The organism is Koromonas soli (genome assembly GCF_059726265.1).
In genome coordinates, this window is the sequence record NZ_AP040872.1 from 3678669 (window position 1) to 3735071 (window position 56403).

General features: G+C 57.9%; 55 protein-coding genes (1 of these 55 cut by a window edge). 36 read left to right on the forward strand and 19 right to left on the reverse strand.

The genetic code is table 11. From position 1 onward, the window contains the following. Window positions 1-182 precede the first annotated feature (182 nt). Both AC6IY8_RS15975 and AC6IY8_RS15980 read left to right on the forward strand, forming a co-directional pair. Window positions 183-2456 (forward strand): APC family permease, encoded by a 2274-nt coding sequence (locus AC6IY8_RS15975; RefSeq protein WP_497775538.1) that lies wholly within the window; start codon window positions 183-185, stop codon window positions 2454-2456. Between the two features lie 243 nt (window positions 2457-2699). Beyond that, a complete protein-coding gene (locus AC6IY8_RS15980; protein ID WP_497775540.1) occupies window positions 2700-3560 on the forward strand; it encodes an EamA family transporter in 861 nt (286 codons plus the stop codon). Between the two features lie 125 nt (window positions 3561-3685). On the opposite strand, the gene AC6IY8_RS15985 is transcribed toward AC6IY8_RS15980, so the two are convergent. Next, the gene (locus tag AC6IY8_RS15985) at window positions 3686-4879 is read right to left on the reverse strand and encodes an RDD family protein (protein WP_497775541.1); all 1194 of its coding nucleotides are present in this window, start codon (window positions 4877-4879) and stop codon (window positions 3686-3688) included. A 296-nt stretch (window positions 4880-5175) separates the two neighbouring features. On the opposite strand from AC6IY8_RS15985, the gene AC6IY8_RS15990 reads away from it, so the two are divergent. Continuing rightward, a complete protein-coding gene (locus AC6IY8_RS15990) occupies window positions 5176-7635 on the forward strand; it encodes an LPS-assembly protein LptD (RefSeq protein WP_497775543.1) in 2460 nt (819 codons plus the stop codon). 163 nt (window positions 7636-7798) lie between these two features. Here AC6IY8_RS15990 and AC6IY8_RS15995 read toward each other — a convergent pair whose 3' ends face one another. Together AC6IY8_RS15995 and AC6IY8_RS16000 are read right to left on the reverse strand one after the other, a co-directional pair. Beyond that, the gene (locus AC6IY8_RS15995) at window positions 7799-10195 is read right to left on the reverse strand and encodes a M1 family aminopeptidase (protein ID WP_497775544.1); all 2397 of its coding nucleotides are present in this window, start codon (window positions 10193-10195) and stop codon (window positions 7799-7801) included. A 200-nt stretch (window positions 10196-10395) separates the two neighbouring features. Next, a complete protein-coding gene (locus AC6IY8_RS16000) occupies window positions 10396-12852 on the reverse strand; it encodes a M1 family metallopeptidase (RefSeq protein ID WP_497775546.1) in 2457 nt (818 codons plus the stop codon). Between the two features lie 140 nt (window positions 12853-12992). On the opposite strand from AC6IY8_RS16000, the gene AC6IY8_RS16005 reads away from it, so the two are divergent. From AC6IY8_RS16005 to AC6IY8_RS16020, 4 genes are all read left to right on the forward strand, one after another. After that, entirely contained in the window at window positions 12993-14093 is a 1101-nt protein-coding gene (locus AC6IY8_RS16005; protein WP_497775548.1) for a fibronectin type III domain-containing protein, read from the forward strand. Beyond that, complete coding sequence (locus tag AC6IY8_RS16010; RefSeq protein ID WP_497775549.1) at window positions 14090-14920, forward strand: fumarylacetoacetate hydrolase family protein; 831 nt, start codon at window positions 14090-14092, stop codon at window positions 14918-14920. Before AC6IY8_RS16005 ends, AC6IY8_RS16010 begins: the two co-directional genes overlap by 4 nt. A 144-nt stretch (window positions 14921-15064) precedes the next feature. Then, the gene (locus AC6IY8_RS16015) at window positions 15065-15457 is read left to right on the forward strand and encodes a hypothetical protein (RefSeq protein ID WP_497775550.1); all 393 of its coding nucleotides are present in this window, start codon (window positions 15065-15067) and stop codon (window positions 15455-15457) included. Between the two features lie 139 nt (window positions 15458-15596). After that, window positions 15597-16151 (forward strand): hypothetical protein, encoded by a 555-nt coding sequence (locus AC6IY8_RS16020; protein WP_497775551.1) that lies wholly within the window; start codon window positions 15597-15599, stop codon window positions 16149-16151. 11 nt (window positions 16152-16162) lie between these two features. Here AC6IY8_RS16020 and rsmD read toward each other — a convergent pair whose 3' ends face one another. After that, window positions 16163-16726, reverse strand: coding sequence for a 16S rRNA (guanine(966)-N(2))-methyltransferase RsmD (gene rsmD, locus AC6IY8_RS16025; RefSeq protein WP_497775552.1), 564 nt, complete (start codon window positions 16724-16726; stop codon window positions 16163-16165). Window positions 16727-16800: 74 nt separating this feature from the next. Between rsmD and AC6IY8_RS16030 the strand changes: the two genes are divergently transcribed. The 7 genes from AC6IY8_RS16030 (at window position 16801) to AC6IY8_RS16060 (ending at window position 23887) form a co-directional block, all read left to right on the forward strand. Then, entirely contained in the window at window positions 16801-17946 is a 1146-nt protein-coding gene (locus AC6IY8_RS16030) for a site-2 protease family protein (RefSeq protein ID WP_497775554.1), read from the forward strand. A 35-nt stretch (window positions 17947-17981) separates the two neighbouring features. Next, window positions 17982-18425 carry a PaaI family thioesterase gene (locus AC6IY8_RS16035; protein ID WP_497775555.1) on the forward strand — a complete coding sequence of 148 codons (444 nt, stop codon included), beginning with the start codon at window positions 17982-17984 and terminating at the stop codon, window positions 18423-18425. 58 nt (window positions 18426-18483) lie between these two features. Beyond that, window positions 18484-19383 (forward strand): Fpg/Nei family DNA glycosylase, encoded by a 900-nt coding sequence (locus tag AC6IY8_RS16040; RefSeq protein WP_497775556.1) that lies wholly within the window; start codon window positions 18484-18486, stop codon window positions 19381-19383. An 89-nt stretch (window positions 19384-19472) separates the two neighbouring features. Further along, entirely contained in the window at window positions 19473-21140 is a 1668-nt protein-coding gene (locus AC6IY8_RS16045) for a glycosyltransferase family protein (RefSeq protein WP_497775559.1), read from the forward strand. A 160-nt stretch (window positions 21141-21300) separates the two neighbouring features. Further along, window positions 21301-21981, forward strand: a complete 681-nt coding sequence (locus tag AC6IY8_RS16050; RefSeq protein ID WP_497775560.1) for an AAA family ATPase — start codon at window positions 21301-21303, stop codon at window positions 21979-21981. 32 nt (window positions 21982-22013) lie between these two features. Continuing rightward, window positions 22014-22322, forward strand: coding sequence for a ribbon-helix-helix domain-containing protein (locus tag AC6IY8_RS16055; RefSeq protein ID WP_497775561.1), 309 nt, complete (start codon window positions 22014-22016; stop codon window positions 22320-22322). Window positions 22323-22588: 266 nt separating this feature from the next. Further along, window positions 22589-23887 (forward strand): alpha/beta hydrolase, encoded by a 1299-nt coding sequence (locus AC6IY8_RS16060; protein ID WP_497775562.1) that lies wholly within the window; start codon window positions 22589-22591, stop codon window positions 23885-23887. A gap of 71 nt (window positions 23888-23958) precedes the next feature. Here the strand turns inward: AC6IY8_RS16060 and AC6IY8_RS16065 are convergent, their stop codons facing one another. Further along, the gene (locus AC6IY8_RS16065) at window positions 23959-24837 is read right to left on the reverse strand and encodes a helix-turn-helix domain-containing protein (protein WP_497775564.1); all 879 of its coding nucleotides are present in this window, start codon (window positions 24835-24837) and stop codon (window positions 23959-23961) included. Between the two features lie 408 nt (window positions 24838-25245). Here AC6IY8_RS16065 and AC6IY8_RS16070 point away from each other — a divergent pair, with 408 nt between their 5' ends. Next, a complete protein-coding gene (locus AC6IY8_RS16070) occupies window positions 25246-25695 on the forward strand; it encodes a GatB/YqeY domain-containing protein (protein ID WP_497775566.1) in 450 nt (149 codons plus the stop codon). 69 nt (window positions 25696-25764) lie between these two features. Here the strand turns inward: AC6IY8_RS16070 and AC6IY8_RS16075 are convergent, their stop codons facing one another. Further along, the gene (locus tag AC6IY8_RS16075; protein WP_497775568.1) at window positions 25765-26391 is read right to left on the reverse strand and encodes a ribonuclease HI family protein; all 627 of its coding nucleotides are present in this window, start codon (window positions 26389-26391) and stop codon (window positions 25765-25767) included. 45 nt (window positions 26392-26436) lie between these two features. Then, window positions 26437-27195 carry a metallophosphoesterase family protein gene (locus tag AC6IY8_RS16080; protein WP_497775570.1) on the reverse strand — a complete coding sequence of 253 codons (759 nt, stop codon included), beginning with the start codon at window positions 27193-27195 and terminating at the stop codon, window positions 26437-26439. A gap of 100 nt (window positions 27196-27295) precedes the next feature. On the opposite strand from AC6IY8_RS16080, the gene AC6IY8_RS16085 reads away from it, so the two are divergent. From AC6IY8_RS16085 to AC6IY8_RS16110, 6 genes are read left to right on the forward strand one after another with little or no spacing between them, the layout of a single operon-like run. Next, on the forward strand, window positions 27296-27913 hold the full coding sequence (locus AC6IY8_RS16085) for a hypothetical protein (protein WP_497775572.1): 618 nt from the start codon (window positions 27296-27298) through the stop codon (window positions 27911-27913). 41 nt (window positions 27914-27954) lie between these two features. Further along, complete coding sequence (locus tag AC6IY8_RS16090; protein ID WP_497775573.1) at window positions 27955-29538, forward strand: acyl-CoA carboxylase subunit beta; 1584 nt, start codon at window positions 27955-27957, stop codon at window positions 29536-29538. A gap of 36 nt (window positions 29539-29574) precedes the next feature. Then, entirely contained in the window at window positions 29575-29994 is a 420-nt protein-coding gene (locus AC6IY8_RS16095) for a thiol-disulfide oxidoreductase DCC family protein (RefSeq protein WP_497775574.1), read from the forward strand. Window positions 29995-30044: 50 nt separating this feature from the next. Then, entirely contained in the window at window positions 30045-30767 is a 723-nt protein-coding gene (locus AC6IY8_RS16100) for a cytochrome c biogenesis CcdA family protein (protein ID WP_497775576.1), read from the forward strand. 53 nt (window positions 30768-30820) lie between these two features. Continuing rightward, window positions 30821-31366, forward strand: coding sequence for a TlpA family protein disulfide reductase (locus AC6IY8_RS16105; RefSeq protein WP_497775577.1), 546 nt, complete (start codon window positions 30821-30823; stop codon window positions 31364-31366). A 42-nt stretch (window positions 31367-31408) separates the two neighbouring features. Continuing rightward, a complete protein-coding gene (locus AC6IY8_RS16110; protein ID WP_497775579.1) occupies window positions 31409-31942 on the forward strand; it encodes a protein-disulfide reductase DsbD domain-containing protein in 534 nt (177 codons plus the stop codon). Between the two features lie 10 nt (window positions 31943-31952). Here AC6IY8_RS16110 and AC6IY8_RS16115 read toward each other — a convergent pair whose 3' ends face one another. Further along, window positions 31953-32564 (reverse strand): DJ-1/PfpI family protein, encoded by a 612-nt coding sequence (locus AC6IY8_RS16115; RefSeq protein WP_497775580.1) that lies wholly within the window; start codon window positions 32562-32564, stop codon window positions 31953-31955. Window positions 32565-32688: 124 nt separating this feature from the next. Between AC6IY8_RS16115 and gltX the strand changes: the two genes are divergently transcribed. The 3 genes from gltX (at window position 32689) to AC6IY8_RS16130 (ending at window position 35475) form a co-directional block, all read left to right on the forward strand. Continuing rightward, on the forward strand, window positions 32689-34206 hold the full coding sequence (gene gltX, locus AC6IY8_RS16120; RefSeq protein WP_497775581.1) for a glutamate--tRNA ligase: 1518 nt from the start codon (window positions 32689-32691) through the stop codon (window positions 34204-34206). 118 nt (window positions 34207-34324) lie between these two features. After that, window positions 34325-34513 (forward strand): hypothetical protein, encoded by a 189-nt coding sequence (locus tag AC6IY8_RS16125; protein ID WP_497775582.1) that lies wholly within the window; start codon window positions 34325-34327, stop codon window positions 34511-34513. Beyond that, a complete protein-coding gene (locus AC6IY8_RS16130; RefSeq protein WP_497775583.1) occupies window positions 34510-35475 on the forward strand; it encodes an SPFH domain-containing protein in 966 nt (321 codons plus the stop codon). Before AC6IY8_RS16125 ends, AC6IY8_RS16130 begins: the two co-directional genes overlap by 4 nt. A 68-nt stretch (window positions 35476-35543) precedes the next feature. Here the strand turns inward: AC6IY8_RS16130 and AC6IY8_RS16135 are convergent, their stop codons facing one another. Then, entirely contained in the window at window positions 35544-35993 is a 450-nt protein-coding gene (locus tag AC6IY8_RS16135; protein ID WP_497775584.1) for a PA2169 family four-helix-bundle protein, read from the reverse strand. Between the two features lie 129 nt (window positions 35994-36122). On the opposite strand from AC6IY8_RS16135, the gene ybaK reads away from it, so the two are divergent. Beyond that, window positions 36123-36602, forward strand: a complete 480-nt coding sequence (gene ybaK / locus AC6IY8_RS16140; RefSeq protein ID WP_497775585.1) for a Cys-tRNA(Pro) deacylase — start codon at window positions 36123-36125, stop codon at window positions 36600-36602. Window positions 36603-36622: 20 nt separating this feature from the next. Here ybaK and AC6IY8_RS16145 read toward each other — a convergent pair whose 3' ends face one another. The 3 genes from AC6IY8_RS16145 to AC6IY8_RS16155 form a co-directional block, all read right to left on the reverse strand. Beyond that, window positions 36623-37150 carry a hypothetical protein gene (locus tag AC6IY8_RS16145; protein ID WP_497775586.1) on the reverse strand — a complete coding sequence of 176 codons (528 nt, stop codon included), beginning with the start codon at window positions 37148-37150 and terminating at the stop codon, window positions 36623-36625. A gap of 13 nt (window positions 37151-37163) precedes the next feature. Beyond that, entirely contained in the window at window positions 37164-37688 is a 525-nt protein-coding gene (locus AC6IY8_RS16150) for a MerR family transcriptional regulator (protein ID WP_497775588.1), read from the reverse strand. A gap of 76 nt (window positions 37689-37764) precedes the next feature. Further along, a complete protein-coding gene (locus tag AC6IY8_RS16155) occupies window positions 37765-38673 on the reverse strand; it encodes a TIGR01777 family oxidoreductase (RefSeq protein WP_497775590.1) in 909 nt (302 codons plus the stop codon). Between the two features lie 114 nt (window positions 38674-38787). On the opposite strand from AC6IY8_RS16155, the gene AC6IY8_RS16160 reads away from it, so the two are divergent. From AC6IY8_RS16160 to AC6IY8_RS16175, 4 genes are all read left to right on the forward strand, one after another. Then, window positions 38788-41001 carry a RelA/SpoT family protein gene (locus tag AC6IY8_RS16160; protein WP_497775592.1) on the forward strand — a complete coding sequence of 738 codons (2214 nt, stop codon included), beginning with the start codon at window positions 38788-38790 and terminating at the stop codon, window positions 40999-41001. A 7-nt stretch (window positions 41002-41008) separates the two neighbouring features. Then, complete coding sequence (locus AC6IY8_RS16165; RefSeq protein WP_497775594.1) at window positions 41009-41473, forward strand: hypothetical protein; 465 nt, start codon at window positions 41009-41011, stop codon at window positions 41471-41473. 64 nt (window positions 41474-41537) lie between these two features. Further along, window positions 41538-41918 carry a RidA family protein gene (locus AC6IY8_RS16170; protein WP_497775595.1) on the forward strand — a complete coding sequence of 127 codons (381 nt, stop codon included), beginning with the start codon at window positions 41538-41540 and terminating at the stop codon, window positions 41916-41918. A gap of 76 nt (window positions 41919-41994) precedes the next feature. Beyond that, a complete protein-coding gene (locus AC6IY8_RS16175; protein ID WP_497775598.1) occupies window positions 41995-42582 on the forward strand; it encodes a hypothetical protein in 588 nt (195 codons plus the stop codon). Window positions 42583-42635: 53 nt separating this feature from the next. Here AC6IY8_RS16175 and AC6IY8_RS16180 read toward each other — a convergent pair whose 3' ends face one another. The 3 genes from AC6IY8_RS16180 to AC6IY8_RS16190 all read right to left on the reverse strand — a co-directional run bounded on the left by AC6IY8_RS16180 (window position 42636) and on the right by AC6IY8_RS16190 (window position 44932). After that, window positions 42636-44012, reverse strand: a complete 1377-nt coding sequence (locus AC6IY8_RS16180; protein WP_497775599.1) for an MATE family efflux transporter — start codon at window positions 44010-44012, stop codon at window positions 42636-42638. Between the two features lie 139 nt (window positions 44013-44151). Beyond that, on the reverse strand, window positions 44152-44346 hold the full coding sequence (gene rpmB / locus AC6IY8_RS16185; protein ID WP_497775600.1) for a 50S ribosomal protein L28: 195 nt from the start codon (window positions 44344-44346) through the stop codon (window positions 44152-44154). 208 nt (window positions 44347-44554) lie between these two features. Beyond that, on the reverse strand, window positions 44555-44932 hold the full coding sequence (locus AC6IY8_RS16190; protein ID WP_497775601.1) for a hypothetical protein: 378 nt from the start codon (window positions 44930-44932) through the stop codon (window positions 44555-44557). 67 nt (window positions 44933-44999) lie between these two features. Here AC6IY8_RS16190 and AC6IY8_RS16195 point away from each other — a divergent pair, with 67 nt between their 5' ends. The 4 genes from AC6IY8_RS16195 to AC6IY8_RS16210 all read left to right on the forward strand — a co-directional run bounded on the left by AC6IY8_RS16195 (window position 45000) and on the right by AC6IY8_RS16210 (window position 50337). Further along, on the forward strand, window positions 45000-45413 hold the full coding sequence (locus AC6IY8_RS16195; RefSeq protein WP_497775602.1) for a gamma-butyrobetaine hydroxylase family protein: 414 nt from the start codon (window positions 45000-45002) through the stop codon (window positions 45411-45413). A 119-nt stretch (window positions 45414-45532) separates the two neighbouring features. Further along, window positions 45533-48349 carry an ATP-dependent helicase gene (locus AC6IY8_RS16200; RefSeq protein WP_497775604.1) on the forward strand — a complete coding sequence of 939 codons (2817 nt, stop codon included), beginning with the start codon at window positions 45533-45535 and terminating at the stop codon, window positions 48347-48349. 122 nt (window positions 48350-48471) lie between these two features. Beyond that, on the forward strand, window positions 48472-48624 hold the full coding sequence (locus AC6IY8_RS16205; RefSeq protein WP_497775605.1) for a hypothetical protein: 153 nt from the start codon (window positions 48472-48474) through the stop codon (window positions 48622-48624). Between the two features lie 111 nt (window positions 48625-48735). Beyond that, a complete protein-coding gene (locus AC6IY8_RS16210; RefSeq protein WP_497775607.1) occupies window positions 48736-50337 on the forward strand; it encodes an amino acid permease in 1602 nt (533 codons plus the stop codon). A 62-nt stretch (window positions 50338-50399) separates the two neighbouring features. On the opposite strand, the gene AC6IY8_RS16215 is transcribed toward AC6IY8_RS16210, so the two are convergent. After that, entirely contained in the window at window positions 50400-52166 is a 1767-nt protein-coding gene (locus AC6IY8_RS16215; RefSeq protein ID WP_497775609.1) for a sialidase family protein, read from the reverse strand. Between the two features lie 264 nt (window positions 52167-52430). Further along, window positions 52431-52937 carry a nucleoside deaminase gene (locus AC6IY8_RS16220; RefSeq protein WP_497775610.1) on the reverse strand — a complete coding sequence of 169 codons (507 nt, stop codon included), beginning with the start codon at window positions 52935-52937 and terminating at the stop codon, window positions 52431-52433. 179 nt (window positions 52938-53116) lie between these two features. On the opposite strand from AC6IY8_RS16220, the gene add reads away from it, so the two are divergent. Together add and AC6IY8_RS16230 are read left to right on the forward strand one after the other, a co-directional pair. Beyond that, window positions 53117-54148 carry an adenosine deaminase gene (gene add, locus AC6IY8_RS16225; RefSeq protein ID WP_497775611.1) on the forward strand — a complete coding sequence of 344 codons (1032 nt, stop codon included), beginning with the start codon at window positions 53117-53119 and terminating at the stop codon, window positions 54146-54148. A gap of 29 nt (window positions 54149-54177) precedes the next feature. Beyond that, the gene (locus tag AC6IY8_RS16230) at window positions 54178-54897 is read left to right on the forward strand and encodes an aspartate/glutamate racemase family protein (RefSeq protein WP_497775612.1); all 720 of its coding nucleotides are present in this window, start codon (window positions 54178-54180) and stop codon (window positions 54895-54897) included. 48 nt (window positions 54898-54945) lie between these two features. Here the strand turns inward: AC6IY8_RS16230 and AC6IY8_RS16235 are convergent, their stop codons facing one another. After that, the gene (locus tag AC6IY8_RS16235) at window positions 54946-55683 is read right to left on the reverse strand and encodes a YIP1 family protein (RefSeq protein WP_497775613.1); all 738 of its coding nucleotides are present in this window, start codon (window positions 55681-55683) and stop codon (window positions 54946-54948) included. A gap of 94 nt (window positions 55684-55777) precedes the next feature. Then, entirely contained in the window at window positions 55778-56221 is a 444-nt protein-coding gene (locus AC6IY8_RS16240; RefSeq protein ID WP_497775614.1) for a YybH family protein, read from the reverse strand. A gap of 148 nt (window positions 56222-56369) precedes the next feature. On the opposite strand from AC6IY8_RS16240, the gene AC6IY8_RS16245 reads away from it, so the two are divergent. Beyond that, window positions 56370-56403 carry the beginning of an iron-containing redox enzyme family protein gene (locus AC6IY8_RS16245; RefSeq protein ID WP_497775615.1) on the forward strand. Its footprint extends 662 nt past the window's final position, so only the first 34 of its 696 coding nucleotides appear in the window; the start codon lies at window positions 56370-56372; its stop codon lies off the right edge, out of view.

A 56403-nucleotide genomic window follows, 5' to 3' on the forward strand; every position in this document is an offset into this window, starting at 1 on the left:
TTAGGTGTGGCCCTCTTACTTTTTTTTGCCGACCCATTTACCCTTATTGATCATTGCCAAAGCCGAGGCGGTTGCGAGGGCAACGTGGTCAGGTTGTTCGCAGCCAGCTCATCTCTACGAAAAGAACGAAAGCATGAGCCGCATTCAGAGCATCTAGCTCAAGCAGGCTCGCCGAGATAACTATGGGAATCACGCCTGGGAACCTGAATGCTACGGAGAGCGCCAGCAAGCGTCCGGCGATCAAAGTATTTGTAGCCACCACGGTGATGCTGAGCTTTATCTCCTTCTGGAGAGCGGCTGCCATCGTGTTGAGCGATTTGGCCTCTTCGGCCTACTACGTGGGCGGCGATGCCGAGAAGGTCATCGGCAAGAGCGCGCCATGGTTCGTGCTGGGCGTGATGCTGTTCAGCTACGCGGTGCGAGCAATCTACATCGAATCGAGCGCAATGTTTGTGCGCGGCGGCGTGTACCGCGTGGTGAAAGAGGCGATGGGCGGCACGCTGGCCAAGCTGTCGGTCTCGGCTCTGCTGTTTGACTACATTCTTACCGGACCAATCAGCTCGGTGTCGGCGGGGCAGTACCTGATTGGACTGGTGTCCGATGTAGCGGCTCGCTTCGGGCATCCACTGAACCTGACAGAAGCGAAAGCAAACTGGTTTGCTGCGCTCTTCGCTTGCGTGGTGACGGTTTATTTCTGGCACAAGAACACCCAGGGCATTCACGAGTCGAGCGAAAAAGCGCTGACGATTATGAAGGTCACCACGGTGATGGTGGTGGTCCTGATCGGCTGGTGCACGCTGACGCTCATCATGCACAAGAGCTCGCTGCCGCCCTTGCCGACGCCGCACAACCTGAAGATGGACAAGGAATCGCTGGGCTGGCTGCATGGCTCGTGGCTGGCAACGATTCCGCTGATCATGTTCCTGGTAGGCTTTGGGCACTCGGTGCTGGCCATGAGCGGCGAGGAGTCGCTGGCGCAGGTGAATCGCGAGATCGAGCACCCGAAGCTGAAGAACCTGCAAAAGGCCGGACTGGTCATCTTCCTTTACAGCCTGTTCTTCACCTCACTGGTTTCGTTCTTCGCCGTGATGATTATTCCGGACAGCAAGCGTCCGGAGTACTTTGCGAACCTCATCAGCGGTCTGGCCATGTATGTGGTCGGCCCGTACACGCTGAAGCTGTTCTTCCAGGCATTCGTGGTGCTGGTGGGCGCGCTGATCCTGTCGGGCGCGGTGAATACGGCCATCGTGGGCGCCAATGGCGTGCTGAACAGAATCAGCGAAGATGGCGTACTCACACCGTGGTTCCGCAAGCCGCACGCGAAGTATGGAACCAGCTATCGGCTGATCAACCTGATCGTGGGGCTGCAACTGTTCACGATTCTGGCAACGGGCGGCAACGTTTACCTGCTGGCTTCGCTGTATGCCTTCGGCGTGATCTGGAGCTTTTCATTCAACGGGCTCTCGGTGACGGTGCTGCGCTACACGGAAAAGCAGAAGCGCGAGTTCAAGGTTCCGGGCAACTTCACAATCGGCGGAGTCGAAATCCCGGTTGGACTGGGGATCGTGACGCTGATGCTGTTTGCCATCGCGCTAGTGAACCTGGCGACGAAGCCGCTGGCAACGATTAGCGGTGTCATCTTCTCGGCCGTCATGCTGCTGATTTTCACGGTGTCGGAGAAAATCACGCACCGACAGCGTGGAGCGAATCATGAGATGCGCGAGGAGTTCCGCGTCGCCGAACAGCCGCTTATCGACCGCGAGGAGATGCGGGTGCGGCCGGGCAATATCCTGGTCGCGATTCGCGACCCGCGTAACCTGTATTACTTGAACGAGCTGCTGGCCAACACGGATATTGTGAAGCAGGACATCGTGGTGATGACCGCGAGGATTTATCATCGCGAACCGACATTCAGCGGCAATACGAGTTACGCAGGCGACGAGCTGTTCGAAGAATACGAGCAGCAGCTATTTACCAAAGTAGTGGAGCTTGCGGAGAAGCAAGGCAAGCATGTGTCGCTGATGGTGGTGCCTTCGGCGAACGTCTTCGACGCAATCCTGCAAACGGCGGCACGGCTGGAGTCTTGTCGCATTGTGTGTGGCCTGTCGAACCGTCTCACGCTGGACGAGCAGGGCAAGCTGACGGGCGATGCCTGGGAGCGACTGCCCGAGCCGCGTCCGAATATCGTGCTGGAGATTCATGCGCCGGATCATACGGTGCAGGAGTTCTACCTTGGACCGCACACGCCACGGTTGCGCGATCAGGATCTCGAACTGCTGCATAAAATCTGGCTGGAGCTGAGCTCGGATCCGGAGCTGGCGTCGCTGCACCATTACCACATTGTTGGCATGGCTCTCGAACGTCTGCAGGAGCGGTTGCATGGACCACAACGTGAAGAGATCATGGCGCTGCTGAAAAAGGAAACGCACAAAGAAGAGGTAGCAGACATCGAATAGACTGAGATATCGAGCAGAAAGCAACAGCGCGGCCAAGTCGGTCGCGCTGTTTGCGTTTGGGAGAAAGCGCATTGCGCGGTCGTCGGAGGCTCGCCTACAATACCGAGATTCGATGGAATGAGGTGGCTAGGGTTCCGATCGCGGATCGGTCCGAGCGCCACAGAGAACCGTGCGGTCCGCACCCAAGGGCAAAAATCCCAGAGGGAGAAATCGAAGGCGACTTCGTGTCTCTGGGAGTGTACATTGCCGGTTCAAGCCTTCTTTCTCGTTTTTGCAGCTTCGTTTGCTCATGCTACCTGGAACTTTCTCGCGAAGCGGGCCGCTCATCATCGACATCTGATCTGGTTTTCCTCGGCAACAGAAGCACTGGTGTTTACGCCCATTGCGATCTGGGTGTTGCGGAGCGCGGGGGCGGGGCTCGACCGCAGAGCTGCGCTGTTTCTGCTGGCGACCGGAATTCTGCACCTGCTGTACACGGAAAGTCTGTTGCGCGGATATCGCGTGGGAGACCTGACAGCGATCTATCCTCTGACACGCGGTACGGCGCCGCTGCTGTCGTTCCTCGGGGCTGTTGTTGTATTGCATGAGAGACCATCGCTTTGGGCGGTGTCGGGAGCACTGCTTATCTCCTTCGGTATTCTCCTCGCTTCAGGAGGGCTGTCTGCTTTCACGCATAGAACGAACCGGGCCGGACTGTTCCGGGCCGTCACAACGGGCGGCACGATCGCGGCGTACACGCTGGTGGACGGATATTCGGTGAAGACGCTGCTGATCTCTCCGTTGCTGGTGGAATTTGCGGGAAACCTGTTCCGGGCGGTCGTGTTGGCAGGCGGAGCGTGGCGGGATCGAGGCTCGCTTGGGACGGAGTATGTTCAATGCTGGAGAGAAGCGCTCGGAATTGCAACGCTTACGCCATTGGCTTACGTGTTGGTCCTGTTTGCGATGAGGATTGCGCCGATCAGCCATGTTGCGCCGGTGCGAGAGATGTCGATGATGGTGGGGATGTATTTTGGAGCACGATTCCTGAGTGAAGGACACATCATGCGGCGCATCGCAGGATCGGTATTGATCGTTCTCGGTGTGGCGGCGCTTGCGCTTGAATGAGAGAGATGGTCGCTTGAAGAAAGGAAAAGAAAAGCGCGGCTCGTGAGCCGCGCTTTCTTGCATCAAGAATTTGCAACGTGGTGCTAACCCAAATTCGCCAAAAGGTGGCGGATTTGGGCCACCTGTTAATCGGAGGTGGGAAAGGTTTGCGAGATGCGATCGTGCCAGCAGAGCGTGTCTTCGTCCACCAGCGCCCAGAGGAAGCCGAGCGCAACCGAGGCGAAGGAGATAAACACAAAGCGGGCGCGCGTCGAACGCTGGTTCCACTGCGGCACTCCACCGTCGAAGGTGCTGAGGCGGATGCCGCGCATCTTCATGCCGGGGGTGCGTCCAGCGTAGAGCAGGAAGATGTGCTGATAGACGGCCCACAATACCAGGGTGACCGCGCCAAGCATCATCCAGAAGGGCTTGGTGTGCGGAACCTCGGGCAGGGCGCGTAATGCCAAGGCAGCGAATATTGCGCCTGCTCCGGCGACGAATCCCCAATCGGTCAGCGAGGCCAGGAAGCGCTCGGAAATGAGCGCTACGCGCAGGGGAACTTCGATTTCGGGCTCACGGGGCGCGGAGGACTCAGGCATGTCGGCATCCAGGCGGATCTCGGGGAACAGCGAGCCCTGGACGGGAGGCATGATGTCCTCAGGCACCTCGAGAATGCGAGGCCGGTTATGGATGGGTTCGGCGAGTTCGTCACGCGAAGGCTGCGGGGCCAAAGGCGGCTCCAGCAGCGGACGGCGAAAGACGATCACGTTGCTTTGCGTCGGAGCAGCCAGCAACTCCGGCTCAGGCTCGGGCTCAGGTTCGAGTTCGAGTTCCGGCTCGGGCTCCGGTTCGGGGTCGGAGATGCGAATGTCGTTGAGCAGGGCCTCGGCAGGCGTTTCGGGACGAATCTCGAGATCGAGCGGCAGATCCGAGGAGTTTTCGGGCACGGCGGATTCCGCCGGCTCGACTTCTATCTCCGGTTCAGGTTCGCGAGCGGGAGCGGTGGCGGCTGCGGTGGCCCCGAGCGAGATGCTCTGCGCCAAGGATTCTGCGTTCAGGCGTCGATAGTAGTTGGTGTCAAAGGCATTGCGAGCCGAGGGAGCCGTGCTGCGGCCCTGGAGGCGCGCCGAAGGTTCAACGATTCGTTCGGCGGTGGGCTGCGAAGGGATCGTCTGCGACGCGGGACCGAAATTGAGGGACGGCACGACATCGCCTGCATCCTTGCCCTTGCGACGACGATAGTTGTTTACGCGTGAGGCGACTTCGGCACGCCAGGCTTCTTCGGCGGCGGCGGGCGGCGCGGGTACCTGGTGGCGAGGATCTGCGAATTGGGAATCCATTGGCTCGGCTGCGTCCATTGTGGCCTTGACTACCACTGATGATTTGCGGACAGAGGGACTATCCACAGATTCGGATGTGGTGAGGGTGCCGCGCGATGTAAGTCCCCGCGCGGCCAAGGAAGGCACGGAGCACGTGCACGGTGTACCGCAGAGCGGACATTCCATGGCGAATTGTGAAAACCACCAGAGCGTGCGGCAGGGATTCGGAATAGGTAAACTTTGTGGCGGAGCCTCTCGCGTGCTAACGTGCAACCGAGGCAGCTTCCGCGCCACATGGATCAGTAAAACGCATCCCGATGACCCTTCGCATTTTGAGATTTATCACAGTCACGATCGTAAGTCACCTGTTGTTGACGCCGCTGGCATTTACCAGTGAGTTGCCCACCCTCTCATCGCATTCGAATGGTGCTCTGCTTCCCTCGCAAGAGGTGACGATCAAGGCGCAGCAGCAGGAAAAGCAAGGGGACATCTACAAGCTCGATGGCGACGTCGAAATCTCCTACCAGGGGTATATCCTGCGAGCCGAGCACGTCACCTATAACGACTCGACGGGCGCGGTGGAGGCGACTGGGCGCGTGGTCTTCGATGGCGGACCGCACGATGCTCACATTACCGCCGGGCACGCGACGTACAACGTCAAGGACGAAACAGGCACGTTCTACGATGTCGCGGGCACGTTTGGAGCAGTCGTGCGCGGGCGCACTGTGGTGCTGACGACGAGCAATCCGTTCGTGATCGCGGGCAAAGAGGTTCGCAAGGTGGACCGCAACCGCTATATCGTCCTTCATGGCAGCATTACATCGTGCGCGGAGCCCACGCCGACGTGGACATTCAACGCGGAAAAGATCGACGTGGTGGCGGGCGAAGACGCGAAGATCTATCACTCGAGCTTCCGGCTGCTGAAGCTTCCGATCTTCTATTTCCCTTACACGCAGGCTCCGGCGAGCGCGGTTGGACGCACGAGCGGATTTCTGCTGCCATCGCTTGGGCAGTCGGCGATCAAGGGATACATCATCGGGGAATCGGTGTATTGGGCGATCAACCGGTCGAGTGACCTGACCGTGGGGGCAGAGTATTTTTCGGCTCGTGGCTGGAGCCAGAGCGGACAGTTCAGGATGAGGCCTTCGGAAAACAGTTCGCTGGAAATGAATTACTTTGGCGTGCTCGATCGCGGGGAACGAACCACGCACCAGAACCAGGGAGGCGAGGATGTGCGGCTGGTGGGAGAGACGAGCCGCGACCACTGGCGTTCGGTGGCCGATATCGAGTACCTAAGCTCCTTCCTGTTCCGGCAGGCGTTTTCGGAGACCTACACGCAGGCGGTGAACTCGGAAGTTAAATCCGTCGCGTTCACGTCGCACAACCTGGATGGCTTTTCTCTGAATGCCAGCGCGCAAAGGTACCAGAACTTCTACCAGGACAAGCAGACGAACTCATTCTCTAATCAGATCAAGATTCTGCACCTGCCGGTGGCTGAGGGGAATGCGCTGGAGCGCAGCATCGGCACGTCGCGATTTGTGTGGGGAGCAGATGCCAGCGCGGGGGGGCTGCAGCGGAGCGAACCGGGATTTGTAACGGCAAACCTTGTGGGACGACTCGATGTGCGCCCAAGGCTTGCGCTGCCGCTCGAGGTAAAAGGCTGGAACCTGCGTCCCGAGGTCGCCGTGCGGGACACGTTGTACACGCAGCAGAACTCGCCTTCGGCGACGAGCCTGCTGGGCGTGGCCGCAAGCGGAAGTTCACTGAACCGCCGCGCTATGGAAGCCGCAATGGAGATCCGTCCTCCGGTGATGGAGAGGGTTTTCGAACGCGATCTCTTTGGCCGACGCATCAAGCACGTGATCGAACCTGTATTTACGTATCGATATACGACCGGGATCGATCACTTCCAGAATATTATTCGCTTCGATGCGATGGACATTCTCAGCAACACGAATGAGTTTGAGTACGACGTGATCCAGCGCATCTATGGACACCGCCGCTCTACCCGCAACCAGCCGGGATGCGATGCGACGGAAGCTCCGCCAACGCCGACCAAAACCGCTCCAGACACGAGCACCGCGAACAACAAAGCGAATATTCCTGGCATGGCGGCAACGCGTCCTCGCTGCGAAGACGAAAGCAAGACGACGCGCGAACTGCTGAGTTGGGAGGTGCGGCAGAAGTACTATTTCGATCAGAGATTTGGTGGGGCACTGGTGACCGGGCGTCGCAATGTGTTTGCAGACACGGTGGATTTGACGGGCATCGCATTCCTGGACACGGCGCGCAACTGGAGCCCGGTGGTGAGCAAGCTGCGCATCCAGACCTCGGCTAATACCGACGTGCAATGGCAACTGGATTACGATCCGCTGCGCGGCCGCATCAACTCGAGCGCGACTTTTGCGGAGTACCGATTTAACGAGTATTTCGTCGGCGCAAGCCATTCGTTCTTCCGCATTCCGGCAAACGCGGTTACGGAAACGATCGCCAATGAGCCACTCGTGTTTAACCAGATTCGAATGCTGGTGGGATATGGACATCCGAATAAGCGAGGCTTCTCGGGAGGCGTGAGCACGGGGTACGACCAGAACTATGGCTTGCTGCAGTATGCGGCGGCGCAGGGAAGCTATAACTGGAACTGCTGCGGATTGAGCTTCGAGTACAGGCGCATCGATGTGCCGGGGGTGCGAACGGAAAATCTGTACCGATACTCATTCAGCCTGGCTAATATCGCTACGTTTGGGAATTTGCGGAAGCAGGAGAGGCTGTACTAAAAACTGCTCAACCTCAACGAGGAGGAGCGCCCTCGGTTAACTCCGCTACGCTTCTTGAACCTGGGGCACCCGATACCTGGCGGCGTCCGATATCCGGCTGGGATCAATCTAGAAGCACGAGAAAAGCCGCCTCCGATTGGAGGCGGCTTTTGTATGGGGCAGGTTAATTGGTGCTGAGCACGTCGTAGTTGTAGTTGATCATGAGGCGCTTAGGGACAACGCCCTTGAAGGGAATACTTTGCGAGATCGTCTGATCCCCGACCAGGAGCAGTTGTCCGAGTTTGCCGACGTTTCCATTGTTTAGCTCGTAATACACCGGGACGACCATGCGGAATTTGGGGCTGACGCCGGATTGCGTGAGCTTCATGTTGATCGTGCCGCCTTCGCTCGTCGTCTCAAACGAATAGCTGGGAATTTCGGTGCCATATACCCATTCATCGAAGAACCAATCCATGTTGCCAGTGCCAGCCTGTTTCATGGCGGGTGTCATGTGCTTCTCGACCATGGACTTGAAATCTTCGGTGCTTACCGGCTTATCGTGGTAGGTGGTCACGAAATCCTGCATCATTGCCTTGAACGCGTCGTCACCAGTTTTGTTATCGAACATCATCATGCGCAGCATGTGAAGGATGTAGGCGCCCTTGGTATAGATCACGTTCTGCCCGGTCCATCCGCCAACTTTACCAGTGTCAACGCGGTAGCCCATGGTGACCGAGCCTACGTCGATGGGGCGATGGCCGAACTGATCTTTCTCGACCATGCGGTCGCGCAGGTCTTTCCAGAACTGGAGGTATTCCTTGCGATCGTTGCGAACGTACTGGATGAAGAGCGAGGCGGAGAAATTGGCAAAGCCTTCGCTCATCCACTGGTCGCGGTAGCCAGTCCAACTGACGGTGTGGCCCCACCATTCGTGCGCGACCTCGTGAGGTTCCACTACCTTCCAGTACTGACCCTTGGGGTCGTCGAGTCCGAGTTGGTGGCGGGTGGTGGTGTCGAGGAAATAATAGATGGGCAAGAAGACCAATCCGGGCCACGCCTGTCCGAAATCGCCAGCCGTCTGCTGAGTGACTTCAAGGCTCTTGTAGGACATGGGGCCGAAGAAGTTGGAGTAGAGCACAACCGAGAGTTGCGCCTCGGCGAGAGACTTCTTGAGCATGGGCAGAGTGCTCATGGTGCCAAGCGCCATGCCGTTTGCTCCCATTTGCCCAAACCTGTCGTCCTGGTGTTCGACGGCAAGCTGGAGTGTTTTAAAGCTGTCGGGGATTTCCTTGTTGACAAAGGAGGTGACCTGAACGCCTTGCTTCTCAAGCTTGATGGTTTCGGACTTGAAGTCGCCAAAGTTGAAGCCTGCGACGGAGAGTGGGACGTCGGACTTCCACTGCGTTACGTTCTGGCCATTTTCTTCGCGCTGGCCGATCTGGGTTCCCGTAGCGGCCATGGTAAGGCGCTTGGGAACACGCAGCGTCATCTCGTACTGCGCGAAGTCTCCGAGATGCGTATTGGGATACCAGGTGGAGCGCGCAACCGGATAGTAGTTTCCATCACCTTCGCGGCGCACGGCATCCTTGCCGTTGTAGGTGGAGGTCACGACGACCTGCTCACCCTTCTTTGCGGGCTTTGCGAGCACGACGTAGTAGTCAGCGTCCTCATCGTGCTTCTCCTGAATCCACGAGAGCGGACTGCCATTGGCGTCGGTGACCTTGGAGACGCGGAGCTTGGGAAAAAGATTGAAGGGTACGACGCGAAGGTTATCGACCTGGGCGATGAAGGTTTCGGTCGTGGTGGCGGAGAGCTGTCCGCCGCGGTCGATGGAGGCGTCGATTTTGTGGCTCAAAGGTTTCAGGAAACCGGTCTCATGTGAAGTCTTTTTGACCTTCCAGCCGTCGCGCACTTCGGTGAGCAGGTGCCCGCCGTACCAGATGCCAGCCTTTGAGTCGGCAAAATCGATCAGCGCCACCTCTTCCGGCTGGAGTTCGCCAAACTCGATGCCCTGCGGATCGACGAGGAATCCAAGCTTGCCGAGCTTTTTGCCTTGGAAGAAGGCGAAGAAAAAGCCGTCCGGGTGGCCGGCGAGCACGGGTTGCAGCAGGCGCGCGGCAAGGTTGTACTTGAGGTCGGTGCGCAGGAATTTCTGATTGTCTTCGAGCAGATCGGCAGCGCAGCCGCCAGAAACTCTATTGGTGAGCAGAGGCTTCAGTTCTTCGGGAGTGCCATCGGCGAAGCGCAACACGAGCTTCTCAAAATTTTCGGTGATCCCCACGTTGTTCGTCAGCAGCTTCATCTGGTTCTGCTCGCGGGGATCGTTGGTATGCAAGCTGAACGTGCCGTCGCCACGGAAGACTGCACCGGTGACCATGCCCTGCACCGGAGCGAGCAGACAAAGAGTGCCGCTCTGCAATTCGAAGGTGCCAGTATCGCGCACCAGCTTTATGTTCTTGATTTCGTAAGCCTCGCCTGAAGTCTGAATGTGCCGCAACTGCAGGTAGGCGGGCTCGGAGTTTGGAGCAGGCGTGGCGTTTTCAACCGCAAATGCAGTAGATGAAGCCAGTAGGAGTGCCAACAGAGTGCTGCACAATCCATTCATGTGCGAGTTATTCCTTTGCTAGAACGGTTCAGGAATTATGAATCCAAAGTAGCTGGAATGCGACGAGAAAACATCGCATTCAGGGCAATACAGGTGAGATATAGGCAGAAATGAGCTGCGAAATTGGCGCGAAAAAGCCGCCCCCCGGAGGAGGCGGCGGCTGAAGCCGAAGGGCGTTAATTCTTGCTGAGCACATCCTCGTTGTAGTTGATGAACAGACGCTTCGGAACGGTCTTTCCGAGTGGAATGCTCTGCGAGATAGTCTGGTTTCCCACGAGCAGTAGCTGTCCGAACTTGCCGACCCGGCCATCGCCCAGCTCGAAGTACACGGGCACAAGCATGCGGAAGCTTGGACTGACGCCTGATTGCGTGACCTTGATGGTGATGGTTCCGCCCTCGATAGAGGACTCGCTCGCATAGGTGGGAACCTCGGTGCCGTACACCCAGTCATCGAAGAACCAATCCATCTTGCCGTCTCCGGTGGCGTTGAGTGTGGGTGACATGTGCTTCTCGACCATGGCCTTGAACTGCTCGGTGCTCATCGGTCGGTTCTGGTATGTGCGGACAACATCGTGCATTAAGGCTTTGAAATCTGCGTCGCCGGTTTGCTGGTTGTACATCAGCATGCGCAGCATGTGGAGCACGTAGCCGCCTTTGGGGTAGATGAGGTCCTGATAGATGTTGTAGCCCTGCTTACCGGAGTTGAGTCGCAATCCCATGGAGAGCGGCCCCGCATCCACTGCGCGCACCCCGAACTTGTTCTTATCAAGTAGGAGTCGGCGCTCATCTCTCCAGAAGTCCAGGAATTCCTGACGGTTGTTGCGGACGAGCTGCACATACAGCGAGGCGGCAAATTGCGAAAAGCCTTCGCTCATCCACTGATCGCGATAGGAATCGAACCCAACTGTATGTCCCCACCACTGGTGCGCGATTTCGTGCGGCTCCACGGTTCGGAAGTAGCTGTTGTTTTCGTTGAATCCGAAAGCATGGCGCTGAGTGGTATCGAGGAAATAGGTGATCGGCATGAAGACAAGTTCGGGCCAGCTCTGGCCGTAGTTCATGGCGGTTTGCTGGGTCACGCGCACGTCTTTGTAGCTCATAGGGCCGAAGTAATCCGTGTAGAGAATGGTGGCGAGTTGCGCTTCGGAGAGCGCTTTCTTCAGAAGAGGTGTGGTGCTCATGGTGCCGAGCTCGGAGACGCCGGTGTCATTACCTCCCAGCGATGGCGCTCCCCTTACGGCGACGCGCACAGCGGTGAGCTCTTTGAATATGTCGGGCGGTTCCTTATTCACGAAGCTGCCTACTGTTACATCGATCTTGTCGAGTTTGACTGTTTCCTGCTTGAAGTCACCGAAGTTGAATCCCGCGACCGCGAGCGGGATGTCGCTTTTCCAGACAGAGACGTTCTGTGAGCCTTCATTCTTGTTGCTGACGAGCGTGCCCGTGGCGGCCATTGTGTTGCCCTTGGGGATACGCAGCGTTATCTCGTAGGTGGCGTATTTGCCGAAGTGGGTAGTGGGATACCAGTTCTCTCGCGCACGTGGATAGTAGTTTCCGGTGCCCTCGTGTGAAACGGCGTCCTTGCCGGAGTAGGCGGTTACGAGCGTGTACTTTTCACCTTGGGCCAGGGGTTTCGGCAGAATCACGAGATACTGCATGTCTTCGTGCATCTCTTCCTGGATCCATGGCAGATGCGCTCCGGAGGTGTCGGTGACGGATTTGGTGCGCAGCTTCCAGTAGAGGTCCAGCGGAACGACACGCAGGCTATCGATGTTGGAGATAAACGTGGTGGTTGCGATACCGTCGAGGAATCCGCTGCGCTCGATGGAGACCTCAAGATTCTGATGCGCGATGCTGACTGGCCCAATCTCGGCAAGGTCGGTGCTGGCAGGACTAGGCGTGAGCTTGCCGCCGTACCAGATGCCGAACTTCAGATCGCTGTAGGTGAACATCGCGACCTGATCGGGGTACACCTCGACTTGCGGCGATGTGGAGCGCTCGCCATAAGTGAGGAATTTAGGGACGCCCTGCGGATCGACTACGAAGATCATGCGGTTGCTGTATTTGCGTCCATTGATGAAGGCCAGAAAGAAGCCGTCAGGTTTGGCCGCCAGAACGGGTTGGAGGAGACGTCCGCTGACGTTGTAACGCAAGGGGAACCGGCTCTCTTTCTGAGAATCTTCGAGAATGTCGATGGGACAACCGGCGCTTGTGCGTTTCAATGATGTGGAGTGCGCAATTTCTTCGCCTGTGCCGTCGGAGAAGCGCAAGGTCAGCTTCTCGAACTCTTCCGTCATGCCGGGACCGCCGGACAGAGCTTTGATCTGACTCTGCTCGCGACGATCGGTGGTCTGCAAGGTGAACGTGCCATCGCCACGGAAGACCGCTCCGGTGACCATTCCCTGCACGGGCGAGAGCAGGCAAACGGTTCCGCTGCGAAGCTCGAAGGTTCCCACATCGCGGACGATGCGAAGGTTATGCACTTCGTAGCCCTGGCTCTCGACCTGGATATGCCGTAGCTGGGTGTATATCGGATCGGAGTTGGGAGCGGGAGCAACGCTTTCAATGGCAAAGCAGTTGGTCGCGAGAGCGAAAACCATAACAAAGAGCGAGGAGCGTAGCCAAACTTTCATGTGAGATTCCCTTGGACATAAACCGACGAGGAGATTATGCGGCCAAAGTAGCTGCATTCGATAGAAAAGTGAGACAGAAACTCTGATTTTGGTTGATGGCTGCAGAGGTTTGGTGATTTCTGTTACGCTGAACCGTTCTGATGAAGACTTACTCTTATCTGCTTGGGGTGTGCGGATGCGCTCTTGCGCTGGCGACTGGATGTGCAGCGCCGGGTGCGCCACTGCCACCATCGCTACGCCTGCCGGTGGCGGTCGATAACCTGGCGATCATGCGCAAAGGGGATCGGGTGCTGCTTACGTGGTCTCCGCCGACGGAAACCACGGATCGCCAGCAGATGCGCGGGCCGACAACAACCCGCATCTGTCGCGTGCTGAATCAGTTTCCGATTAACCAGTGCGGCGAGCCGGTGAAGGAGATCAAGACGAGCGAGCTGGCGTCGGTTACGTCGTCCGCGCGGCGCCCGGTGGTCTCCTTTGAAGACGTATTGCCGCCTTCACTTGTTGACGCGCGCAATCAGGCGACGTATGCGGTCGTGGTGTTCAACGATCGCGGGCGCTCGGCTGGACTATCGAACCAGGTGCGAACCTCTCTCGTGCCCACGCCTCCGCCGCCGGGAAACTTCCGCGCCACGCTCGACGGGCAAGGGCCGCTGCTGGAGTGGAATGTGACCTCTGCGCCGGCTGCTTCGGCGGGGACCTCGTACCGGCTGCGAATCTACCGCCGGGTGCATGGGAAAGGCGAGTTTGCGCTGGCAGCCGAACTGCCCTATCACATGGGCCCGGGAGAGGCGCGCGACAGCAATTTCGCGTGGGAGCAGCAGTATGAGTACAAGGTTACGGCTGTGACCGTGCTGGCGTCGGCAGTTGGTCGTCCAGCGGTGGAAGTGGAAGGCGACGACAGCGAGGCGGTGCATCTCAACGTGCATGACGTATTTCCGCCCGCGGTGCCGAGTGGCTTGCAGGCAGTATTCAGCAGCGTTGGGCAGAAGCCATTCATCGACCTCACGTGGGCACCAAACACGGAAAGCGATCTGGCTGGATACATTGTCTATCGCCGCGCGGCCAACTCCACCTTTGCCGCCGCTTCGGGAGGCACTCCGTTGAAGGCTCCTGCGTGGCGCGATAACGATGTTCATGCTGGGCAGAAGTATTTCTATGCCGTCGCAGCGGTGGATCTGCGCGGCAACCAGAGTGCACAATCAGCTCCGGCCGAAGAGTCGGTGCCTTTGGAGGTTCGATGAAGTTCTGCCGCTTTTTAGGAATGGAAGGATCCCGCTTTGGCCTCGTGGAAACACGCGACGGCCACGACTACATTGTCAGCGAGCTAGGCAGCCCGCAGATGCAGGTGAGCAGCGTTGGTGTCCCCGAACTCATCGTGCTGCCCGAGATCGGCTCTGGCAAGAAGATCGAGGAGCCGTTTCCGCTGGAGCGCGCGAAGCTGCTGACACCGTTCCCCATTGTCAGCAAGATCATGTGCGTAGGACGTAATTACGCGGCACACGTGCGCGAGCTGAATCACGAGATGCCGACCGAGCCGCTGATCTTCGGCAAGCCGCCATCATCGCTGCTGGCTCCGGGTGGCGAGATTGTGCGCCCAACTCTCAGCAAGCGCGTGGATTATGAAGGCGAGCTGGGAGTGATCATCGGAAGGCGATGCCACAAGATGAAGGAAGGCGAGAACGCGAAGGACTACATTCTCGGCTACACGGTCGTGAATGATGTCACAGCCCGCGACTTGCAGAATATCGATGGGCAGTGGACCCGCAGCAAAGGGTTTGACACGTTCTGCCCGTTTGGGCCGATTGTCACGACGGAACTCGACATGACGAACGGCATCAGCGTGCAGACGCGGGTGAATGGCGAGGTGAAGCAGGACGGGAACACGCGCGACATGATGTTCAACATCGATAGGATCATCTACCACATCTCCCAGTTCTGCACCCTATTGCCGGGAGACCTGATTGCCACCGGCACGCCGGAGGGCGTTGGGCCGATCCATGCCGGGGATGTGGTCGAGGTGTCGGTGGAAGGCATAGGCACGCTGCGGAACCCGGTGATCAACGAGTAATCAGGTCAAAATCGTAGATACGAAAGCGCGAGTCCTTCCGGGGCTCGCGCTTTTTTCGCAGACGGCGTGTCGCTGCTCCGGTGGGACCATTTCGTAGTAAAGTCAAAGTAGAGCGGTCCATATCAGATCGCGCCTTTTTCTCCGATGACCCTGCTGCGCATCTACACGTTTACTGGTGCTGTAGTCCTGGCCGTTGCCAGCTCCGTGCTGTGGCGTCTTGGCAAGAACAAGATGACTCCCGAGCAGCGCGAAGCGTTGCGCCGCAAACGAATCACCGAACTGGGCAGAATCACCGATGGAACCGTGCTCGATGTGCAGGAGTTTGAGGCCGAACCGGGCCACGTGCAGCACCTGGTGCTCTACACCTATGACATTGCGGGAGTGCAGTATGAGTGCTCGCAAGATGTGACGAACCTGCATCCGTTTGAGGACATACACTCCTGCCGCATCGGCGTCACTACGAGTGTTAAGTATGATCCGCACAGCCCCGGCAACTCGATTGTTGTATCCGAGAACTGGTGCGGGCTGCGAATTTAGTAGCTTTCCAACCTATTATCAGCACTCCCGCTCACTGACTGCCAATCTTCTACTCCCCGGCACCTTCTACCTTGCTGCGTCTATCTAACCGGGTTAAGAACGTGGCACACGCTAAACAGTTTCAGGAGAAACGGTGATCATGGGAGAGATCAGCGAGCGGCATCCGTTACGGCAACTTCTGACGGAGAAGATTAAGACTAAATTCGGGAACGATGTGGGACTGAAGGACGAGGAGATCTGGGCGTATCTGGCGGACCTGCTGACGAGCTTCTGCGACACTCGGAATGTGTATGCATTGAAGAATGCGCAGGGGCGCTCGCTGGATGACGTGGGAGAGATGCTGCTGGAGAGCGACCCGATCTTTGGCGAAGCTCCTTCGTTCGGTCGCGAGCGGCAGGTGCGCAAGCACATCGGGGACTTCACACTTTTCTACAGCGGAATGTTTCCGGAGTCGATCAATCGCTTTCGATTGAGGCGGCAGCGGTTAGAGAATCTCATCGATTTTGTGCAGGCGGGCAAAGAAAGCTATTTCATCGTCAGCCAGTTCGACCAGATGGAGTATCGCAATGTCGCGCCGTTATTCGGGCGACTGTCGAAGCAGTTTGAAACGTGCGTTTTCGGGCTCAACCTGGTTCGGCAGGAGTTGCGCGAAATGCAGTATGCGCTAGTGCGTCCAGAAGACATTGTGATGTGAACCGGCTAGCGCTATCCGTTGGCGCTCATGCGATAGAAGCTGAGGGAGCTGTCCCCCTGATCGAGCCGACGATAGCGCTCGAGTTCTCCCTCGCCATCACCGGGATCGAATCGCTTCTCGTGCTCGGCGACCACGATTGCGGCCTCGCCGAGGATTTGGCCGCGTGCGATGGTGCGCAAGACCTCCCCGTAAGCTCCATGCATGCGGTACGGAGGATCCAAGAAGCACACGTCAAATTGCAATCCGGCTTTCTCCCACTGGCGCAGAGCCTCGGCCGAATCGCGCTCGGCCACATCGGCCCCAAGCCCGAGCAAGGAGAGATTGTGGCGCAGCACTCTTGCGGCTTGCACGCTTGTTTCGGCAAAGTGAACAGAGGCTGCGCCGCGGCTTAACGCCTCGATTCCCACAGCACCTGTTCCGGCAAACAAATCAGCCCATCGGCATCCCTCGACCATTCCAGCCGATGAAAGCACATTGAACAACGTCTCCTTGAGCCGATCGTAGGTGGGACGAGTCTCCAAACCATCAAGGCTCTTCAGGGTTCGGCTGCGAAACTTTCCCGCGATCACTCTCATTTGGCCTCTTCTACACCCGGCCCTGTGCCGTGTAGTGTATTAGTAATGGGTTTCGCAGAGATAAGGCAAATCGCATGAGACGCTGGTCCATTCCGGTACTCGATATTTTCGGGATCCACTTCCGAGTGCACTTCAGCTTCCCGCTGATGTTCTGCCTGGTTTGGTTCCTAGAGACCGGACGCGGGCCGGAAGTCGGATTGCGCAGCTTTGTCCTCATGCTGCTTGTGCTGTTCGCAGTTATTACACACGAGATTGGTCACACGCTGGTAGCGGCACGCCATGGCATTCGCGTACGCAGCGTGGTGCTGTTGCCGATCGCGGGCATTTCGCTGCTGGACGAGCAGGCGCAGCGCGGACTCGATGCCCGCCGCGAAATTCGGATCGCGATTGCCGGGCCGATGGTGAACTTGGCGCTGGCATCGCTGATCGGCGCAACAACGCTGTTGCTGTACCCACACGTGCAATTGTTCCAGTTCCCATGGTTAACGCCGTTTGATCTTCCGCGCAGCTTCTTCTGGGCACAGTTGTTTGTAGGAGCACTGAACCTGCTACCGGCATATCCGCTGGATGGAGGCCGCATCCTGCGTGCGGTGCTGGCGACGAACGGCGATCAGGTGACGGCCACGCGACGCGCAGTGACAGTGGGGCAATGGTTTTCGCTGGCGCTGTTTCTATGCGGCGGAGCGGTGTTTCTCGGTTCGAGCTCGCGTAATCTGTGGATCATGATGGCCGGAGCGTTTCTGTTCCTGGCTGCGCAACTGGAAGATCGCAGTATGATCCTCCAAGCCGTGCTGGAGCGGGTACGCGTGCGTGACGTGATGGCAACCGACTTCATTACGGTGTCGCCGGCGGACACGCTGGCCGATGTGCTGCAGCGCTCCGTGGATCCTCCGCAAGAAGAGTTTCCGGTGGTGCGCGGTACAGATATGGTGGGAGTGATCAGTCGTCAGCAGATGGCCGAGTCGCTGGAAGAGCAGGGCAACGGCTATGTGCAGTCGGCGATGCGCCGGGAATATCCAGTTGCAGGTCCGCAGGAGTCGCTGGCAGCGGTTCTGCGCCGCATTGGACACAGCGGTCTCGCGATGATTCCTGTGGTCGAGTCCGACTACCTGGTCGGCATCATCACCTTCCAGAACCTGATGCGAAAGCTGACCGCACTCTCGCTGCGCCGCACGACAGCAGAAACAACTCCGACGAACGCTCCTGCTCCGCAACAGTAAAGCTCTCACAATAAGTTCGACAACAAGGTAAGGGAATGTCATCACAACCAGTACAGGCGAAGGCCGTCAAACCGAAGACCCGGAAATGTTATGTCTGCGGCCCTGAAAATCAGCATGGAATGCAGGTGCCGTTCTATCCCGATGGACCGACGGGGAGCCGCGCGCTCTACACGGCGCGTGACGAGCACAATGGGTGGCCAGGCATTTTGCATGGCGGCGTAACGTTTTCGCTGATGGATGAGGCGCTGGGCTGGGCGGTTCATTTCCAGGGACTGAACGGAGTGACGGCTAAGGCTGAGACGCGATTTCGTGAGCCCATTCCAGTCGGAGCGAAGCTGGTCATTCGCGGATGGACTATTGAGCAGCGCCGGAAATTGATAACCGCGCGCGCTGAAATCCGAACCGATGATGAGGCACAGACATTGCTGGCTGAAACCGATGCCACAATGTTTTTGCTGGAGACAGACGATAGCGAGTGATCTTTAGTGCGGGTTCCGAATCTATTCTGTGAGCTTAGACTAGCAGCCGATTCTGAATATGCCCGAACTGCCTGACATCTCGGCCTACATTCATGCATTAAAGCCGCGCATCATTTTGCAACCGCTCGAGCGCATTCGGGTGGCGAGCCCGTTTCTGTTGCGCACGGCAGAGCCGCGCATTTCAGAGGCGGAAGGACGCACGGTGCGTGATGTTCGGCGTATCGGCAAGCGAATCGCAATCGGGTTGGAAAGCGATCTCTGGCTGGTGTTGCATCTGATGATCGCCGGTCGCCTGCACTGGCGCAAACCCGCGGTAAAACTGGCTGGACGGCAGAACCTGGCAGCATTCGATTTCCCCACCGGCTCGCTCGTGCTAACGGAGGCGGGCACAAGACATCGCGCGTCGCTGCACGTGCTGCGCGGCGAGGATGGTCTGAAGTCGGTCGATCCGGGCGGCATCGATGTTCTCTCCTCCGACCTTGAGGCGTTCCGCAATGCGATGATCGCGGAGAATCGCACGCTGAAGCGCGCACTCACCGATCCGCGAATACTTAGCGGCATTGGCAATACGTATTCAGACGAGATCCTGCATGCGGCTCAACTATCACCCGTGGCGCTGACACAGAAATTGCAGACCTCAGAGTGGGAGAGGCTGTTCGCTGCGACTTGCGACGTTCTGAAGCATTGGGTAGAGCGGTTGCGTGAGGAAGCAGAGAGAGACTTTCCTGAGAAAGTGACAGCGTTCCGCGAGGGAATGGCTGTGCACGGCCGTTACGGAAAGCCATGCCCTCGCTGCGGAGAAGCGATTCAGCGAATTCGGTACGCCGACAACGAAACTAACTACTGCGCCCGCTGCCAGACCGGAGGCAAATTGCTTGCCGACCGCAGTTTGTCGCGACTGCTGCATTCGGACTGGCCACGAACGATGGATGAACTCGAGGCACTGAAGCGCCGTTGACAGAAGGAACTTACGGTTGTGACGGCTCCAGAGAAAATGATTGCTCCGACTGAGGCGGGGTGAAAAGATCATCGACAGGCAATCTTCTGATGAAGACTACAACCAATATGAGCACAACTGTTCCCGATATCCGGGAAGTTAAAAGCCAACGCACGCGCCGTTTGCAAATCGCACTCGCAGTGCTGGTTTGCTTCGTTGGATTTCTGGCGATTTACGAGTTGCGACTGGATGAAGTTGCAGGGCAGTTCAAAGACGATGGATGGTATCTAGTCCTGGCGCGCTCGCTCGCGACCGGTCACGGATTCGCGCTGATCAATTTACCCGATCATTCGGGGCAATACTTTTATCCGCCATTCTTTCCCTTCCTGCTGTCGTTGCTGATGCGCGTCTCTCCGCGTTTTCCGGAGAACCTCGTTTTGTTGAAGTCGCTGTCCATCCTCTCGATGGCGATTCTGCCGTTTGTGGTGTTCCGGTTGCTCATCCGAAGGAACCGCTTGCCTTTATCGCTGGCGTTTCTGGTGGCAGCCGCGGCGGCCATAGGGCCTGCGACGGTGATGTTGGCGACGTCGTCGGTGATGTCGGAAACCGTGTTTACGCTGTTGCAGTTCGTCGCTTTGCTCTTTGCTGATCGATGCGCGGAAGAGGGGCGCAACAGCAAGTCTGTCGCAAATGCGTTCTTTGCGGGACTGTTTGGTTCGCTTGCCTATCTGACGAGAACCATCGGATTTACCTTACTGGGTGGCATTGCCGTTTATCTTCTGCGCCGCAAGCTGTTTAAGGAATTTGGTGTTTACGCCTCGATCGTGATCCTGCTCGCTGGAAGTTGGGGAGCTTACAAGCGCACGCAGCAGGATGCTTCGAAGCTACTCGTGCACGGATACACAGCGCAGTTCTGGGACCGCTATGCAGGTGTGGCAGGGGCGCAGGCAACGATTCGAGACCTCCCGGGGCGCGTTTGGCAACTCTCGACTGCGATGGTGGGAGCGGATTTTGGAACGCTGATTGTTCCGTCCTTGTATCGCTCCGGCTCGGAGAGCGGTGAGGAGCTGACGGACCTCACGGTCGTGATTCCCGCGGTGTCGCGCAATTACATGAAGGCGCCGATGGGCTCGATGGGACACGCAAGCTCGGGGCAGATTATTTCGCTGGCGTTGTCGATCGTTGTCCTGATCGGATTCATATCGGCGGCGAAACGAGATACGGGACTGCTGGAACTGGTGTTTGGGTTTACGATTCTGCTTCTGGTGTTCTGGCCCTGGTCGCCGCTTCGGTACATGGTTCCAGTACTGGCTCTTGTGCTCTACTATCTGGCTTTGGGAACGCGAGCGATCTCTGCATGGCCGTGGCAGAGGGTATTGCGGCAGCATTCGCCAGATCTTTGGAGCGCTGCGCGCGTGGTGATGCTGTGTGTGCTGATCCTTTTCGTTTACGACCACGCGATGTACATAAGTGCCAAACATACATCCCCGAACTCTCTGCAACACCCGGATTGGATACGGTGGTTCAATGCTCAGAGGAGCGCCGCAACCTGGGTGCGAGAAAACACACCGGAAAGTGAAGTCGTCAGCGGCGATGACCTGCCAATGCTGTATCTGTATTCGAACCGCACCACGGAGCATTGCACGTTTAGCGACTGTCCGAGCAAGGGAGTGCGGTACTACGTTTTCACCGAGGCAGGAGGTGAGGCGCCGCCGATGAAACCTGTCTTCGAAGGAAACTATCCCGGGGTGAAGGTGCTGGATCTGCGCGGCAAGTGATGAAATCCGGCGAACATGATTTGCTGACGATGCCAAGTTCTGTCGCGAGTGCTGATTCATCCTGATGCGGGATGCAGTTGGGTCGAAAGGCATGTGTGTTGACGTGTGTACATGTCGTTCGACTTGACATGTACACAAGCGGACGTGTATTCATGTACGCATGAAGACCGTAGCAGTAATAGCTCAGAAGGGCGGTGTTGGTAAGACGACGCTCGCCATTCACTTGGCGGTCGCCGTAGAGCGGGACGAGAAAACCGCGGCAGTCATTGACCTTGATCCTCAAGCAAGCGCCGCTACATGGAGCGACGTTCGCGCAGGGGAGACTCCGGCTGTAGTATCCGCACAAGCTAATCGCTTGCCTGTCGTTCTGCAGGAAGCCGAACGATTTGGTGCCGAGTTTGCCATCATCGACACTTCTCCGAATTCCGAATCCTCATCTCTCACGGCTGCTCGCGCGGCTGACCTGGTGCTGATTCCGTGCCGACCCCATCTGTTCGATCTGCAGGCGGTAACTACGACGATCGAACTTGTCAGAATCGCGAACAAACCATTTGCAATCGTGCTTAACGCCGTTCCTGCGCAAGGGAAGCTAGGCCAGGAAACCGCTGCACTTCTGCAAGGACTCGGCGCCACTATCGCACCGATCCAGCTCGGGCACAGGGCAGCCTACTATCACTGTCTGACCAAAGGGCAGGTTGCATCAGAGTACGATCCACTTGGTAAGGCGGCAGAAGAAGTCTTTGCTCTTTATCGCTGGGTGAAAACACAGTTGGAATTGAAGTCGCAGTCTTCAACCAAGCTGCATGTGGCTGGTGCAGGCACGGATGGTAGTCATGTGTGAGTGTGTACACGTATACAAAAGAGAAAGTGCTTATGTCTAAACCATCACTCAAAGAAGCGATGAGTCGTGCAGCGCACCGTACGCCATTTGGCCGGACGCCCGAGGTGCCGCGGTCCGAGGTAGAGCCCGAACCCAAGGTGAAAACCGAGCACGTAGCAACAAAGACGCCATCAAGACCCAAGAGCAGGATAGGGAAGAAGGTAATCAGCGGATTCTTTGACAGAGAAGTATCGCGCCAGCTGTCGAAGCTCGCTATCGATCAGGATCGTACGAACGAGGACCTCTTGCGCGAGGCTCTCAACGACCTGTTCGCGAAATATCATCTGCCAAGTATTGCTTAAACTTTTAGCTGAATGAAGCAAGATCGGCCGGCGCTAATGCGTCGGCCGTTTTGCGTAGGCACGAAGATGAGCTGACATCAGCATTGTGATTGTCACTAAGCTGTAGCCGGATTCTCGTTCATAGTTCGAAGTTCCAGGTGGGCTTCAAAGATTTTGCAAACCTGCAAGAACCTACAAGACGCATGCACCGCCTCCGCTTAGATTTCCTCTCAGCTCGAAGTTGAATTTTGAATCACGTTGGATGGAGGAATCAGTTGAAACGAAGCATGCGTAGCTTGATTGTCAGCACGACCGCAACGTTGTTGTTCGTTCTGATCGTCTCGTCGATGGCTTTGGCCCAGGCGAATGCAACCATACCTCCGGGCGCAAACACGACCGACCCGAGCGCACCCTGGTACATCGACACGACCTTCATGGACTTGAGTACCCAGCCGCCTACACGTCACGCGGTCCTCAACGCCACGCCGAATCCGATCTATCCCCCGGCGACAGTGCTGCCGGACACAGTTCTGCCCTCCCCGACTGACAAGGGCAATTTCGTCATCGGACCCACGCACCTGCCTGCTCCTGAAAACACCATTTATCCGCAGGTGCCCGCAGAAAAAATTGTGACGTTTACCATGACATCCGCTGACAGCCTGATTTACAAGCCGGGACTGTATCGCGATGAAGCCTCTCGCGATGCGGCGGTATGGCCGGGGCAGACGTTTCCTGATGACCCCTCGAACATGATCGTTCCAGCCAGCCATCCAGGAACATGGACGCGCACGATTCACGTGTATATTCCTCCGCATCTCGACAATCCTGCGGATGCAAGGTTCCTCGTGGTGCTGGATGCGGCGAGTTACTTTGCGAGGGTCCAGCCAGTCGTCAACAACATGATTTACGAGCGCAAGATTCCGCCGATGATCGTGGTCGGCATCGACAACGGAGGTCAGGACGCACAGGGCAGCCAGCGTGGATTTGAATACGATTCGGTGAATGGCACGATGGCCCAGTGGATTGAAACCGAAGTGCTTCCTCTCGTGGAACAGAATGCACACGTGCGGTTGACGAAGAATCCCAGCCGCCGGGTGGTGTTTGGGATTAGCTCGAGCGGCGTGGCGGCCTGGACCATGGCTTGGTTCCGCCCTGACCTTTACAACCAGATCATCGCTTATTCGCCGACCTTCGTGAATCAGCAATGGCCGCATAATACCGCGCTGCGCGGAGGTGCGTGGGAGTATCACTCCATATGGCCGGGTCCGCTGGATCAGAGACAGGCAAACGTTGGCTCGCCGTTGATTCCGAATAGCCCGACGAAGCCCATCTCGATGTGGTTCGAATGTGGTGATCGGGATTTGTTCTACTACTCTGCCTCAATGGCAGATGGTATGCACGACTGGACGCTGGCGAACGAGAATCTGTCTCGCGTGCTTGCGGAGAAGAATTACGATTACCAGTTCATCTTCTCTGAGAACGCCGGCCACGTTGACGGCCCGACGATGCTGCAGACATTGCCACTCGCTCTGGAGTGGATCTGGGGTGACAGTCGCAGTCATGCAGCGAACTCGGAAAACCACTAAACACGATCAAACAGTGGCGACCGAAGTTGCCCACGAGCGTCGGGGAAATCTCCTCGGCGCTCGTGGTTTGTTTATGCCGCTTTTCGGTAAACTCCTGGAGAAACATTTGTCATGCGGCGAAAGGTGTTGGAGAAATGGCTCTGATCTGAAAAGCCGCAACGCAAAGCGACCTCTGAGAGTGGAACCGCAGAATCTCTAAGCAGCGACTTTGCCAACTCGGTGCGCTCGCGGAGGATGTATTGGTGTGGCGCGATGCCGGTTTCCTGCTTGAACCAACGAATGAACTGGTGCTCTTCAAGTTGGGCGATCTGTGCGAGATCGTGAAGCGATACATCAGCTTGAAGGTGCTCTTTGATGTACTCAAAAACGAGGCTTAGCAGACCTGGCGAGTCGGGAACCTCCTCGTCCGGAACCTGGTCGGCATCGCTCCATACGCGTGCGAGGTGTGTGGCGATAGCAACGCCAAGGCTCTCTCCGTAGAGCGGGCCAAGGGGATTGCCGAGGCGGAGATCCTCTTCCAAGGCGAAGAGGGCTTGTGAAATGAAACCGTCCCTCAGGTTGAATAGTTGTCGTAGTTCGAGACGCCGGTATGCAGCTGTGGCTACCAGTTCCGGAGCGATCTCAAGCAGTAGAACATCTTTAGGACAATGCCATCGAACCGCATACGGCATACGTGCAGGCCAGAGTTGGACTGCACCTTTCATGGCGTGTCTGGGGTACCAACCGTGACCAGGACGGTAAACCTCGTAGGTAAACAAGTGATTTGGATAAAATGCGATGACATGCCGAAGGAGGTAGCCTTCCGGAAGCTCGCCCGGCTCGTCGAAACGATGTTCCAGGCGAATGCCACACCAACGATCAGAACTCGAGAGCTGGATGGATTCTGGGCGAAGACCGCAACGTCTTCCGGTGGCTAGGTTCACGCGCTCGATGATCCCTGTTCGGGGCATCAGGCCTCCCTTGAATACATGCTTCCGCTGAACCGAAGAGATGGAAGCAGACGCACCAAACTATGAGCGTTCATGGTTCTTTAAAGTTGCACAAAGTTTTGTTGCGGTGAGCTGGATTCGCGTGTTTAGCACTTATGCGCTAAGGGTATAAGATTTCGATACGAAGCGCGCCGTAATAGCCTCCCCAAATTGCGGTGAGCAGCAGGAATGCTCGACGGCGCACATGCATCGTGTGATCACACTTAGGGGTGAGCATTTACGTGTCGCTGTTTTAGCTTATGCTGTGAGCCAGCCTGCGGCCTCACGGACGGCGAAAGCTCATTCGACGTGTGGGCGTGTTGCTGCTGCGGCGCCGCAATTATCAAGAAGAAGCAGCAGCAGCTAGGGCTGAGGTATGATGGAGCGCATATGAGCATTACTAGCAAAATTCAGGCTGATATCGTTGTGGCAATGAAGGCGCGGGAGGAGTTGCGCCTCTCTACTTTGCGCATGGTGAAGGCCGCGCTGAAGAACAAGGAAATCGAGAAGCGTTCGGCGCTCGATGAAAAGGAAGAGATGCAGGTGCTCGCGACGCTGATCAAGCAGCGTCACGATGCGGCCGACGCTTTCACCAAGGGCAACCGTCCGGAGCTGGCGGCAAAAGAGCTGGAGGAGATCGCATTCATCGAGGGGTATCTGCCGAAGGCTGTGGGCGCGGAAGAGATCGACGCTGCAGTGAAGGCAGTGATCGCCGAGATGGGCTCGCCGACGATGAAGGACATGGGAACGGTAATGAAGAATGTAATGGCTCGCTTCGCTGGCGCACGCGTCGAGGGTAAGCAGGTGAGCGAAGCTGTTAAGAAGGCGCTCTCAGCTTAATCTCAAAATCTCTCGTCGAAAGCAAAACGCGAGCCGAGCTGGCTCGCGCTTGTTATTAAAGAACAGTGTCTACCGGGCGCGGCGCACGATGACAAAGACGCCGTCGGGAAACTTCTCGCCGGTGAACTCGACAACTCCGTCGCGCACAAAGCCTCGAAGCTCCTTGATGGCGTCGCGCTCGACTGGAGGCTTGGCGTAGGCATCTGCGCGGTCGAGTGTCTTGCGTCCCATTCCGCGATCCATCGCCTCGTTGGCCAGACGGTCGGCGTCTTTGTTGAGATGGCGCAGGACGTGGCGGATTTCAAATCGATCAAGTTTGCGGATGAGCGAGCGGGCTTCGTTGTAGATGGCGAGCAAGGCTTCACTGCGGACCTTGTACTGACCCTTGATCTGCTTGACCAGCAACTCGGAGTCGCTGATCACTTTCACGGTTCCGTAGCCGTGCTCGACTGCGTATTCGAGTGCCGCGATCAGTCCGGAGTATTCAGCGAAGTTGTTGGTCTGCACGCCGAGGAAATCGCTGAGTTCCGCAACACGCTTCCCTTCGCTATCGGTAATGAAAGCACCATACCCGGCAGGTCCGGGGTTGCCGCGCGAGCCGCCATCGATGTGGGCCACCATCACTTTGCTGCCGGACGCGGGAGCAGCGTCCGGGGTATCGAAAAGTCCATATGCCATAGCGCGAGTGTAACGCAAGGGGATAGCTATCCTGTTGAGGAAAACTGCAAACGCGGGCTTGTTCTATCTGCCTTCGTCGAGGCGAAGCGCAAGCATCTGTGGCAAGCCGGCTTGCAGGATACGCTCCTGGGCACGGGCGATTTCGTATGCAACGCGGTAGAAATGCACTTCGTGGAGATCGCTATCATACAGCGCAAAAGCGGCACGCCGGTCGCGGTCACGCGGTTGCCCAACTGAGCCGGGATTCACAAGGTAATTGCGCGTGACGTCGAGTTGGATGCGAGAGACCTGGGTCCGTCCTGAGCCATTGACGCGTTCCAGCGTAAGCAATTCTGTCATGCCCGTCAGCTTGGCATATGCGCACTGCACATGAGTGTGTCCGAAGAAGGTCAGGTGGAAGGGAGAGTTCGCAAGGACATCGGCGGCGGTAAAGGGTGAAGCGATGTAATCGTCTTCTTCAAGCGGGGAGCCATGCACATAACGCACGCCGTTAAGATCGGCGTCGTGCAGGGGGCCGCTGGGGAGCGCGCGCAGCCATTGGATGTTGGCCTCGCTCAACTCGTTTCGGGTCCAATTTACCGCACTGGCGGCGACAGGATTGAAGTTGGAGATGTCCTCCAGTCCGCAGCAGGAGCGGTCATGATTGCCGCGAATGCTCACGGCATCCATGGTGCGGACAGCGCTGATCACCTGGTTTGGGCTCGCACCATAACCCACGACATCGCCGAGATTGACGACGCGATCGTACTCTGGAGCCGCATCAAGGCAGGCTTCGAGGGCCTCAAGGTTCCCGTGAATGTCGCTCAGCAGTAGTATCCGCACGACGCGACATTATAGACGGGCTGCTCGTCTTGGCGAGTCAGAATTCATTCGATGTGGAATTCTGAGTGGCAATTCTGACTGGAATGGGTAGAGTATGGCTATGCCTTCCCGCTCACAATCGGTGTTCCTGATTCTGTTTGCGTTCCTGCTGTCTGCCGCTATTTCCGTTGGTCAGGCGGCATCTGCTGCTTCGCCCTTGCCTGATCCAGCAGCTTACGTCGGCAACCAGTTCGGGACGAGTTTCAAGGTCGATCCTAAGGTGCCGCCTATGTTCGGCGACCTTGATGGGGATGGCAACGAAGATATCGTGCTGGTGGGCACCAGCAACACACCTTTGCTTTCGCAAGAGGAGTTTCGATTCAAGGTAGAGGACCCCTACGACGCATATTACGGCACAGGAGATCCACGCATCACCTCGCAGTTTGGACTGCACTTTGATGGATCCTCGCGTTGCATCCTGATTGTCTTGGGATGGCGATTGGGTTCGGATGCGAAACCAAAGACCAAGCAGATTTCGAAGTTTGTTCTCATAAATACGCCTTTCGAGCGGCTGAGCTTGGTCAGCCTGCGACTCAAGAAGAAGCACCTGCAGGCGATTGAGGCAGTGGATCGCACGACGCTACACGCACTGCTCTTCTGGAATGGGCGGCGCTGGCGCTGGCGCGCCGAGGGGATGGAAGGCGACGAAACGCTGTTCAAAATGCCATCGGAAAAGTAATGCTGTCGGCGCCAGGTATTCTCTGGCTATAATGCCCGGTCATGAATATCGAGCAGAAACTGGCAAAACTAAAAGAGCGCGATGAACTAGCCGAAGCCGGCGGTGGTGCCGAGCGGCGCGCGCGCGAACACAAGCTTGGCAAGATGACGGCCCGCGAGCGTATCGAGTTCCTGCTCGACGAAGGCACGTTTGAAGAGACAGACAAGTTCGTCACCCACCGCACAACCGAGTTCGGAATGGGCGAGCAGGTCGTGCTTGGTGACGGTTTCGTCACCGGCTACGGACGAATCGAAGGGCGGCTGGTGTTTGTGTTTGCCCAGGACTTCACTGTCTTCGGCGGCTCTCTTTCAGAGACGAACGCGGCGAAGATCGTGAAGATCATGGACCAGGCAGCGCGTGTCGGCGCGCCGGTCATTGGACTTAACGATTCGGGTGGGGCACGCATTCAGGAAGGTGTGCGATCGCTGGCCGGATACGCGGACATCTTTTTGCGCAACGTTCTCTCGTCGGGAGTCGTTCCACAGATCTCGGCCATTATGGGCCCGTGTGCGGGCGGTGCGGTGTACTCTCCGGCGATGACCGACTTCATCCTCATGGTTGAGAAGACAGCCTACATGTTCATCACGGGGCCGGAGGTCATCAAGGCGGTGACGCATGAGGAAGTCAGCAAAGATGATCTGGGCGGGGCAACGACGCACAACACAAAGTCCGGCGTGGCGCACTTCCTGGCGCACGATGACGCCGAGTGCCTGTCGATGATTCGCGAGCTGCTCAGCTTCATGCCCTCGAACAATCTCGAAGAGCCTCCGCGCAAGTCGACGAACGATCCGGTCGATCGCACGGATGAAAAGCTCGACACCGTTGTGCCTGCCGAGAGCAATCTGCCGTACGACATCAAGGAGATCATCCACAGCGTCGTCGATGAAGAATACTTCTTCGAGGTGCAGGAGCACTTTGCCAAGAACATTGTCATCGGCTTTGCGCGGTTTAATGGACGCTCGGTCGGCATCGTGGCGAACCAGCCCAATTGTCTTGCTGGCGTGCTCGATATTTCGAGTTCGATCAAGGCGGCGCGATTTGTGCGCTTCTGCGACTGCTTCAACATTCCGCTGGTGACGTTTGAGGATGTGCCGGGCTTCCTGCCGGGTGTTCAGCAGGAGCATGGCGCGATCATTATGCATGGCGCGAAGCTGCTCTATGCCTTTGCGGAAGCAACGGTGCCGAAGGTCACGGTCATTACCCGCAAGGCATACGGCGGAGCGTACTGCGTTATGAGTTCCAAGCACATTCGCGGTGACGTGAACTATGCGTGGCCAACGGCTGAAATCGCGGTGATGGGACCGGCTGGAGCCGTGAACATCGTATATCGCCGCGAACTCGACCGCGCAGCCAAAGAAGGCGTGGATGGCCTCGTGGGCGAGGCTGCGTTCAGCAAGGTGCGCGACGAGAAGATCGAAGAATTCCGCGAGCGGTTTGCGAATCCTTATATCGCCGCCGAACGGGGCTACATCGATGCCGTGATTCGTCCGCGTGATACACGCAAGAAGATCATTCAGGCCTTGGAGATGCTGGACGGAAAGCGCGACAAGAATCCTGCGAAGAAGCACGGCAACATTCCCCTGTAGCTTTTTCGAGGTTGGGTCGAAGAGCATCTAACGACCATGCACTCAGCGCCCTTGCTTGTATTCGACGGAGACTGCGCGTTCTGCAATCGCGGCGTGCAGTTTGTCCTTGCTCACGAGCGCCGCTCCGATCTGCTGTTCGTTCGTCGTGATTCTCCGCTTGGCCTCAGCCTGCGCCGCAAATTCAAGCTCGAGCAGGTGGAGTCGCTGTTGTGGATCGAAAACGACAGCGCTCATATCGAATTCGAGGCAGTGATTCGTACTGCGGCTTACCTCGGAGGGATCTATGCGGGGCTCGCTTCACTGGCGCGTTTACTCCCTCGGCGATTGCTCAACGCGGCATATCGAACGTTTGCCCGCATTCGCAAGCGCGTGTTCGGAAGCCCTCGAAAATGCCTGTTGCTGACGCCTGCGCAGCAGAGTCGGTTTCTGGAGTCGGAAACCGAGGCGGTGGCCTAAGCGTCGTGAGTTCCGGTTCCGAGAGGCTGCGCGTGTAAAATCATAGATGTATGCACAGCCTTCCTCTACCCATAGCGGCGTTTCTTGCCGGAGTGCTTTCATTTCTTTCGCCATGCGTCCTTCCATTGGTTCCCGGATATGTGTCCCTTATTTCGGGAGCGAGTGTCGAAACGTTGCAGGAAGCTGATCGCAAGCTGTTGCGCACGGTGATGCTGAATTCGCTGTGCTTCATCCTTGGCTTCAGCGTGGTCTTCATTTCACTGGGCGCGGTGGCCACCAGCGTCGGACAGCTCACGCAGCAGTATCATCGTCCCCTGGCAGTTTTTGCCGGAGTGGTCATTATCATCTTCGGGCTGCACCTGACGGGCATTTTCAAGATCAACGCGCTTTACTCGGACAAGCGGCTGCACAGCGTTAAAGGCGGTTCGAGCCCACTCGGCTCGTTCCTGATTGGTTTTGCCTTTGCCTTTGGATGGACGCCCTGCATTGGACCGATTCTGGCCGGAATTCTTCTACTGGCGGGCTCTCAGGATACGGTTATGAAGGGGATCGTTCTGCTGGCGGTGTATTCCGCAGGATTGGCAGTACCGTTCCTGCTGACATCGCTCGGTGTGAATCGCTTTCTCGGGTTCTATGCCCGTTTCCGGCGGCATCTGCATGCGGTCGAGGTGTTGAGCGGAGCGCTGCTGATTGTTTTTGGATTGCTGATTGCGCTGGGCCGCTTCACGATGCTGTCGGGCTATCTGGGCTTCCTGAATCGCTTCTCTTTGTAGGTCATCTGTATTAGTGTGTGCGGATTAACGTTCGCGGGTAGCATGGAGAATTTGTGAAGCGCAGGATCATCCTCTTCGCAGTCATGGTCGTAGTTATCGCGGGATTGCTGGCGATGGCCCGCTTCCGCGGAAGCTTTGCTCCGGCTCGCAACAATGTGGTTGCCAAGGGAAAGAGCGCTCCTGATTTTGTGCTTACCGATCTTCAGGGACACAACGTTAAGCTGAGCGACCTGCGGGGGAAGGCCGTGGTGCTCAACTTCTGGGCGACATGGTGCCCGCCGTGCAAGCAGGAGATCCCCTGGTTTGTCGATCTCCAGAAGCGATATGGCGCGCAGGGATTGCAGGTGGTTGGCGTATCGATGGACGACGATGCGGACCAGAAGGAAGTGCAGAAGTTCGCCACTGAAAATGCCATTAACTACCCGGTTTTGCTGGGCAAGGAAGCGGTTGCGCAGCAGTATGGCGGCATCGATTACCTGCCTACCACGTTCTACATCGACCGCAATGGAGTTGTAATGGATCGCGTGTTTGGCCAGCCGGGACGCGACGAGATTGAGCAGAACGTGAAGCGCGCGATCGCTACCCACCCACGCTCCTGAGCTTTGCATAGAACTGAGTGCTGGTAAACTGTAGCTTCAGCTATGAAGCTCTTATCGCGTGTAGTTCTGTCGCTCTCTATATTGTTCTGTGCCGCCGCTGCGCTGGCGCAAGGCTCATCACCGGTTGTCGCCGTGCTCCCCATCGATACAGTTGTGGTCACGCGCGGACACAAAACTGCGATGCGCGTTCCACTGCAGGTCAATCGCGGATTCCACGTTAACTCCAATAAGCCGAACGATGAGTTGTTGCTGCCCACGGTGGTTCATTTCAACCCGCCTGACGGCATTATGATTATGAACATTCAATACCCCGCGGGAGAGCAGCTCTCACTGCCGTTTATGGGCAGCGAAAAGCTCAGCGTGTACTCGGGCAGCTTCGCCGTGAATGCCGAGGCGCGTGTGCCCGCCAACTTTGCGCCGGGGACGTATCGCATCCACGGCGAAGTGAAGTACCAGGCCTGCGACAACCGCCAGTGCTTCCCGCCGAAGTCAGTGCCGCTCGAGTTCGACATCAAAGTAGTGAAGGCGCCGACGAAGAAATCCACCTTCACTCCCGCCAGCCCCCACGTTCGCTAGTGCCGAGGCGCTAGCGAACGTGGGCCATCGTCGGCTGCCGCTCGCCAAACTCGATTCGCGTCCCTAGCACTTTAAGGAAAGCTGCAAGCCAGGCTGGGTGTGCCGGCCACGCTGGAGCCGTCACAAGGTTCCCATCCACCATGACGTCGTCCACCTGTATGTCGGCATAGGTGCCGCCCGCGGCTGAAACGTCCGGTCCCACGGCGGGATAACAACTGCAAGCTCTGCCGTTGAGCACTCCGGCCGCGGCAAGGATCTGCGGGCCGTGGCAGATGGCGGCAATGGGTTTCGACGCAGAAGCGAAGTGTTGCACGACTTCGAGCACCTGGGGATTGAGCCGCAGATATTCAGGCGCGCGCCCGCCGGGGATCACCAGTGCGTCGTAGTCTTCGGCCTTCGTCTTCGCGAAATCCGCGTTGACGACGAAATTATGTCCACGTTTTTCGCTGTAGGTCTGGTCGCCCTCAAAGTCGTGGATAGCGGTGCGCACAATGTCTCCGGACTTCTTTCCCGGACACACTGCATGAACGGTATGCCCCACCATCTGTAATGCCTGGAACGGGACCATTACTTCGTAGTCTTCAACATAGTCTCCTACGAGCATCAGAATCTTCTTCGCCATAGCGAAACTCCTGGTTCAAAATGACGTAGATAGCTTAGCTCTGTTTCAGCTTGCACGCACAGCACAGGGTCCGGCCCTCGCCTGTCACATTCCCGAACTGCTCGCCTCTGCTAACATCGTCTTCATGGCGTCCGAAAACTCAGGCAAAGTGCGAGTTCGCTTTGCTCCGTCTCCCACCGGTCAGGTCCACGTCGGCAACGCGCGAACCGCACTCTTCAATTGGCTCTTTGCTCGCCAGCAGGGCGGCACGTTTATCCTGCGCATCGAGGATACGGATCTCGATCGCAGCGAAGCGCGCTATGAAACGCAGCTCATCGAGGACATCAAATGGCTTGGCCTCGATTGGGACGAAGGGCCGGATGTCGGCGGGCCTTATCCTCCCTATCGCCAGAGCGACAAGTGGCAAACCTATCGCGATTATGCTGAACGCCTGGTGAGCGAAGGCAAGGCGTATCGCTGTTTCTGCACGCAGGAGGAGCTTGAGCGCCAGCGCGAGCAGGCCATGGCTCAACACCTGCAGCCCAACTATCCAGGCACCTGCCGCAACCTGTCACCGGAAGAGTCCGAACGGCGCCGCGCCGCTGGAGAGCCCTGCGCCATCCGCTTGAAGATTCCCGAGAAGCCGATTCGCTTCCACGACATTGTGCGCGGCTGGGTGGAGTTCTCGAATGAAGTAGTCAGCGACCCCATCATCCTCCGTTCCACGGGTGTACCCGTGTACAACTACGTCGTGGTGATTGATGACGCGGAAATGAAGATCACCCACGTCATTCGCGGCGACGATCATCTGTCGAACACACCGAAGCAGGTTGCACTCTACGAAGCCCTCGGTTGGGAGGTGCCGGAATTCGCGCATCTATCGACGATTCTCGGCCCCGATAAGGAGCGGCTCTCGAAACGTCACGGCGCGACATCGCTGGCAAACTTCCGTGAGATGGGCGTGCTCCCAGAAGCGCTGATGAACTATATGGCGCTGCTCGGCTGGGCTCCCACGGGAGGCGATCGCGAAATCTTCTCGCCGAATGAACTTGTGCAGGAGTTCGATCTCACGCGGGTTACACCATCGCCTGCCGTGTTCGATTTTGAAAAGCTGTATTGGCTAAATCGTCATTATGTGAAGCAGGCTGCACCGGAGCGCATTGCCGCGCTGGCTGAGCCTTTCTATAAGCGCGCTCTCGGCATCGAGGAACTGACGCCGGAGGTCAAGGCATGGCTCGCGCGCATTACGGCGTCATTTGCGCATTCGGTGAACAAGCTGGATGAACTTCCCGAGCGAGCTTCGGCCGTTCTGCATTTCGATGCTGCGGCAGCCAAAGCCAACGCGGAGAACGCCGCTATTCTCGGGTCTGAAACGACGCCGAAAGTATTGGAGGCGTTCACGGCTAAGATCGATGCCGAGGCGGAACCCATCGCAGCCGATAGATTCAAGGCGATCATCAAGGAAGTGCAGAAGGAAGCGGGCGTGAAAGGTCCGGCGCTGTTTCATCCCATCCGCATCATGCTTACCGGAGCACAGTCAGGACCGGAGTTCGACAAGATTGTGCCGCTGATGGAGGAGGGCGCGAAACTGCCTCTTCCAAAACCCGTGCCGAGCGTTAAGCAGCGCGTACACGCGTTCCGGCAACTGGCCGCAAATCGGTAAACCCACGGCGGATGCGCGGCTTTTTGTCGGCGCGTCCGCCTGTTTCTCCCGCCCGTTTTGCTTTACATTCCATCTACTCAGCCTCATACTTTCCACACTGAACAACGGTTCACAAACGATGAGCACGTTATTTCGAAGTGTGTTTACTGCAGCCCTCCTGCTGATTGCATTGGGGCTGCTGACCGAAGCCTTCCACCTCATGAACCAGCCCAGCGATAGGTTGCTCGCGGGCGGAATCGCCATGGTACTGGGATTGGTGCTCGCCGTCCCCACGGCCCTACACGTTCTCTGGAGCAAGCTGCGATGACAATTCTCAAGGGCAACTATCAAGACAGCGAAACGAATATTCTGAACCGCATCTCCGGAGGCAAAGTCCTTCGCCTGGTGGTGGTCGCGGTTGTGCTCATCATTGGGTGGGTGATTCTCACCAACATTGTGAGCGTCACGCGTATTGATGCTGGACACGAAGGTATCGAGATCAACCTCGCAGGAAGTCAGCGCGGCGCGTCCGACATTCCGATCCGCACCGGATGGGTGTTTTATAGTCCGCTCAAAAGCCAGGTGCTCCAGTTCCCGACTTACGTGCAGACGGTGAAGTGGACGCGCAATCCCAATGAGGGGCGCGCGGTGAACGAGGAGATGGGCTTTAACTCGAAGGAAGGGATGGAGATCTTCTCGGACGTCTCGCTGTCGTATGCAATTGAGCCGGGCAAGGTGCCCGAGTTCTATGTGAAGTACCGCATCAATAACCTTGAGAACTTCACACACGGAATTCTGCGTGACATCGTGCGCAACTCTCTGAATGAAGTCGCCTCGACGTATTCGGTCGAAGACATCTACGGCGAAAAGAAAGGCGAGTTCCTGAAGAAAGTTGAGCTGATGATCGAAAGCAAGGTCGCGCCGGTCGGAGTGAGTGTGCAGCAGTTCGGCTTTATCGGTGCGCCGCGTGTGCCCACTGTCATCGCGAACTCAATCACGGCGAAGGCACAGGCCATTCAGGAAGCAGAGCGCGCGAAGAATGAGCTGGCCACGACACAGGCCGAAGCGGCGAAGAAGATCGCCGAAGCCGAAGGCGATGCTAAGTCGCAGGTGCTGCGCGCGCAGGGTGAAGCCGATGCCAACCATATTCGCCAGAGCTCGCTGACGGCGCAGTTGCTTGAGTTGCGGCGACTCGAAAATCAGCGCGCGTTAATTGATCGCTGGAACGGTCAGCTTCCGACGGTCGAGGCAGGACAAGGCGGCATTATGCTGCAGATGCCGAAACCGTAAATCACGCCTGGAGCACAAGGAAAAGCGCCGCGCACCACGCGCGACGCTTTCTTGTTTGTGCTGACGGCTTACGCTGCTCGTTTGAACTGATCACGCCAGTTGCGTACGCGGTCATGCGCGGCAATCACACTCTGGCACTGGCGCTCGACGATGGAGCGGATATCTCCGGGCAGTCCCGCGTTGAGTGCGTCCTGGAAATGCTTCTTTGCGTTGTCCTCGCCGGATTCTACCGATTCAAGGATGGTTGCATCACCGCCTCCGAGCTTCTCCTTGAGAGAAAACCAAGCGCGATGCAAACGGTTGGAGATGCTGGGGCTGCGGTCGGGATCTTTTTCTCCGAGCCGCTGTACACAGTTCTCCAGCTCTCCCGAGAATTGCGCACGCTCGAGTGATTGCCGGTTGAAGAAGTCTTTCAGCTCTGCGCTTTTGCAATGCTCTGCGGCATCACGATATCCCTCCTGCCCATCTCGGCAGGTCTCAATCAGAGTTTCCAGAACGTCAATTGTGTTTTTGGCCATTGTGCGGTCTCATCCCTTTCTTTGGTGAATCTCGCGTTCTGTTCCAACCATGGGATGTCGCCTCTGTTGCGAGGTTTGCTACGCCAGTGCTCGATTCCGGCAGACTTGATTTGTGGTTCAATAATTGGCATGAGTAAGACCAATGCCTGCCGCATCTTGGACTCCCTTGGCATTCACTACGAGCTGCGCGAATATGAAGTCGATCCTGACGATCTATCGGCTGAAAATGTGGCCGCCAAGGTTGGGTTTCCTGCCGAGCAGGTATTCAAAACGCTAGCTGTTCGCGGCGATCGCAATGGAGTAGCTGTCGCGGTTATCCCTGGAAATTACGAACTCGACTTTAAGGCTCTGGCGCAGCTCACAGGCGACCGCAGGGTTGAGATGATTCCGTTGAAGGAAGTGCAGAGTGTCACGGGATACATTCGCGGCGGCGTGACCGCGCTTGGCATGAAAAAGGACTACACGGTATTTGCAGACGAGACCATTGAGCTTTGGGACACAATCAGCGTTTCAGCCGGACATCGCGGATTGCAGATCATCATCGCGCCCGCTGACTACCTGCGTGCGACGGGCGCGACGGTTGGTGATATTTCGCGCGAGAAGCAGTAGAGCAGAAACACTGAGAGGCATCACTTCCGCGTCTTGAGATAGCGATCAATCCTCTGCTGCCACTCCGAGCCGTTGTTGCGGTCCCGCTCTCCGAGTTGCCGCACATGATCGTTGGCGCCGGGCGATAGCGCTGTTCGCGTGTAGGTCACATCCGCTTTGGTTGTGCTGGCGTCCACCGGTGTGAAGTGAACGTCGATCACCGTGACCATCGTGTCGGGAACGAAGTACACGTACTGGAAATGTCGCCCTTCAACATCACGCAGCGAGTTCACCCACGTGCTCTGGCGTTCTCCATGACGGACGGTGAACACCGCGCTTTCGACGTCCTGCTCAGGTCGTGGGTAGAGGAACTGCGGGTTCCACTCGTCGCCCGCCCAGGCACGCTCACCCACTGGACTGAAGAGAGTCGCAGTGTCCGCGTAGGAGGCTTTCACTATCACCGCGAAGCTGTTGCGCACACGCGCTACGGAGTTCCCTGCGTCGTTTGATTGTGCGCACAGCATCGTGGTCAGCAACATGGCGGTTGCGATCATGGCGAAACGTATCATCGCCACCTCCCCGCTAAGCCTTGCGGCTCCACTGCCGGATGCGCGTGATCTCCTCGGGCGCGATCTGCAGGTATTCGAGGAATTTCTGGTGCTCGTCGGCGGCCTGCTGTTCAAACTGCATGTGCCAGCGCCGCATGTCTTCTTCGCTGAACCCGGCAGAGTGCAGAATTGCAACCCATTTATCTTTGGTCATCGCGGTAGTTCTCCATGTGCCATCCTCGGCCTGTAATAGCCGGGAAATGGCGATCTGATGTCCGCGAAGCGTTTCGATCTCCTCGCCCAGTTCGATCAGCCTTCGCTTCAGCACCTCGGTAGCAGCGTTGGAAGGCTCGTCGAGAATCTGCTGGATGTCGCTCAACCGCAGGCCTGCGCTTCGATAGGCGCAGATGGTTCGCAGGCGGTTCAGTTGTTCTGTGCTGTACCGGCGGTAGTTGGCGTCGGTGCGGTTGGCTGGCCGCAGCAGTCCGAGCGACTCGTAATACAGCACGGTCGTGCGGCTCAGTCCGCAGAGTTTGCCGAGTTGGGAGACCGTTAGCATCGCAGCACCTCCACTCTCAACCCTTCAGCTTTAGACAGGTCAACAGAATTCTTGCGTTTGCATCAGCACTCGATTGTTACGCCGCGTGATTCAGCAGATTGCGCAGCGCAGGTTCAAGTTCAGGATCTTCAAACCTGAATCCTGCCTCCAGCAATCGTTTTGGGACGACCCGCTGGCTGGCGAGCACCATCTCCTCGGCCATCTCGCCTGCGATGGCCCGCAGCGCGAAGGCCGGTACTCGCAGCAGTGTCGGCCGGTGCAGTACACGCCCCAAGGTGCGGGTGAACTCTGCGTTGGTCACCGCGCCCGGAGCGGCTAGATTGCATGCGCCATGCACCTGCTCGTTCTCGACGGCAAACAGATATGCTGCCGCCGTGTCGCGCAGGCTGATCCAGCTCCACCACTGGAGTCCGGTGCCCAGCACGCCAGCCACTCCCCAGCGAAACGCGGGAAGCATCTGCGCCAATGCTCCGCCTTTGGTATCGAGCACAATCGCGGTGCGCATGTGAGCCACGCGGACGCCCGCCATGGCTGCCGGATGCGCTGCCTGCTCCCACTCGCGGCAAACTTCGGCCAGAAAGCCCAGCCCCGGTTCGCTCTCCTCTACGAGTTGATCGTCACCCCGGCTGCCGTAGTATCCACTGGCGGAACTGCTGATGAGCGCATGAGGGCGTCCGTTCTGCTGAAACGACTCGGCCACGGCAGCCGCGAGATGCGCGGTGCCTTCCACCCGGCTGCTGCGGATTTCGTTCTTGGACTGCTCGGTCCACACGGTTGCGACCGGTTTTCCCGCAAGATGGATGATCAGGTCGAATTCGGCAACCGATGCCGGATCGAGTTCGGCGGCGGGATTCCAGACGACGTCGCCGCGCTGGGCTTTTGTTTGATCGCGCACCAGGCGGCGGACCTTGTGTTGTTTCGCTTCCAGCAGAGCTGAGACGCTGCGTCCGATCAGTCCTGTGGCCCCACTGATAAGCACTTTCATGAGTTTACGGGCTCCTTCGAATCATTCTGCTTGCCTAGAGCATCCGATGCAACAGGAGCAGCTTCAAGATCGCGCACTTTGGCGCTACTAAGGGGTTACAAGCTAAAATCAGACATGGCGAGCATTCGCGAGCAGATCGCAACTAACGTTCTAACCGCGACAAGATATCGCGACCTGCTGAAGATTGCGCGCGCCAACCGGCCCAGCGACGATCTTGAGATCATCCGCCGTGCCTACGAATTCTCCCTCCAGCATCACAGCGGTCAATTGCGCGCCTCCGGCGAGCCCTATGTGGTGCATCCGCTCGAAGTGGCCATTCTGCTGGCCGAAATGAAGCTCGACACGACGGCCATTGCTGCCGGTCTGCTGCACGACTCGGTCGAAGACACGACGGTTACGACGGAAGAAATCCAGGAGCAGTTCGGCGATCAAGTGGCCCACATCGTCGAGGGCGTGACCAAAATCAGCAAGATTGATTTTGCCTCGCGCGAAGAGGCACAGGCCGAAAACGTTCGCAAGATGATGCTGGCCATGGTGGACGACATCCGCGTCGTGCTCATCAAGTTGGCCGACCGCCTGCACAACATGCGTACGCTCCAGCATCTCTCGCCCGAGCGGCAGGTGAAGATTGCCAAGGAAACCCTGGAAATCTATGCGCCTCTCGCGCACCGCCTCGGAATGGGCAAGGTTCGAGGCGAGCTTGAGGATCTCGCGTTCCCCTATGTTGATCCGCTCGGTTTCAAGATGGTTTCCGAGCAGGTGGAGGCGCTTCGCAAGAATGGCGAGCAGGCACTCGCTCGCATGGGCGAAACCATTCGCCTCAAGCTCCACGAGGCAAAGATCAACGTCGTTCGGGTGGACTCGCGCATCAAGCGCATGTACTCGATCTACCAGAAGGTTGTGAAGCAGAAGATCGCGCCCGACCAGATGTACGACCTGATGGCCCTGCGTGTGATCACCTACTCGGTCAATGATTGCTACGCGGTGCTCGGCATCATCCACAATGCGTGGCGGCCAGTCCCAGGGCGCATCAAGGACTTCATTGCAATGCCGCGACCCAATCTCTACCAGTCGCTGCACACGACGGTGATCGCCGAAGACGGCCATCCCTACGAGGTGCAGATCCGCACGGAAGAGATGCACAAGATGGCCGAGGAAGGCATCGCGGCGCACTGGAAGTACAAGGACGGCCCGATCTCCGCTCGCGACGAGCAGCGCCTGGCATGGCTGCGGCAGGTTGTGGAGTGGCAGACCGAGATGGCCGATCCGAGCGAATTCCTCTCGACGCTGAAGATCGACCTGTATCCGGAAGAGGTGTACACCTTTACGCCCAAGGGCAAGGTGGTGATCCTCCCGCGCGACGCTACGCCTATCGATTTTGCCTATACGGTACACACCGAGGTCGGGCATTCCTGCGTGGGTGCGAAGGTCAACGGGCGCATTGTGCCGCTGCGCTCCACCCTGCACTCGGGCGACATCGTGGAGATCATGACGCAGGCCGGGCACAATCCCAGCCGCGACTGGCTGGCCATCGTCAAGAGCTCACGTGCACGCCAGAAGATCAAGCACTGGCTCAATATTCACCAGCGCGAGCGTGCGATAGAAATCGGTCGCAAGCTGATCGAAAAAGAAGCGCGCAAATACCGCATCGCACTTAAGGAAATCAAGGACGCTGAGTTTTTGAAAGCTGCCTCCGACTACGGCGTCACCAAGGTTGACGACCTGATGGCCGGCATCGGCTATGGCAAGTATTCAGCGCGGTCGGTGCTTGCGAAGATCCTCCCCGGCAGCAACCTGCAGCCCGGCGAAGAACAGCAGGGGCTCGCCTCGGCCGTCAAGCGTGCGTTCGGCTCCGACAGCGCCGCGCTAACTGTGCGAGGTACGGACGACCTGCTCGTGTATCGTGCGCGATGTTGTAACCCGATTCGTGGCGAAGAGATCGTTGGCTACGTCACACGCGGCAAAGGCGTGGCCGTGCACAGCAAGAACTGCTCCAACGTACAGAACCTGATGTACGAACCTGAGCGCCGACTTGCGGTGGAGTGGTCTCACAAGGAGCCGCGCATTGCAGGCGCGCAACCGGCGTATCCAGTGAAACTGGTAGTAGCAAGCGATGACCGCCCCGGCATGATCACACAGGTTTCGGCAATTATCAGCGGCGAGGATGCGAACATCCGCCACATTGAGGCCAAGACTGGCGGACCGTACGCGACGATTGACATCATCTTTGAGACTCGCGATGTCAACCACCTCAACCGCATCATTACCGGAATTCGCCGCATCCCCGGCGTGCGCGATGTTGAGCGCGTCCAGAAACTGAACAACTGATCGCCGCATGTCCCACTACTCGAAACGAATCGCGACCCAACCTGTGACTGCGCCCGTGCGCAGCGAGGCCGTGGACGCGGCTTACATGACGCTACTGCGCACCCAACGTGCGCTCGTTGGATTGCTATTGGCCTGTGCCGTCCTCGGGTTTACTGTTTTTCGCGCCTCGGTGGACATGCTGCGCAACCGGGCTTTCTGGCCGATCATTCTCTCTACTTCGTTGCTGGCCTTTGTGTTTACCGTCCGCAACTCGATGGTGCTGCCGGCGCTTAGCGATATTCGCCGCAATCCGCGCGACAACGCAGCCGTCAATCGATGGAGCCGCTACACGCTCGTGATGTTGTCGCTCTGTGCCGCGGTCGGACTGATCGGATTTGCATTGCAATTGCTAGGTGCCGCCATGCCCATCGCACTCACGATGTACGCCATCGCTATCGCCTACCTGTTCCTGCTGCGGCCCATTAAGCCGTAGCTGCTTTTCGCGGATCGCCGCTTCAGCGCGCTAGAATGTTCCTTCCAACTTTATGGAGAACGAAATGCGCGAAGTGATCGCAACACAGAATGCCCCGCAAGCTATCGGCCCATATTCGCAGGCTATCCGCGCCAACGGTTTCATTTTCGTCAGCGGCCAGATTCCCGTCGATCCCGCAACCCAGCAGATTGTTGAAGGCGGCGTTGCTCAGCAGACAGAACGTGTGCTCAGGAATCTCGACGCCATTCTGACTGCGGCCGGCAGTTCGCTCCAGCGAGTGGTTCGCACCGGCGTTTTTCTCAAGGACATGGGTGAGTTTGCGGCCATGAACGAGGTTTACCAGCGTTTCTTTCCCCAGAACGCACCGGCTCGCTCCACCGTCGAAGTGGCCCGCCTGCCGAAGGATGTGCGCGTCGAAATCGACGTTGTCGCCTTGGCTGAGTAACCCGGCCACGCGCTCATCGCGCCAGTGGAACTTTTATCGCAGGGTACGCGTATCTCAAGCAGCATTGGGAGGCGGAATGATGCTCGCGAAGATGATTCCACTGGCAATGATTGCTGCGGTCATGGTGTCCACCGGTTGCACGGTGCAGACCAATAGTGCCAAAGGCAAAGAAGACGTACGCGTCGAAACTCCCATTGGGGGCGTAAAGGTGAAGACTGACGAATCGAAGGTGGTCGCCAGTATCGGCCTTCCGATCTATCCCGGGGCGACGCTGCTCAAGAAGGACAGTGACAAGTCTGCGGCCGACATTGACATGAGCGTGGGCTCCTATCGCCTGCGCGTGAAAGCCGTCAGCTATCACACGTCGGACTCGTCCGAAAAGGTTCTCACCTTTTACCGTAAGGAGCTTGCGCATTATGGTGAAGTCATCGAGTGCAAGGGCAAGCTCGCCATCGGCAAACCGACAAAGACCAGCGATGGCCTGACCTGCGGCGACGTTGACAATCAGATTTCGGTGAACGACGACGCTAGCAAGGGCGAAGTCGAACTGAAGGCTGGAAGCAAGCTTCACCAGCGAATTGTAGGCATCGAAAAGCAGTCGGACGGCACGAAGTTTGGCCTGGTTCTGGTTGATCTTCCCAGCGAACACAAGGAGAGCAACTGATCCTCAGACGTAATTCGGATCGGATGTTTGATTCGGAGTGAGTGGGCGGGGGTTTAGACTGCCTTCTCGACCGGTGCCGCGGCCAACTCGCGCCTGAGCCACTCGACCCGGCGCCGCCATGCAACGGCCAGCACGCACCCAATGCTGATCAGCCCCGCACTGAGCCCAATCCAGATTCCGCGCACGCCCCAGCCTTGCCCGAAACACAGCCACCATCCCAGAGGCAGGCCAATAAGCCACCAGCCGACCAGATCGGTGATCATCGCTATGCGAGTGTTGCCCGATCCGCGCAGCGCACCGATGGCCGTCACCTGCACGCCATCGAAAAACTGAAACACTGCCGCAATCGCCAGCAGAGAAACGCCGACGCTCACGATCTGCGGGTCGTTTGTGAAGATGTGCACGATGGGCGAGGGAATTGTCCACAGTGTCAGGGCAGAGCAGGTCATGAAGCTTGCGCTCAGGGCTACTCCGGTCCATCCGCTGACGTTGGCCGCCTCGGCATCACGACGGCCGATGGCGTTGCCCACGCGAACGGAGGTCGCCTGCGCCACTCCGAGCGGCACCATGAAGGTGAGTGAGGCCATTACCAGCGCAATCTGGTGTCCTGAGACGGCGACCGCTCCCAGCCTGCCCGCCACGAGCGTGCTGGCAGAGAAGATCCCAACTTCCAGGGCAATCTGCGTTGCTGCCGGAGCACCCAGGCGCACGATGTTGCGGATGCGATCGAAGTACCACTGCCCGGCATACTGCAGCAGATGCCAGTGCTCGCGGCGGTTGCGCCAACTCATGTACGCCAGCAGCACGCAAAGCATGTAGTAGCGCGACAGCGTGGTGGAGATTCCCGAGCCAGTTGCGCCGAGCACAGGAAAACCGAGGTGCCCGTAGATGAGCACGTAGTTTCCCGCGAAGTTGATAAGGTTGGCCGACACCATGGCTAAGGCGACGACCTTCACCCGGTGCGTTCCCTGCAGGAACACACGCATGGCGACGAAGCCCATCAGTGCCGGGAGACCGCAAGCCATGGCATAGAGGAAGGGGACTGCCTGACGCACGATTTCCGGCGAGATGCCCATGGGCGGGAGCAGGCCACCGCTGGCGGCCACCATCAGCGCGCACACGAGTCCTAGAGGCAGCGCGAGTTGCGCCCCGGCCCACAACGTCCGGAAGCACTCCTCGATCCGTCCTGCTCCAAAATGTTGCGAGATGATGGAGTCGGTGCCGAGCAGCATGCCTTCGCACACAATGGCGAAGACCAGGAACACGGCCGAGCCCACGCTCACCGCCGCCAGAGCCGTCGGCCCCACGCGACCGATCATTGCGATATCCACGAACTGCATGGACATCCAGCCGACCTCGCCCATGACAATGGGCACGGCCAACCGCAGCAGTTGCGGCATCTCGCGGCGAATTTGGTGAAAGCGGATCATTGATGTTGCGAGCCAGGATGTTGCGAATGCTAGAGGATTAAGGATTCAGACACACAGCAAAAGGCCTCCGCGGCGGCGGAGGCCTACACTACTTCCGCCTCGCGCCATTGGTTCAAGCGCGAGCGGCGTGATGCTGCGATTAACCTTTGGTGACTTTGCCGCTGCGCAGGCATCCCGAGCACACGCGAACCTTCTTCGTGTTCGACGTGCCCGCGACCTTCGCCTTCACCGGATGCAGGTTAACGTTCCAGCGACGACGAGTCTTGTTGTTTGCGTGCGAAACGTTATTGCCGAACTGCGGACCTTTGCCGCAGACTGAACAAACCTGAGCCATGACTAACTCCAAAATGTTTGGAACCGCTTGGGCTTCGACCGCTGCACTGGGCCACTGAGACCGGAGCAACACTGGGTGTCACTCATAGTGCAACCCAAAGGAAAGAAACGCGCGGAACCTGAAATGAACAAAAGAGGCTGGACGCCAACCTTCAAATTCTACCCGAGCCTGTGGATTTCAGCAACCCGGGCAAAGCTCGAGTGGCCATTTAAGCCCTCTTTTGACTTGAGTGGGGTAGTTGAACTCCTTGCTGCCTCGCGTTTCGCTCGCTCCGCCATCGAGCCGCCGCATAGAACTCTCCGGCAATCCACAGCGCGCCAAAGATAACCTTGTTCCACCGCGCCAGCCACACGGGTAAATAAATGTCGAAGTTGTCTGCCCGCTCGGCTGTGTAGCGCGCGGCCACATCGGTCAGCGGACAGTGTCCGCCATTGACGGCCAGCACCAGGCACTCCAGCAACACCAGCGCGCTCAGGGCTGCCGCCCAGCCAAAGCGCCGACGCATGGCCGCAACCGGAATTCCGGCGATGCAGGCGACGAAAAACAGCCAGACCAGGGTGTGCAGCAGCTTGATCCAAACCAGCATCGGCCGGGCTCCGGGCGATCAAAGTCGAGAGACTCCACACTTGCGCCCATAGATTACACTAGCCCCTATGAGCCTAGTTCAGCCGGCATCGATCAAGGTCCACAAGACCAGCGGCACCACGATGGAAATCGTCTGGAAAGACGGACACCAGAGCACCTACACGTTCACCTATCTGCGCGATGCCTGCCCATGCGCGCTGTGCATTGAGGAGCGCGAGAAATCGCATCGCGAACCCGGCCAGCCCGCTCCTGCCGAATCGACCGGCCCACTGCAAATGTTCAAGCCGCAGCTTCGCCCCACCGAAGTCGCCCAGGCTGGCAACTACGCCATCCGTTTCAGTTGGAACGACGGCCACCAGCACGGCATCTATTCGTGGGATTACCTGCGCGAATGGTGCCCCTGCGATCAATGCAAAGCCTCGCGCCACTCAAGCGATGGGCTGCAGTACGACATCGAGAATCATCCGCCAAAGGTGCAGTAGGGCTCGCCAAATTCCGATTGTGGCGGTGACTTCGTGAGAGCTTGTAAAGCATCTCGCGCCAGATTCCACCTTTTCCAAACCTGATACTCTTTAACTAGACCCTTCCGGTCACATTTTTCATGGATTTTCTAGCTAAGCTCAATCCGCAGCAGCGTGAAGCGGTCGAAACCGTGCGTGGCCCGGTGCTTATTTTGGCCGGAGCCGGTTCGGGCAAAACTCGCGTTATTACCTATCGCATCGCCTACCTGGTCCAGCACGAAAACGTGCCTGCCGACCGCATTCTGGCCGTTACGTTTACTAATAAAGCCGCCGCCGAGATGGCTGAGCGCGTCAATAAGCTGATCGGGCAGCACTCGCTGGCCAAGCCGACCATCAGTACGTTTCACTCGTTCTGCGTGCGCATGTTGCGCCGCGATATTCAGGCGCTGCAGATCAACGGCAAGGGTTTCACGCGAGACTTTGTGATTTATGACGAAGGCGACCAGCAGCAGGTCGTGAAATCGGCGATCAAGCGGTTGGGCATCGACGACAAGAAGCTCACGCCGCGCGCCGTACTCGGCTTCATCTCGCATGCCAAGAACCACATGCAGGATCCGCAGGAGGTGTATCTCAACGCTGCCGATCCCAAGATGGAGCGCATTGCGCACATCTACAAGATTTACAAAGACGAGCTTGCAAAGGCCAATGCGCTCGACTTCGACGATCTGCTGCTCGAGAGCGTGCGGCTGCTCAAGGCCGACCAGGCCACGCGCGAGAAGTATCAGCGCCGCTATCAGTACATGCTGGTTGATGAGTATCAGGACACGAACCGTCCGCAGTACGAGATCATGGTGGCCCTAGCTGGTGGGCATCACAACATTTGCTGCGTAGGCGATGAGGATCAGTCGATCTACTCGTGGCGTGGGGCGGACATCAACAACATTCTCGATTTCGAGAAGAATTTTCCTGAAGCCAAGATCATTCGCCTCGAACAGAACTACCGCTCGACGCAGCCCATTCTGCAAGGGGCGTCGGCCGTCGTGGCTCACAACACGCAGCGCAAGGGCAAGAATCTGTGGACGGCGCGCGAAGGCGGCAGCAAGATCGGATTCTACGACGCGCCGGATGGCGAGAACGAGGCGCTGTTTGCCGCCGATTTCATCTCCAAGTGGCAGCGCGAGCGCGCCCGCGACGGCAACGAAAACAAGGCCGCGATTCTCTATCGCACCAACTCACAATCGCGACTGATGGAAGAGGCGCTGCGCCGCTACAACCTGAATTACAACGTTGTCGGAGGCTTCAGCTTCTACGAGCGAGCGGAGATCAAGGACATGATCTCCTATCTCAAGCTCATTCTGAACCCCGATGACTCCGTCGCGCTCATGCGGGTCATCAATACGCCGGTGCGAGGCATTGGACGCACTACGATGGAGACCGTCGAGCGAGTGGCGCTCGAAACCGGTTCATCGCTGTGGACCGCTCTCCAGCACGTCGTTGACAACCGACTGCTTCCCGCCCGTGCCTGCTCGGCGCTGGCTGGCTTCCGCGACCTTATTCGCGATGCGCGGGCAGTGGTCACGGGCGAGTTCATCGAGCGCATGGAGGAAACGGCCAAGGCTGAGCCCGCAAAAGCTGAGGTGACGGCTCCTGCCTTACCCGCGCGTGTTTCACCGGTTCGTGGGAAATCCGTCTCTCCGTTCGGCGCTCCGCCTCTGTCGCCCTTTGGTGCGCCAGCGATAGCTCCCTTCGGCGGACAGGCTCGCCCGCCGCAACCGCCCGAAGAAACAGAAATCGGTGCGCAGCATGGGTTCGACTTCGGCGATGGCGATGTTGCGCCTGAGGCGGGCGGTGAAGCTTCCGTGGATTCGGATGCCAGCTTCGATCCCAGCAGCTTTGGCGGTGAATCGGAAGGTGACGAAACAGCCTTCAATCCAGATGAATTCGCCTCGGATGCTACCGATTTCACGCCGGATGCTGCCGACGAGGCCGTGGCGGAAGCCTCAACGGATGCCGAAGAGGTGTCCGAGCCTAAGCAGAAAGTTTCAACCGCCGAGTTGCTCAAGTTCCTCATCGATCGCACGCGCTACATCCAGCTTCTTGAGGCCGAGGATTCTCCGGATGCGCAGGCACGCATTGAAAACATTCGCGAACTGGTGAACGCAGCCATGGATTCGCGTGACCGCGGCGAGACCATTGGAGACTTCCTCGACCATGCCGCTCTGGTCAGCGATGTGGATCAGTTCGACGAGGCACAGCAGATCACGCTGATGACCCTGCACGCCGCCAAGGGCCTTGAGTTCCCCTTGGTGTTCCTGGTTGGCATGGAAGAGGGGTTGTTCCCGCACTCGCGCACGTTGCTGTCGCCGACGGAGATCGAAGAAGAGCGACGTCTCTGTTACGTCGGCATGACCCGCGCAATGGACACGCTCATCCTGAGCCGCGCGCATTATCGACGCCGCTATGGGACCGACACACCCGAGCCTTCCACCTCGTCGCGTTTTCTCGAGGAGATTCCCATCGAGTTGCTTGAGGACGTAGGCTCACCGGGCAAGGTCAAGGGATCTACGCCGCGCTTCAACGAGTACGGAGCCACCTCCTACGCAGACTCGCATTACGATTACGAGAACGAGGATCAGTCGGCGGCGTGGGGTTCACGTTCACGCCAGAAGAGTGCTCCGCGTACGACATACGGCGGCAATACTTACAACTCGATCGACAACATCGCCGAGTTTTTTGCCTCACGCGGGAAGAAGTTCAGCCGCCCCGAGATGAATCTGGAAGCGCCTGCCGGAAGTCGTGGATTGCGCAAGGGAGACCGTGTGCGCCACCCTAAATATGGCGAGGGAGTGGTGTTTCATCGCGAAGGGGATGGGGATCAAGCGAAGATTACGGTACAATTTCATAGTTTCGGTATTAAAAAGCTAGTCGAGAAGTACGCCCAGCTCGTCAAAGCTTAAGGAAGCAACGAAGGCTGGTGCTCCGCAGTCAGTCAATGCGGGTCGATCGTAGCTTCAGAGATTTGAGCCGTTCACGGCACATCGCGCCAAACGCGCAGACTTATTCAGCAAAGGAAACGAGAATGCCTAACACCTCCGCACTGCCCAAGGAAGAACGCAAGGCCGCCAAGCGCACTGCGCGCAAGAAGGCTGCTCCCAAGGCCGAACGCACTTATGAACGCGGCTCCAAGAAGCAAAAAGTGAAGAAAGCCGCACGCGGTCAGTCCAAGCGCTAGTCACAACTTCAACGATTCCGAAGCCCCACTTCTGCCTCTCTGGCCAGAAGTGGGGCTTCTTGCATTGAGCCCATCGCATCTTCTTAACACGCTGTGCGGTCTTTGCTTGCTATGATTGCAAGCGGGAACATTCCCCATCACACCCGAAACGTAAGTAAGCCGGGAACGAGGAGCAATCCGCTGGCGAGTCAACTTTTTGCCCGCAAGTCGATCGACAGGCTCATCTCTGAGGCCGAAGAACCCGGCCATCGCCTGCAGAAAACTCTAGGCCCCTGGTCGCTCACCGCGCTCGGCATCGGAGCCATTATTGGCTCGGGCATCTTCGTCCTTACCGGCACGGCCGCCGCCGGGGAACATTTCGAAGCGCCGTCGATCTTCCATGCGCAGGTCATGGATATCTTCTGGAATTTTCTTACCCATGGAAACCTGCACGGCGCGCTCATGCACGGCCGTCCGCCAGCGGGCCCGGCTATCGCGATCTCGTTTGTGCTCGTGGCAATCGCCTGCTCCTTCGCCGGGCTCTGTTATGCAGAGCTGGCCTCGATGATTCCCATTGCCGGATCGGCCTACACGTACAGTTACGCGACGCTCGGCGAAATCTTCGCCTGGATCATCGGCTGGGATCTCATCCTCGAATACGCCGTCTCGAATGTCGCTGTCTGCGTCGGCTTTGCCGGATATTTAAAGGCGCAGCTCGCGCAGTTCGGATTGGTGCTGCCGGAAAAGTGGTCTTCGCCTGTATGGGCCTCGGGTAAGTGGACGGGAGCCTATTTCAACCTGCCCGCATTCATCGTTGTCATGATCTTGAGCTGGCTGCTGGTGCGCGGCGTACGCGAGTCGGCCAAAGTGAATAACGTGATGGTCGCCATCAAGATCGCTGCCATCGCGCTCTTCCTCGGCGTCGGCGGAATGCTGGTGCAAAAGTCGAACTGGGTGCCGTTTGCGCCCTCCGGGTTTAGCGGCGTGCTTACCGGCGGAGCCATCGTGTTCTTCACCTATATCGGATTCGATTCGGTTTCGACCGCCGCCGAAGAATCGAAGCACCCGCAAACCGACATACCCTTTGGCATCATCGCTTCTCTGGTGGTTTGCACTGTGCTTTATGTTGGCGTCGCTCTGGTGCTGCTGGGCATGATGAAGTACTCGGTGTTTGCCGACGGCCCCGCCGCGGAAGCTCCGGTGGCCTACGCGCTGCAACAACTCGGAGCGCGTCCTATCTGGCGTTCGGTCATCATCATCGGCGCGCTTATGGGAATGCTGAGCTCACTGCTGGTCTTCCAGTACGGGCAAACGCGTATCTGGTTCGCCATGTCGCGCGACCGCCTGCTGCCTGAGTTCTTCTCACGCGTGCACACGAAATTCAAGACGCCGCACTGGTCCACCTGGATCGCGGGACTCGCGGTTGGCCTTCCTTCGGGACTGGTCGATATCGGCGATGCCGCCGATCTTTCCAATATCGGAACACTGTTCGCCTTTGTTCTGGTCTCCCTCGGAGTGCTCGTTCTGCGACGTACTCAACCGAACCGCCCGCGCGGATTCAAAGTTCCCCTGGTGCCCATCTTCCCGCTCATATCTGTGGTGCTCTGCGGAGGTCTCATGGCTGGCCTGACGGTGATCACCTGGATTAGATTCTTCGTCTGGCTAGGCTTGGGGCTGATTATTTACTTCGGCTTCAGCCGCAGCCGCAGCGAGTTCGCAAACAATTCCCTATAGACAAGAAAAAGTCCCGGAACCCCGAGCGACGGCTGAGGTCCGGGACTTCGAACGTCCGCGCATCAAGGTGTGATCGTCGAGCCGTAGATGTTCTGGTCTAATCCACCTGTTGCGTCAAAGCAGGCAGTTAAGGTTGACGTGCAAGTTCCTCCCGTCTCCGGATCGCCGGCTACGTCCGCGCCGTCGTTGTCAGCCGAGGTGTCAGGAGCGGGGACCGTATTCCTTTGGTCGGTCCATGTTGCGCCCACTGTATCCCCTTGTGCGGCGACTGTGATGTAGTCGCCGAAGAAGGGCACCGTCCTGCCGCTGAACTGCTCATAGTTGGGATTGGTAGGAGTGTCCGTCACCTGGATGCTCGCCCCCCAAGTCTTGCCACCATCCAACGACTCTGCATAGCGTACGTTTACGCACGCGCTGGTTTGCCCGGTAGCGCTATTGCATGGTGGTCTGGTTGGAGCATAGGTTGAGTCACCGCGAGAGTCATCCCAGATGGCGTTCACGCGTCCGGCCGATGCGGCAAGAAATGGGAAGAACTGGTGTCCAGTGCCGCTCGCCGAAAGTAGTGCTGGACTGCTCCAGGTGCTCCCGCCATTTGTCGAATACACGTATTCGATCTCGCCTTGTCCCGAAGCCTGTGCCACTTGGAAGGCCATCACCACCGTTCCATGAACGTTGTCAGCGGCGAGGTAAGGCGGAGCCAAGTCGAAACGTGGGAAGGTGTACCCGGTCGGGCAATTGAATGGCGCATCGCCACACTCGCGCGCACCATTACCAGAGAACTGCTCTGAAACAAAAGGTGTATAGACGACCGGGATGGTTGGCTTGCTGAAAGTTTGCCCAAAGTCGGTCGAGACCGTGAAGGCCGCGCCGCTAATGGCTTTGGGCGCTTGCGCGAAAGATCCGCCCGTGGTCGCCTGCCATCCGATGTACACCGTACCGGACGGCCCGATCGCAATCGACGGTCCCTGGTTGCTGCAGATTCCGGCCGAGATCTTGCGTGGAGCACTGAACGTCGCCCCATGGTCCGTTGAGCGGCTGAAGAGAATCTGGTTGCAGCCGGAGCCGTGGAAGTCTGACCACGCGGTGTAGATGTAGCCCGTCGCGGGATCGACCGCCATGCTCGTCTTGTCATTGAACGAGCCAAGGCCAAAGGTGTTCGTGGCGATGATCACTGTACGCAGGTATTTTGCGCCGTCAGTGGCGGTACTCGCCGGATCAACCGGTGCGTAGGTCGCCACCCAGATCGAGCCAATGTTGTTGCGGGTTCTACCAGAGACGCCGTTCTCTGTTCCGCGGCTGAAATTATTGCCCATGACAAAGAGATTGCCTTGGCCGTCCCAACCCATCACCGGGTCTCCCGCCGCGGTAGATCCGCGCAGCACGAGGCTGTGCAGAGGAGAAGCCGCGGCCTCGGATGAGGTGTCGCCGTTGTAGCCCGGCACCAGGCTATCGGTCCAGGTCTTTCCAGTGTCAGTGCTGCGGTAAAAACCAACCCACGCGTCTCCCGAGACGGGCACAGTGCAGTAATCGTTTGCCCCGCTCGCCCAAACGGCGGCATTTCGCGGATCGATGGCCAGCGTAGGTTCATTCTGCGGCCTGCGATCCACTCCGCAGCGCTGCAGAACCGCGTCGGTGTACGATCCTCCCGCGAGCTGATTGGCGCTGACGTAGGTGCTGTTTTGATCGACCGTGACGCGAACGTTTGCGCCCGCGGTCGATGCTGCGAACGAGGCTGTTGCACCTGCGCAGATAAGTAGGCTGGCAGCCGCTATTCGCCAAAGTGATCGGGCGCTGGATGTGGCAGGACGTGATTCGTTCAATGTCGCCATGAATTTCCTCCTAGATGGGAACGACGGTTTGTCGTACCGTGCTGAGTTTCCCGATGACCCTTGTTTGCGCCCGTATTGATCTAGGGCACCGGAAGCGGGTTGTCTGGGGCTTAGCTGGAGGATGTTGATTCGCTGGACGGAACAATCTCAGAACGGCAGGGCTCAGGACGAAGATGAAAGGTCGGAAATTAGCGCTGAAAAAAAACGCCGTTTCAGACCTGGGTACGACTATCTTGAACCGTTGGGAGTGAAGTAGAGCGGAGGTTAGTAGTCCACCCGCTCTGTGGTCTTGCTCCACTCCTCGAAAGCTTTCTGGGCGTCGGTATGGTCGAGGTGGATGAGCTCTATTTCACGCTCCTCTCGCGGAAGCCTGAACTGCTCGTAAAGGAAGGCGTCGCCAAAGCCAGCAGCCGCAGCGCCATCTGCGTCTGCCGCGTAATACACCCGCGGAATATGCGCCCAGTAGGAGGCTGCAAGACACATGGGACAGGGCTCGCAGCTCGTGTAGATCACGCAATCGGGCAAATGAAATTGCTGCACCTGCTTGCAGGCGGCGCGCAGCGCGACGACTTCGGCGTGTGCCGTGGGATCGTAGCTTCGCGTTACGCTGTTGGCACCCTCGCCGATGATCTTTCCCTCGCGCACGACGACCGCGCCAAAAGGGCCGCCTCCGGCCTTCACGTTCTCGACCGCAAGTTCGATGGCGCGAGAAATGAAACGAGTGTGCTCTGGCGAGTTGACCGCGTCAGGAGTGATCTTCTGTTGAACCATGAACCCGCCTTTCACCGGTCAGGACCGGACTCTCCAGCATCCTGCAATTTGCTCTGGACTGGATTGTTGGGGGAGATTGACAACCGATTCTAGCATCTCTCTCGCGCGGGGCTGGTGATACAGCAACATCTCACGGCAGAACATTCAGGTCTCTGCGCGTTTTTGCATAGAATGGTTCAGTGAACAACGATTTTATTACGCGGCTACCCAAGGCCGAACTCCACCTTCATCTTGAGGGTTCCGTCGATCCCCGCACGCTCAGCCAGCTCAGCGAAAAGCATCACACGCCATTCCCGTGGGCCAACAATCGCTATAAGCCGCTGCCCGACTCGCATCGTACGCTGACCGAGTCTGAGTGCGCGGCACTGTACAACTATGAGGATTTCACTGGTTTTCTGATCGCATTCAAATCGGTGACCGAGCGTTTGCGCGATCCAGAGGACTTCGAACTCATCACCTATCGGCTGATCGAAAAGCTCGCTGCCCAAGGATGCCTGCACGCCGAAGTCTTCGTCAGTGTTGGGGTCATCTTCTGGCGCGGGCAGCCGTTCGATCCGCTCTTTGAAGGCATGGAGCGCGGACGCATTCGCGGTGAAAAGGATTTTGGCACCACCCTGTACTGGATTTTCGACGCCGTCCGTCACTTTGGTCCCGACGAGGGAGAGAAGGTTCTCGCCAGCGCCATCCAGCACCAGCAGCAAAATGTGATCGGCATTGGCATTGGAGGCGACGAGCGCATCGCGGGTCCCGAGTTGTTCGATCAGGTTTATGCTCGCGCCGCTCGTCACGGGCTCCGCCTCAGTGTGCATGCCGGGGAAACCGTCGGCCCCGCGTCCATCTACGGCGCGCTTGACGTGCTCAAGGCCGAGCGCCTCGGTCACGCACTCAACGCCTATCACGATCCGCAACTGGTGGAGCGGTTGGTTCGCGAGCAGGTGCCGCTCGAGCTCTGTGTGACTTCGAACCTGCGCACCAGTTGCTGCACGGACCTCAATTCGCATCCCCTGCGTCGCTATTTCGACGCCGGAGCCCTTGTCACTCTGAATACCGATGACCCGGAGATGTTCCAAACGACACTTGTCGGCGAGTACCAGTTGGCGCAAGATGCTTTTGGATTCACCAACGAGGAATTGCGTCAGCTTGCCGCCAACTCGTTTCGCGCCTCATGGCTTCCTGAGGAACGTAAGCGCGAGCTGCTGAAACTGCTGTGACGGATCGCCGTCAAGGACACGAACTTACGATGCCTCACCCGCTCCACATTGGAATCGTCGCCTGCTCGGCCGAAGGTGCCGCGCTCTGCTACCGTACGATCTGCGCCGAGGCTCCGGCCATCCTCGGACCCCACATGCATCCCGAAATCTCGATGCACACGCATTGCCTCGGCGAATACATGCAGGCCATCGAGCGCGACGACTGGGACGCCGTCGCCGAACTCATGTTGTCCTCAGCGCGCAAGCTTCAGCAGTGCGGAGCCGATTTCCTGCTCTCGCCCGACAACACGATTCATCGCTGCTTCGAGCAGGTGGCTTCGGCATCGCCTCTGCCTTGGCTGCATATTGCGGAAGAGGTCGCCAACTCCGCCCAGGAACACGGATTCCAGCGCCTCGCCATCACCGGCACGAAGTACACCATGGAAGGCCCCGTCTATCCCGAGGTCCTTTCGCGACGCGGCATCGAATACCGCGTTCCCTCGCCGCTCGACCGCGGACGCATCGACCACATCATCTTCAGCGAACTGGTGAATGGCATTTTTCGCTCCGACTCGCTCGGAGTGCTGAGTACGATTGTGAGCCGCATGAAGGCCGAGGGCTGCGATGCCGTCGTCCTCGGATGCACGGAGCTCCCCTTGCTCATCGGCAATGAAACGTCGCCACTTCCTGTGCTCGACTCCACGCGGCTGCTTGCCCGCGCAGCGCTTGCCCGTGCCACACGCGACGTGGCTCAGGCCGCGACAAAATAAGAAAGGCTCCCGGGATGGGAGCCCTTGCCCTGCGGAGCTTGTAATTCGCTACATGGCGCTCGCTGCCGCCGCCAAGAGCTTCACGAAAACGAATAATCCAAAGATCGCGCCGAATGCCGTGCCCCTCTTCACCTTGCTCAGTTGCGAAATGCCAATGGCCATCAGGAACATGGACCAGATGCTGAAGACGTCGAAAGCCCCCAGCAGAGTCCTCCAGAAGGGCATGGTGCTTGGGATGAAGTATCCGATGCTGGTGGCCGTCGGGAACTTCACGTCAAAAGCCTCCGGATCGACAACGCATACGACGATCGTTGCCAGAACCGTGCTTAGGATTGCAGGCAAGAACCCATAGGTCGCCACCGCCATCGTTTGCCGGAAATTCAGCTTCGTGCCAAAACCGAAATTGAACAAACCCAGCAGCACGCCCGCCACGATCACCAGTAGAAGCAGATTCGTGACCGGTGCCCCGTAAGCAACGAACCGTGCGCCTGTTTCCTGCTGCTGCATGATCTTTTCGCGCTGATCTGCTGGAATCTTCTCCATCCGCTCGGCGGCCTTCGGATTTGCCTGGATCTGCGATTCGATCACCTGTCCCCAGCCGATCTTCTTGTCGATTGCGAACACAAACGAAATTGAGAAGATCGAGACCAGCAGCCATGGAATCCACCAGCTTGTGTTGTTGCGCAGGTCGGCCATCGTTTTCGAGGGCGCGGTGAAAGTGTACAGCAGGCGTTGGCCTTGGCCGAGCGCAGGTGCGGACTCCACTGACACTGCAGAGGTGCTCATAAGGTCTCCACAAAATAGCGAAATGATGTTCGTGAGATTGTAGCCAATTTTGTCCGGCGAGGAGTCGAATTGTTCTCTGTTTCCGCTCTCACCCTTACGACGAGTGGTCATGGATAATACGCCAGCCATCGTCGAAATGCCTGACGAGTAGCGTAAATAGGCCGCTTCGCGTCTTTCCGTTCTTCATCGTTAGCACCCATCCGCCGCGCACAAAGGCAGTCTCCGGGCCGAGCATTTCCACCTGCACATCGGTAAACTGCAGGGTGCCCATCTCCTTCCCCGTGCCTGTGTAGGCTGCGCGATAGCGTGCATAAGCGGCGTCCCAACCGGCGGCACGCTTCGCACCGGCGAAAAAGGTCAGCTCTGGCGAATGCCAGTAGCCATCCATGTAACCCTTCAGATCGCCGCGATTCCAGGCCGCGACTTGCGCGTCGAGTTCGGCGCGGATTGCTTTCTCCGCCGCTGCTATGCCCGCTTGTGCTGCCAATGTGCCGCATAAAACGAGAATCGCGAAGGTGGTCCAGAGTTGTCTTTGCATGATTCACCTCTGTCCTGCTGCTCTCAAATTTTTGCCTGAATTCAGGGCCAATTTACCGGAAAAGTTGAATGAGAGTAGATCACCGAGTAGTCTCCTCCAATAACACTTACCACTCAGGGGAAGCACTTATGTTTCATTCGGAGGACTCATGAACCTTAAGCTCTTTCAGCGCACGCTCGACG

What these genes read in the sequence shown, in the direction of transcription:
- AC6IY8_RS16240 (WP_497775614.1), bottom strand. Translation starts at nt 56,221, where the DNA reads ATGCAAAGACAACTCTGGACCACCTTCGCGATTCTCGTTTTATGCGGC.
- AC6IY8_RS16090 (WP_497775573.1), top strand. Translation starts at nt 27,955, where the DNA reads ATGAATATCGAGCAGAAACTGGCAAAACTAAAAGAGCGCGATGAACTA.
- AC6IY8_RS16190 (WP_497775601.1), bottom strand. Translation starts at nt 44,932, where the DNA reads ATGCTGGTTTGGATCAAGCTGCTGCACACCCTGGTCTGGCTGTTTTTC.
- AC6IY8_RS16095 (WP_497775574.1), top strand. Translation starts at nt 29,575, where the DNA reads ATGCACTCAGCGCCCTTGCTTGTATTCGACGGAGACTGCGCGTTCTGC.
- AC6IY8_RS16220 (WP_497775610.1), bottom strand. Translation starts at nt 52,937, where the DNA reads ATGGTTCAACAGAAGATCACTCCTGACGCGGTCAACTCGCCAGAGCAC.
- AC6IY8_RS16000 (WP_497775546.1), bottom strand. Translation starts at nt 12,852, where the DNA reads ATGAAAGTTTGGCTACGCTCCTCGCTCTTTGTTATGGTTTTCGCTCTC.
- AC6IY8_RS15975 (WP_497775538.1), top strand. Translation starts at nt 183, where the DNA reads ATGGGAATCACGCCTGGGAACCTGAATGCTACGGAGAGCGCCAGCAAG.
- AC6IY8_RS16065 (WP_497775564.1), bottom strand. Translation starts at nt 24,837, where the DNA reads ATGCCCCGAACAGGGATCATCGAGCGCGTGAACCTAGCCACCGGAAGA.
- AC6IY8_RS16195 (WP_497775602.1), top strand. Translation starts at nt 45,000, where the DNA reads ATGAGCCTAGTTCAGCCGGCATCGATCAAGGTCCACAAGACCAGCGGC.
- AC6IY8_RS16150 (WP_497775588.1), bottom strand. Translation starts at nt 37,688, where the DNA reads ATGCTAACGGTCTCCCAACTCGGCAAACTCTGCGGACTGAGCCGCACG.
- AC6IY8_RS16110 (WP_497775579.1), top strand. Translation starts at nt 31,409, where the DNA reads ATGAAGCTCTTATCGCGTGTAGTTCTGTCGCTCTCTATATTGTTCTGT.
- AC6IY8_RS16045 (WP_497775559.1), top strand. Translation starts at nt 19,473, where the DNA reads ATGAAGACTACAACCAATATGAGCACAACTGTTCCCGATATCCGGGAA.
- AC6IY8_RS16070 (WP_497775566.1), top strand. Translation starts at nt 25,246, where the DNA reads ATGAGCATTACTAGCAAAATTCAGGCTGATATCGTTGTGGCAATGAAG.
- AC6IY8_RS16060 (WP_497775562.1), top strand. Translation starts at nt 22,589, where the DNA reads ATGCGTAGCTTGATTGTCAGCACGACCGCAACGTTGTTGTTCGTTCTG.
- AC6IY8_RS16035 (WP_497775555.1), top strand. Translation starts at nt 17,982, where the DNA reads ATGTCATCACAACCAGTACAGGCGAAGGCCGTCAAACCGAAGACCCGG.
- AC6IY8_RS16010 (WP_497775549.1), top strand. Translation starts at nt 14,090, where the DNA reads ATGAAGTTCTGCCGCTTTTTAGGAATGGAAGGATCCCGCTTTGGCCTC.
- ybaK (WP_497775585.1), top strand. Translation starts at nt 36,123, where the DNA reads ATGAGTAAGACCAATGCCTGCCGCATCTTGGACTCCCTTGGCATTCAC.
- AC6IY8_RS16030 (WP_497775554.1), top strand. Translation starts at nt 16,801, where the DNA reads ATGAGACGCTGGTCCATTCCGGTACTCGATATTTTCGGGATCCACTTC.
- AC6IY8_RS16050 (WP_497775560.1), top strand. Translation starts at nt 21,301, where the DNA reads ATGAAGACCGTAGCAGTAATAGCTCAGAAGGGCGGTGTTGGTAAGACG.
- AC6IY8_RS16235 (WP_497775613.1), bottom strand. Translation starts at nt 55,683, where the DNA reads ATGAGCACCTCTGCAGTGTCAGTGGAGTCCGCACCTGCGCTCGGCCAA.
- AC6IY8_RS16230 (WP_497775612.1), top strand. Translation starts at nt 54,178, where the DNA reads ATGCCTCACCCGCTCCACATTGGAATCGTCGCCTGCTCGGCCGAAGGT.
- AC6IY8_RS16100 (WP_497775576.1), top strand. Translation starts at nt 30,045, where the DNA reads ATGCACAGCCTTCCTCTACCCATAGCGGCGTTTCTTGCCGGAGTGCTT.
- AC6IY8_RS15985 (WP_497775541.1), bottom strand. Translation starts at nt 4,879, where the DNA reads ATGGATTCCCAATTCGCAGATCCTCGCCACCAGGTACCCGCGCCGCCC.
- AC6IY8_RS16020 (WP_497775551.1), top strand. Translation starts at nt 15,597, where the DNA reads ATGGGAGAGATCAGCGAGCGGCATCCGTTACGGCAACTTCTGACGGAG.
- AC6IY8_RS16160 (WP_497775592.1), top strand. Translation starts at nt 38,788, where the DNA reads ATGGCGAGCATTCGCGAGCAGATCGCAACTAACGTTCTAACCGCGACA.
- gltX (WP_497775581.1), top strand. Translation starts at nt 32,689, where the DNA reads ATGGCGTCCGAAAACTCAGGCAAAGTGCGAGTTCGCTTTGCTCCGTCT.
- AC6IY8_RS16130 (WP_497775583.1), top strand. Translation starts at nt 34,510, where the DNA reads ATGACAATTCTCAAGGGCAACTATCAAGACAGCGAAACGAATATTCTG.
- AC6IY8_RS16115 (WP_497775580.1), bottom strand. Translation starts at nt 32,564, where the DNA reads ATGGCGAAGAAGATTCTGATGCTCGTAGGAGACTATGTTGAAGACTAC.
- rpmB (WP_497775600.1), bottom strand. Translation starts at nt 44,346, where the DNA reads ATGGCTCAGGTTTGTTCAGTCTGCGGCAAAGGTCCGCAGTTCGGCAAT.
- AC6IY8_RS15990 (WP_497775543.1), top strand. Translation starts at nt 5,176, where the DNA reads ATGACCCTTCGCATTTTGAGATTTATCACAGTCACGATCGTAAGTCAC.
- AC6IY8_RS16210 (WP_497775607.1), top strand. Translation starts at nt 48,736, where the DNA reads ATGATTGCAAGCGGGAACATTCCCCATCACACCCGAAACGTAAGTAAG.
- AC6IY8_RS16200 (WP_497775604.1), top strand. Translation starts at nt 45,533, where the DNA reads ATGGATTTTCTAGCTAAGCTCAATCCGCAGCAGCGTGAAGCGGTCGAA.
- AC6IY8_RS16175 (WP_497775598.1), top strand. Translation starts at nt 41,995, where the DNA reads ATGATGCTCGCGAAGATGATTCCACTGGCAATGATTGCTGCGGTCATG.
- AC6IY8_RS16135 (WP_497775584.1), bottom strand. Translation starts at nt 35,993, where the DNA reads ATGGCCAAAAACACAATTGACGTTCTGGAAACTCTGATTGAGACCTGC.
- AC6IY8_RS16170 (WP_497775595.1), top strand. Translation starts at nt 41,538, where the DNA reads ATGCGCGAAGTGATCGCAACACAGAATGCCCCGCAAGCTATCGGCCCA.
- AC6IY8_RS16155 (WP_497775590.1), bottom strand. Translation starts at nt 38,673, where the DNA reads ATGAAAGTGCTTATCAGTGGGGCCACAGGACTGATCGGACGCAGCGTC.
- AC6IY8_RS16085 (WP_497775572.1), top strand. Translation starts at nt 27,296, where the DNA reads ATGCCTTCCCGCTCACAATCGGTGTTCCTGATTCTGTTTGCGTTCCTG.
- AC6IY8_RS16005 (WP_497775548.1), top strand. Translation starts at nt 12,993, where the DNA reads ATGAAGACTTACTCTTATCTGCTTGGGGTGTGCGGATGCGCTCTTGCG.
- AC6IY8_RS16205 (WP_497775605.1), top strand. Translation starts at nt 48,472, where the DNA reads ATGCCTAACACCTCCGCACTGCCCAAGGAAGAACGCAAGGCCGCCAAG.
- AC6IY8_RS16165 (WP_497775594.1), top strand. Translation starts at nt 41,009, where the DNA reads ATGTCCCACTACTCGAAACGAATCGCGACCCAACCTGTGACTGCGCCC.
- AC6IY8_RS16180 (WP_497775599.1), bottom strand. Translation starts at nt 44,012, where the DNA reads ATGATCCGCTTTCACCAAATTCGCCGCGAGATGCCGCAACTGCTGCGG.
- rsmD (WP_497775552.1), bottom strand. Translation starts at nt 16,726, where the DNA reads ATGAGAGTGATCGCGGGAAAGTTTCGCAGCCGAACCCTGAAGAGCCTT.
- AC6IY8_RS16145 (WP_497775586.1), bottom strand. Translation starts at nt 37,150, where the DNA reads ATGATACGTTTCGCCATGATCGCAACCGCCATGTTGCTGACCACGATG.
- AC6IY8_RS16055 (WP_497775561.1), top strand. Translation starts at nt 22,014, where the DNA reads ATGTCTAAACCATCACTCAAAGAAGCGATGAGTCGTGCAGCGCACCGT.
- AC6IY8_RS16015 (WP_497775550.1), top strand. Translation starts at nt 15,065, where the DNA reads ATGACCCTGCTGCGCATCTACACGTTTACTGGTGCTGTAGTCCTGGCC.
- AC6IY8_RS16215 (WP_497775609.1), bottom strand. Translation starts at nt 52,166, where the DNA reads ATGGCGACATTGAACGAATCACGTCCTGCCACATCCAGCGCCCGATCA.
- AC6IY8_RS16040 (WP_497775556.1), top strand. Translation starts at nt 18,484, where the DNA reads ATGCCCGAACTGCCTGACATCTCGGCCTACATTCATGCATTAAAGCCG.
- AC6IY8_RS16125 (WP_497775582.1), top strand. Translation starts at nt 34,325, where the DNA reads ATGAGCACGTTATTTCGAAGTGTGTTTACTGCAGCCCTCCTGCTGATT.